34 protein-coding genes, 4 tRNA genes and 2 pseudogenes (1 of these 40 cut by a window edge) are annotated in these 44,198 nt (G+C 34.3%); 37 read left to right on the top strand and 3 right to left on the bottom strand.

Going from position 1 to position 44,198, the window contains the following annotated elements:
* From AC1Q8N_RS24730 to AC1Q8N_RS24720, 3 genes are all read left to right on the top strand, one after another.
* Positions 1-75: transfer RNA gene (locus AC1Q8N_RS24730), tRNA-Gly, on the top strand.
* Positions 76-89: 14 nt separating this feature from the next.
* A tRNA-Cys gene (locus AC1Q8N_RS24725) sits at positions 90-160 on the top strand.
* A gap of 9 nt (positions 161-169) precedes the next feature.
* Positions 170-251: transfer RNA gene (locus tag AC1Q8N_RS24720), tRNA-Leu, on the top strand.
* Positions 252-463: 212 nt separating this feature from the next.
* Here the strand turns inward: AC1Q8N_RS24720 and AC1Q8N_RS24715 are convergent.
* The gene (locus AC1Q8N_RS24715) at positions 464-751 is read right to left on the bottom strand and encodes a DUF3884 family protein (RefSeq protein WP_098847505.1); all 288 of its coding nucleotides are present in this window, start codon (positions 749-751) and stop codon (positions 464-466) included.
* A 331-nt stretch (positions 752-1,082) separates the two neighbouring features.
* On the opposite strand from AC1Q8N_RS24715, the gene AC1Q8N_RS24710 reads away from it, so the two are divergent.
* From AC1Q8N_RS24710 to AC1Q8N_RS24650, 13 genes are all read left to right on the top strand, one after another.
* Positions 1,083-1,802, top strand: a complete 720-nt coding sequence (locus tag AC1Q8N_RS24710) for a YebC/PmpR family DNA-binding transcriptional regulator (protein ID WP_048541853.1) — start codon at positions 1,083-1,085, stop codon at positions 1,800-1,802.
* A gap of 148 nt (positions 1,803-1,950) precedes the next feature.
* Positions 1,951-2,412, top strand: a complete 462-nt coding sequence (locus AC1Q8N_RS24705; protein WP_098847506.1) for an NUDIX hydrolase — start codon at positions 1,951-1,953, stop codon at positions 2,410-2,412.
* A gap of 427 nt (positions 2,413-2,839) precedes the next feature.
* Positions 2,840-3,616 (top strand): transglycosylase domain-containing protein, encoded by a 777-nt coding sequence (locus tag AC1Q8N_RS24700; protein WP_131935298.1) that lies wholly within the window; start codon positions 2,840-2,842, stop codon positions 3,614-3,616.
* Between the two features lie 188 nt (positions 3,617-3,804).
* On the top strand, positions 3,805-4,455 hold the full coding sequence (locus tag AC1Q8N_RS24695) for a DsbA family protein (RefSeq protein ID WP_064477161.1): 651 nt from the start codon (positions 3,805-3,807) through the stop codon (positions 4,453-4,455).
* A 114-nt stretch (positions 4,456-4,569) separates the two neighbouring features.
* Positions 4,570-4,643 (top strand) — tRNA-Gly (locus tag AC1Q8N_RS24690).
* Between the two features lie 199 nt (positions 4,644-4,842).
* Positions 4,843-5,985 (top strand): tRNA epoxyqueuosine(34) reductase QueG, encoded by a 1,143-nt coding sequence (queG, locus tag AC1Q8N_RS24685; RefSeq protein WP_098076978.1) that lies wholly within the window; start codon positions 4,843-4,845, stop codon positions 5,983-5,985.
* 44 nt (positions 5,986-6,029) lie between these two features.
* Positions 6,030-6,917 (top strand): amidase domain-containing protein, encoded by an 888-nt coding sequence (locus tag AC1Q8N_RS24680; RefSeq protein ID WP_098076976.1) that lies wholly within the window; start codon positions 6,030-6,032, stop codon positions 6,915-6,917.
* Positions 6,918-6,975: 58 nt separating this feature from the next.
* Positions 6,976-7,464, top strand: coding sequence for a tRNA (uridine(34)/cytosine(34)/5-carboxymethylaminomethyluridine(34)-2'-O)-methyltransferase TrmL (trmL, locus tag AC1Q8N_RS24675; RefSeq protein ID WP_000538149.1), 489 nt, complete (start codon positions 6,976-6,978; stop codon positions 7,462-7,464).
* 127 nt (positions 7,465-7,591) lie between these two features.
* A complete protein-coding gene (locus AC1Q8N_RS24670) occupies positions 7,592-9,661 on the top strand; it encodes a sensor domain-containing protein (RefSeq protein ID WP_098122581.1) in 2,070 nt (689 codons plus the stop codon).
* A gap of 392 nt (positions 9,662-10,053) precedes the next feature.
* On the top strand, positions 10,054-11,949 hold the full coding sequence (locus AC1Q8N_RS24665; protein WP_000353275.1) for a PrkA family serine protein kinase: 1,896 nt from the start codon (positions 10,054-10,056) through the stop codon (positions 11,947-11,949).
* A 446-nt stretch (positions 11,950-12,395) separates the two neighbouring features.
* Complete coding sequence (yhbH, locus tag AC1Q8N_RS24660; RefSeq protein ID WP_046957378.1) at positions 12,396-13,571, top strand: sporulation protein YhbH; 1,176 nt, start codon at positions 12,396-12,398, stop codon at positions 13,569-13,571.
* A 129-nt stretch (positions 13,572-13,700) separates the two neighbouring features.
* A complete protein-coding gene (locus AC1Q8N_RS24655; RefSeq protein WP_493521417.1) occupies positions 13,701-16,931 on the top strand; it encodes a leucine-rich repeat domain-containing protein in 3,231 nt (1,076 codons plus the stop codon).
* Between the two features lie 143 nt (positions 16,932-17,074).
* Entirely contained in the window at positions 17,075-17,941 is an 867-nt protein-coding gene (locus AC1Q8N_RS24650; protein WP_098076967.1) for a GNAT family N-acetyltransferase, read from the top strand.
* Positions 17,942-18,043: 102 nt separating this feature from the next.
* On the opposite strand, the gene opuD is transcribed toward AC1Q8N_RS24650, so the two are convergent.
* The gene (opuD, locus tag AC1Q8N_RS24645; RefSeq protein ID WP_098076964.1) at positions 18,044-19,594 is read right to left on the bottom strand and encodes a glycine betaine transporter OpuD; all 1,551 of its coding nucleotides are present in this window, start codon (positions 19,592-19,594) and stop codon (positions 18,044-18,046) included.
* A gap of 268 nt (positions 19,595-19,862) precedes the next feature.
* Between opuD and colA the strand changes: the two genes are divergently transcribed.
* From colA to AC1Q8N_RS24610, 7 genes and pseudogenes are all read left to right on the top strand, one after another.
* Positions 19,863-22,760, top strand: coding sequence for a collagenase ColA (gene colA / locus AC1Q8N_RS24640; RefSeq protein ID WP_098847509.1), 2,898 nt, complete (start codon positions 19,863-19,865; stop codon positions 22,758-22,760).
* Positions 22,761-23,005: 245 nt separating this feature from the next.
* Positions 23,006-23,554: an NfeD family protein gene (locus AC1Q8N_RS24635; RefSeq protein WP_048541589.1), complete on the top strand. Its 549-nt coding sequence runs from the start codon at positions 23,006-23,008 to the stop codon at positions 23,552-23,554.
* Between the two features lie 12 nt (positions 23,555-23,566).
* Positions 23,567-25,141 carry a flotillin lipid rafts scaffold protein FloT gene (floT, locus tag AC1Q8N_RS24630; protein ID WP_048541591.1) on the top strand — a complete coding sequence of 525 codons (1,575 nt, stop codon included), beginning with the start codon at positions 23,567-23,569 and terminating at the stop codon, positions 25,139-25,141.
* 112 nt (positions 25,142-25,253) lie between these two features.
* Positions 25,254-26,423, top strand: a pseudogene (locus AC1Q8N_RS24625) (HAMP domain-containing protein); the annotation flags it as partial.
* Positions 26,418-27,365 (top strand): methyl-accepting chemotaxis protein, encoded by a 948-nt coding sequence (locus tag AC1Q8N_RS24620; protein ID WP_493521418.1) that lies wholly within the window; start codon positions 26,418-26,420, stop codon positions 27,363-27,365. The pseudogene AC1Q8N_RS24625 and the gene AC1Q8N_RS24620, both read left to right, overlap by 6 nt.
* A gap of 182 nt (positions 27,366-27,547) precedes the next feature.
* A complete protein-coding gene (locus AC1Q8N_RS24615; protein ID WP_493521416.1) occupies positions 27,548-29,158 on the top strand; it encodes an ATP-binding protein in 1,611 nt (536 codons plus the stop codon).
* Positions 29,158-29,850, top strand: a complete 693-nt coding sequence (locus AC1Q8N_RS24610) for a response regulator (RefSeq protein ID WP_000503457.1) — start codon at positions 29,158-29,160, stop codon at positions 29,848-29,850. The genes AC1Q8N_RS24615 and AC1Q8N_RS24610 overlap by 1 nt, the downstream gene beginning before the upstream one ends.
* A 47-nt stretch (positions 29,851-29,897) precedes the next feature.
* Here the strand turns inward: AC1Q8N_RS24610 and AC1Q8N_RS24605 are convergent, their stop codons facing one another.
* Complete coding sequence (locus AC1Q8N_RS24605) at positions 29,898-31,202, bottom strand: CitMHS family transporter (RefSeq protein ID WP_000880452.1); 1,305 nt, start codon at positions 31,200-31,202, stop codon at positions 29,898-29,900.
* A gap of 254 nt (positions 31,203-31,456) precedes the next feature.
* On the opposite strand from AC1Q8N_RS24605, the gene AC1Q8N_RS24600 reads away from it, so the two are divergent.
* The 14 genes and pseudogenes from AC1Q8N_RS24600 to AC1Q8N_RS24535 form a co-directional block, all read left to right on the top strand.
* A complete protein-coding gene (locus AC1Q8N_RS24600) occupies positions 31,457-31,711 on the top strand; it encodes a hypothetical protein (protein ID WP_000857382.1) in 255 nt (84 codons plus the stop codon).
* Positions 31,712-31,842: 131 nt separating this feature from the next.
* Entirely contained in the window at positions 31,843-32,346 is a 504-nt protein-coding gene (locus AC1Q8N_RS24595) for a nitrous oxide reductase accessory protein NosL (RefSeq protein ID WP_493521415.1), read from the top strand.
* Positions 32,347-32,787: 441 nt separating this feature from the next.
* Positions 32,788-33,660, top strand: a complete 873-nt coding sequence (locus AC1Q8N_RS24590) for an ankyrin repeat domain-containing protein (protein WP_098047484.1) — start codon at positions 32,788-32,790, stop codon at positions 33,658-33,660.
* Between the two features lie 163 nt (positions 33,661-33,823).
* Positions 33,824-34,504: a GNAT family N-acetyltransferase gene (locus tag AC1Q8N_RS24585; RefSeq protein WP_098847511.1), complete on the top strand. Its 681-nt coding sequence runs from the start codon at positions 33,824-33,826 to the stop codon at positions 34,502-34,504.
* Positions 34,505-34,811: 307 nt separating this feature from the next.
* A pseudogene (locus tag AC1Q8N_RS24580) lies at positions 34,812-35,378 on the top strand (glycerol-3-phosphate responsive antiterminator).
* Positions 35,375-36,472, top strand: a complete 1,098-nt coding sequence (locus tag AC1Q8N_RS24575; protein WP_493521414.1) for an ABC transporter ATP-binding protein — start codon at positions 35,375-35,377, stop codon at positions 36,470-36,472. Before AC1Q8N_RS24580 ends, AC1Q8N_RS24575 begins: the two are co-directional and overlap by 4 nt.
* Entirely contained in the window at positions 36,472-37,404 is a 933-nt protein-coding gene (locus AC1Q8N_RS24570) for a carbohydrate ABC transporter permease (protein WP_493521413.1), read from the top strand. The genes AC1Q8N_RS24575 and AC1Q8N_RS24570 overlap by 1 nt, the downstream gene beginning before the upstream one ends.
* On the top strand, positions 37,401-38,222 hold the full coding sequence (locus AC1Q8N_RS24565; protein WP_048541609.1) for a carbohydrate ABC transporter permease: 822 nt from the start codon (positions 37,401-37,403) through the stop codon (positions 38,220-38,222). Before AC1Q8N_RS24570 ends, AC1Q8N_RS24565 begins: the two co-directional genes overlap by 4 nt.
* A gap of 21 nt (positions 38,223-38,243) precedes the next feature.
* Entirely contained in the window at positions 38,244-39,620 is a 1,377-nt protein-coding gene (locus tag AC1Q8N_RS24560; RefSeq protein WP_098721011.1) for an ABC transporter substrate-binding protein, read from the top strand.
* Between the two features lie 416 nt (positions 39,621-40,036).
* Positions 40,037-40,741, top strand: a complete 705-nt coding sequence (locus AC1Q8N_RS24555; RefSeq protein ID WP_098643044.1) for a metallophosphoesterase family protein — start codon at positions 40,037-40,039, stop codon at positions 40,739-40,741.
* Positions 40,742-40,891: 150 nt separating this feature from the next.
* On the top strand, positions 40,892-41,563 hold the full coding sequence (locus AC1Q8N_RS24550; protein WP_098643053.1) for a response regulator transcription factor: 672 nt from the start codon (positions 40,892-40,894) through the stop codon (positions 41,561-41,563).
* Entirely contained in the window at positions 41,560-42,810 is a 1,251-nt protein-coding gene (locus AC1Q8N_RS24545) for a sensor histidine kinase (protein WP_098643045.1), read from the top strand. The genes AC1Q8N_RS24550 and AC1Q8N_RS24545 overlap by 4 nt, the downstream gene beginning before the upstream one ends.
* A gap of 206 nt (positions 42,811-43,016) precedes the next feature.
* Positions 43,017-43,838, top strand: coding sequence for a transporter (locus tag AC1Q8N_RS24540; RefSeq protein ID WP_098076924.1), 822 nt, complete (start codon positions 43,017-43,019; stop codon positions 43,836-43,838).
* Between the two features lie 13 nt (positions 43,839-43,851).
* Positions 43,852-44,198: the start of a C39 family peptidase gene (locus tag AC1Q8N_RS24535; RefSeq protein ID WP_142330325.1), read on the top strand. 403 nt of this gene lie beyond the right edge of the window; the window shows 347 of its 750 coding nt (coding positions 1-347); it begins with the start codon at positions 43,852-43,854; its stop codon lies off the right edge, out of view.

Here is a 44,198-nt window from a genome sequence, read left to right as displayed (position 1 = left end):
GCGGAAGTAGTTCAGTGGTAGAATACAACCTTGCCAAGGTTGGGGTCGCGGGTTCGAATCCCGTCTTCCGCTCCAATAAAATTTAACATGGCGGCATAGCCAAGTGGTAAGGCAGAGGTCTGCAAAACCTTTACCACCGGTTCAAATCCGGTTGCCGCCTTTCTTTTGTGCCGATGTGGCGGAATTGGCAGACGCGCACGACTCAAAATCGTGTTCCTTCGGGAGTGTCGGTTCGACCCCGACCATCGGTATCATGAACGGCGTAAAAAACTCTATACAATTAGTATAGAGTTTTTTTGTATTTTCTTTTCATTACATGACAAAATAAGCACAAAAAGTGTACGGTGAGTAAACTGCGAAACATTAAAAGGATAAAAACAAACATTCATTTTTATCCTTTTAATTGTGATATTCTATAAAATTCCAGCAAAATATTGTATATACAATATTCCCTTCGAGCACTCTAGAGAGAATTTCTCCATCCCGGTGACATGAAGTTAAATCCGACAGCACCAGTAGATATTAGTACATTATCAACTGTTAACTTTGTAATTTCTAAAAACTTCTTTTCAAACTCTTCTCTGTTGTACTTGTACATAGTTGAGTGGCACGACCACATTGGCGTTGAAGTACTCAACCAGTCCCCTAATTCCTTTAATTCAGGAAACGACTCAAATTGAATTGGTTGATCTAATTTCATGAATCTCACTTGATAGATAGTTGGGTTTAACTTCTCTCCTATTCCTTTCAGACCATGTGCTTTTTTCTCGTGTTATACAACAATAGAAAGTAGTTATGGGAATATTATGGAAATATGTATCGGCGATATAAAAAGACTCTAACATTTCTGTTAGAGTCTTTTTTGTTAAATTATACTATGTGCTTCTAAAATTCGTAATAAATGTAGAAATTCATGTATAATATAACTTGTCGAAAGAACAAAATGATAGTAATTTATATTATGTCTGTAATATGAATCAAAAATGAACTTTTTATATTTCTTTTAAAAATGTGTTGAATACACATTATATTTCATATTAATATTTTTATGTAGATTTAAAACGGGAAAGAGAGTGGAAAGTATGGGTCGTAAGTGGAATAATATTAAAGAAAAAAAAGCATCAAAAGATGCAAATACAAGCCGTATATACGCGAAATTTGGACGTGAGATTTATGTGGCAGCAAAACAAGGCGAGCCAGATCCAGAATCAAACCAAGCGCTTAGAGTTGTATTAGAACGTGCGAAAACATACAACGTTCCAAGAACAATTATTGATCGTGCAGTTGAAAAGGCAAAAGGCGGCTCAGAAGAAAATTATGACGAGCTTCGTTATGAAGGATTCGGACCAAACGGATCTATGGTAATTGTAGATACACTTACAAATAACGTAAACCGTACTGCAGCAGATGTACGAGCTGCATTTAGCAAAAACAGTGGTAACATGGGTGTAAACGGTTCTGTAGCTTACATGTTTGATGCGACAGCTGTTATCGGTCTTGAAGGTAAAACATCAGATGAAGTTCTTGAAATTTTAATGGAAGCAGATGTGGATGCACGTGACATTCTAGAAGAAGAAGATTCTGTTATCGTGTATGCTGAACCAGATCAATTCCATGCAGTACAATCCGCACTTAAAGATGCTGGTGTTGAAGAATTCACAGTTGCAGAATTAACAATGCTTGCACAAAGTGATGTAGAACTTCCTGAAGATGCTCAAGTACAATTTGAAAAAATGGTTGATGCATTAGAAGATTTAGAAGATGTGCAACAAGTTTACCACAACGTAGACTTAGGAGAATAATACGATAGAAGCCCCTGTTCATTTAACGGATAGGGGCTTTTTTTCATGAAGTTAATTAAGAGGATGAATTAGTAAAGGTATTTTGTTTTAGACAGGGAATATGCTTATAGGGATATGTGAAATATTCATTATTGCTAGGAGGCTTAATATGGAACATGAAACACCAAAGCATATCGTTGCTGTAGCAGGTTATTTAACAAATGAAAAAGACGAAGTGTTATTGGCTAAAGTACATTGGCGATCGGATACGTGGGAGTTGCCAGGAGGACAGGTGGAAGAAGGAGAAGCGCTCGATCAAGCTGTTTGTAGGGAAATAAAAGAGGAAACAGGATTAACGGTGAAGCCTATCGGTATTACAGGAGTTTATTATAATGCTTCCATGCACATTCTAGCTGTTGTTTTTAAAGTGGCATACGTGAGTGGTGAAATACAAATTCAGCCTGAAGAAATACAAGAGGCTAAATTTGTTGCTTTAAATGAAGAGAATATAGATGAGTATATAACGCGTCCTCATATGAAATCCAGAACGCTTGATGCGATGAGAGCAACACATTGTATTCCGTACGAAACGTGGGAAGTGCAGCCGTATAATTTAATAGGTAGATTGTAAAGAAAAGAGTAGCCGGTTTGAGATACAATCAAATCACTACTCTTTTTTGTATACTGTTTAAGAAAAAGGTCAAAATAATAATAGTGCTAGTATTGATTTTTAGAACGTTTGTTCTGTATAATGTATGATATATTGTATACATTTAGATTACTAGATACTTACAAATATATATATTTGTAGATGATATAATGAAAATAGGGTGTTTTAATAGGGGAGTATAGGCTTAAGGTATACTCTGCTATTGGTTTAGCATAATCTATATTCAATATTTCAGATGAATAGTAGATAAAAAAAGACTGTGATACAATACTTTTTTATACCTTACAATGATGTAAGGTACGTGTAAGAGAAATCGATGGGATGTTTTTTTACAACAAGGTATTCTTAAAGTAAGAGTTATACGCTGTGTGGAAAAGAGGTGTTTAAGATGAAAGAACGAGTATTATCTAGGGTGAACTATCATCAAAAAGTTGCATTAAATCCAATGACTAAATTCTTTTATAAAGCCATTATTTTATTATTATTGTTAAGTTGTACGTTATTATTCATTGGAAATGTAATGATCGAGCAAAGTGATATTAGTAAATTACATGTACCGGCTAAGTTAGAGGTGCCAGAATCATTAACACATGCATTTATTGCGACAGAAGATAAAAGGTTTTATCATCATAACGGTTTAGATTATATAGCGATTGTCAGAGCGTCTGTTGAGAATATAAAGGCTGGTGGTGTTGTGCAAGGCGGAAGCACAATTACACAACAGTTATCCAAAAATGCTTTTTTAACGAATGAACGTACATTTTCTCGTAAGTGGAAAGAGATTTTCTATACGAAAAAAATTGAACGTACATTTACGAAGGATGAAATTTTAAAATTGTATGTAAGTAATATTTATTACGGAGAAGGAGCATGGGGAATTGAAAAAGCAGCAAACCTTTACTTCGGTAAAAAGGTGAGCCAATTAACGTTGGCTGAAAGTGCAATGATGGCTGCTGTAGTAAAGGCACCCGCTTATTACTCACCTGCACAAAATTATGATAAGGCCGTAGAGAGACGAAATGTCGTTTTGAGATTGATGGAGAAGGAAGGCTATATCAATCATGATGAGTATGTGCAAGCAGTTAGTGAGAAATTAGTAATTCGTCATGATATAAAAACAGAGCAGTCGATGTTAAATAATGCACGTGAAAAAGCAGTAAGCTAAGTGAAGTTCCTACATAGGAGCTTCTTTTTTTTGAATAAATTGTGACAAATTGTGACACAATATCGTCACAATTATTGTATTTTTGTAATTTATGTGAGCGTGTTCATTGCGTGACGTATATAAGTGTTGATATTATGTGTAGTGTGTACAATGCTGTATACAGAATATGAATTTAAAGAGGAATGTATATGAAATCAAATAAACTCATGGCTCTTGGTGTAGTTTTTTCTATCGCAGTATTGATTGTAATCGGAACAATTGCGTATAGCATCATAAATGACAAAAAAGATAAAGGGAATGAGATGTTTGCTTATTCCACACAACAATCTTTAGGGAAAGATGATGCACCAGTTAAGGTAGTTGAATTTGGAGACTTCAAATGTCCTGCGTGTCGTACTTGGGATGTAACAGTATTACCACGATTAAAAGAAGAGTATATTGATAAAGGTAAAGTGCAGTTATATTTTATTAACTTCCCGTTCATCGGAAAAGACTCTGATTTAGGCGCAGCAGCTGGTGAGGCAATTTATAAACAAGATCAAGATTCATTCTGGACTTTCTATGATGAGATTTATCAAAGTCAAAAGAAAGATACGGAAGAATGGATTACAGAAGAATTACTTCTTAACATTGTGAAAGAGAAGCTTCCGAAAGTTGATGTAGAACAATTTAAGAAAGATTTACACAGTAAAGAAATAAAAGAAAAAGTACGTAAAGATTCAGATCGTGCTCAAAAATTAAAAGTTCAAGGTGCTCCTTCAGTATACATAAACGGAAATCTTGCAAACCCTGATTTCGATAGTATGAAGAAGGCGATTGATAAAGAATTGAAAAAGTGATGAGCTACTCATCACTTTTTCGACTTTTTTCGATAAAATTCTTGCTTCCGTTTTTTTTACATGCTATACTACCTTACATAAGTTATTCTAATATCTTATATTTATTTCATATTTGCGGGTGTAGTTTAGTGGTAAAACAAGAGCCTTCCAAGCTCTGGTCGAGAGTTCGATTCTCTTCACCCGCTCCAAATTTTATTAAATGTTTTTCTATAAATTGTTATCAACGCAGTGTTTCGTTTCTAAGATAAACGAGGCATTGCGTTTTTTAATGTTTGAAAAGCATAATTGTATGCGAAAATAGAAGTAAAGAATAGTATTCCAAAAGTGAATTGCTAACCAATATAGTCGTTACATAAGAGATGGATTCATCTGAGGAGGCGATTAAGAATGGATTTTGAACAATTAAAGCAAGATGTCATTGCGTATAGTAAAACAATTGGTATAGATAAAATAGGCTTTGCTAGTGCTTCACCATTTGAGGAATTAAAGCAGAGGTTAATCCAGCAACAACAATTAAATTATCAATCGGGATTTGAAGAGTCTGATATAGAAAAAAGAACGAACCCACAGCTTCTACTACCTGGTGCAAAATCAATTATTGCGATTGCATTAGCGTATCCTTCAAAATTAAAAAATGCACCATTAAGTAGGCGTGGAGAACGCCGGGGGATTTTTTGTCGTGCCTCTTGGGGACAAGATTATCATCTTGTTTTACGAGATCGTTTGCAAAAATTAGAAGCATACTTAATCGAAAAACTTCCCGAGATAGAAGTTAAGTCAATGGTTGATACGGGTGAATTAAGTGATCGAGCTGTTTCGGAGCGTGCCGGCATTGGATGGAGCGGTAAGAATTGCGCTATTATTACACCTGAATTTGGTTCGTATGTATATTTAGGAGAAATCATTACAAACGTTCCGTTCCCACCAGACCAGCCAATAGAAGATCAATGTGGAAGTTGTACAAAATGTATTGATATTTGTCCTACAGGTGCTTTAATACAAGGAGGACAGTTAGACTCGAAGAAATGTATTGCATTTTTAACACAGACGAAAGGGTTCCTACCGGAAGAATATCGCGAAAAAATAGGTAATCGTATTTATGGATGTGATACATGTCAGACTGTTTGTCCGAAAAATAAAGGAATGGATTTTCATAACCACCCTGAGATGGAACCAGATCCTGAGTTAGTTAAGCCCTTATTAACACCACTTTTAACAATTAGTAATCGTGATTTTAAAGAGAAATATGGAATTATGTCTGGTTCATGGAGAGGTAAAAAGCCGTTGCAACGAAATGCAATTTTGGCACTTGCGCATTTTAAAGAGGCATCAGCAATTCCTGATTTAATTGGTGTTATGAAAGACGATCCAAGACCGGTACTTCGCGGAACAGCAGCATGGGCACTTGGGAAAATTGGTGGAGATGGCGTGGGCGAAGCTATTGAAAAAGCGATGCAACGTGAGAAAGATGAAGAGGTTCTTCATGAAATGAATCGCGGCCTTGAATTGTTAGCGCAGAAAAAAGAGTAGATAATATCTCCCTTTTTCATATTGTAATATGGGAGGGAGACGAAATGGTTGTAAAAATAAATATTGAAAAGCAAGTACAACAATTTTTAGCATATGTAACAGAGAAACGAACAAATGTAGATGGTATTGCTGAAGATTTATTACAAATAGCACAGAGAAAGAAACAATTGTTTCAAAAGCGTAATGCAGATATAGTGAAAGCAACTGCGGATGTTTCTTTCATGAGACAATTAAATAATAGCAATCATCAAGAAATTGATTATCAAATACATTTTAAATATTTAATTAAGCATAAAGAATTATTTTATATCGAAGAGGAACAACTAAAGCGAAGAGTTTGTTTAAATAATAGCCGGGTAATAGGTGATTATGCTATTGAAGTACCAGAAGCAGTTGGAATGAGTGAGACGTTAGAAAGAGAAGTTACAAAAGAGAAGTATGGTTCTTATCAGTATAACCGTTTAGAGGCAGTTAAATATGCAGAGCGTTGGTGGGATGATAGAAACCCTGTATATCGTAATTTCCCTGATAATTGTACGAATTTTATTTCTCAATGTCTTCATACTGGAGAAGTACCAATGAATGGATACCCTAATATTCGTAAAGGATGGTGGCAAAGGGAGAATCAGTGGAGTTGGAGCTGGGCTGTCGCACACTCTTTTTATTGGTATTTGTCAGGTGCTACAGCTGGGCTTCGAGCAGAAGCAGTAGAAAGACCAGAGGACCTTATTCTTGGTGATGTCATTGCTTATGATTTCGAGGATGATGGTAGGTGGAATCATACGACGATTGTAGTAGCCAAAGACGCAGATGGTATGCCACTTGTGAATGCACATTCAGCGAATAGCCGTCGGCGTTATTGGAACTATGAAGATTCTAGTAAATATACACCACAAATGAAATATAAATTCTTTCATATTATTAATGGGTAGAGATTTTTCGCTCAAGTGGTATAATACGTAGTAGACAAAAAACAGAGGTGAATATCGCGTGGGAGTACATGTTGTTTTATATCAACCAGAAATTCCAGCAAATACAGGGAATATTGCTCGTACTTGTGCAGCAACTGGAACAGAATTACATTTGATTAGACCGCTTGGATTTTCAACGGATGATAAAATGTTAAAGCGTGCAGGATTAGATTATTGGCAGCACGTGAAAGTTACGTATTATGATTCAATTGAAGAATTTTATGAGAAAAATAAAGACGGTGAATTCTTCTATTTAACAAAGTATGGCGAGAAAGCTCATACAGCATTTGATTATAGCAAACGTGAGAAGGATTATTATTTTGTATTTGGAAGAGAAACAAACGGCTTACCAGCTAATGTAATTGAAGAAAATTTCGATCATTGTTTACGTATTCCAATGACTGATAAAGTGCGCTCATTAAATTTATCTAATACAGCAGCTATTTTAATTTATGAAGCATTCCGTCAACAAAATTATCCGGGATTAGATTTAGAAATTGTTTATTAAAAGTCGCCATATGGCGACTTTTTTTCTAAAAATAAAAATAATATGTAATCATACATTTAAAAAAGGGTACATATTCATATAGAATGGGATATATGAATAAAAATAGATTAGACGGGTTGAGATAAATATGAAGGAACAATATAATAATCAAAATACCTTTTTAAGTATGATAGATATGGATTTAATAAGAAGAGGACTATTACATGCCATTCAAGATTTAGTATTTATTGTGAAAGTTATGGATGAGGAAACCTTTACATATATTTATGTAAATAAGATAGGTATGGATTATGCGAAGCTAGGCGCAGAATGTTATGGAAAAACGTTTGCTGAAGTATTATCAGAAGATACGGCGGAAATATTGCAAGTGCAATATGCAAAAGTAGCGAGCGAAGCGAAAGCACATACCTTTTGTGATGTAGTTAGTTTACCAAAGGGTGAGTTACATTATGAATCTTCACTTAATCCTGTATTCGACGAAGAAGGAGTATGTCAGTTTATTATTTGTATTACGAGGGATATCACAGCTCAGATTGAAGAAAAGGCAGAGATAGAGGAAAAACAAATGTTGTTTAAGTCGTTATTAGAATATAATAATGACTCCATTATATCTATGGATTCTATAGGTAGAATTACATATGCAAATCCAGCAACGTATGAAATATTTGGATATCGATATGAAGAATTACATAATAAATTTATTTTTGAATTTATTAATAAAGAATATGAAAAAGATTTTCAAATTATATTTAAAGGAGCCCTGCAAGGAAGGGCAAAACAAATTGTTTCAAAGAAATATGTTCATAAAGAAGGGTACGAGCTCTATATTTCTTTGAGAACAATTCCGATTATTGTGAACACCGAAATTGTTGGGGTATATATTGTTACGAGGGATGTTACAAGACAAGTATTGAATGAAATGCGAACAGAATATTTAGCTTATTATGACCAATTAACAGGATTAATGAATAGAATTTCATGTGCAAATAAGTTAAATGTTTTTTTAAATGATAATACAGAGTTTGCGCTTGTTTTTATAGATTTAGATGAATTTCACCTTATTAATGATACTTTTGGTCATAAAGAAGGAGATAAAGTATTACAAAAAGTTACAGAATGTTTAAGCAGTTTTCCAATAGACGGTATGCACTTATTTAGAGAACACGATGATCAATTTGTTATGTTGATAGAAAATATAACGAAAGAACGTGTAGAGATAGTTGCAAAAAGCATACTAAAAAAGATTAGTGAACATTTTGTAATCGAAGAAGAGGACGTCTATTTAAGTGCGTCAATCGGAATTGTAATGGCTCCAACAGATGGAGAGGATGAAAAAATATTATTCCAAAGAGTTGATGCTGCTTTGGAAAAAGCAAAAGAAAAAGGAAAAGGGCATTATCAGTTTTATTGCAGTGGATTAGATTGTGAGCGTGAACAAAGATTTATAATAGAAAACCAATTGCATCGTGCTATAGAAAAAAATGAATTCTGCTTGTATTATCAGCCACAAATGAATATTGAAACGAAAAAAATAGCGAGTATGGAAGCTTTAATAAGGTGGGAGAATAAAGAATTGGGATTTGTCTCTCCCAATCAATTTATTCCGCTAGCAGAAAGAACAGGATTTATTATTAAGCTTGATGAATGGGTAGTAAATGAAGTGTGTCGGCAAATACGTGAATGGTTAAATAAAGGATATGAAGTTGTCCCGATTGCAGTTAATATTTCAGCCAGGCACTTTCGCTCGATTATATTAATAGAGATGATTACACGGGCGTTACATAAGTACAATGTACCAGCTCATCTATTAGCGATAGAGGTTACAGAAGGAGCCCTTATGCATAAAGACATATCGAAAAGGGTATTGCTACAATTAAAAGAACAAAATTTAAAGATTCATTTAGATGATTTTGGGACGGGATATTCATCTTTAAGTTATTTAAAAACGTACCCAATTGATACGTTGAAAATCGATCGTTCTTTTATGGAAGGTATACATGTGGATGAACGTGATACGAATATTACAGCTGCAATTATTCATTTAGCTCATACTTTGGAATTGAATGTAATTGCAGAAGGAGTAGAAAAAGCGGAACAAATACAATTTTTGAAGGAAAAGAATGTGAAGTTTGTGCAAGGTTATTATTATAGCCGACCTTTATCAAAATATGATGTGGAAAATGTGTATTATAAATGATTGATAAAAAAAGTGATGTGCTAAGAAGCACATCACTTTTTTTGTGTACCAGGTTTATCATTGTAACCAGATGTGAAAATAGCTGTAAGAAATGTGAGTGATACACCTAAAATTAATAATAATTTCATACTAATATCCCTCCTATTTTTCAGTTTACGAATCTTAAATATGAATCAAAATGTATGTAAGGTTCTTGGAAGAAAAGAATTTATTTAAAACGAATAGAGGTGTAAAAACTTTAATACCTATATTATACAGAATTTTCTTTGAATTTTGGAGAGAATTTTATAGCACTACTGTATATTTCATTTTGATTTAAAGAATGTTTAAGGACATCCTAGCATACCTTTTATAATAATCCGATTGAACAAGGAGATGGGGGAGGAGCTATAATGGATATTCTAAAAAAGATTGAACAGCATCGAGCAGCAGAAGAACGGTTACAATGGGAAGGTACGTTTGCGGAGTATTTAGAGCTTGTGAAGGAAAGACCATGGGTGGCTCAAACAGCACACTCTCGCATTTACAATATGATAAAAGATGCTGGAATCGAAGAAGTAGATGGTAGAAGAAAGTATAACTTCTTTAGTAATCAGCTATTTGGATTAGAGGATGCTTTAGAACGTCTTGTGGAGGAATATTTTCATCCATCTGCAAAACGATTAGATGTTAGAAAACGTATTTTATTATTAATGGGTCCTGTTAGTGGAGGGAAATCAACATTAGTTACGATGTTGAAACGGGGATTAGAAACATATTCACGAACAGATCGAGGAGCAATTTTTGCAATTAAAGGCTGCCCAATGCATGAAGATCCACTTCATTTAATTCCGCATCATTTACGGGATGATTTCTTTGGTGAGTATGGAGTTAGAATTGAAGGGAATTTATCGCCACTAAACGTAATGCGTCTAGAGCAAGAATATGGTTCAAGAATTGAGGATGTAGTTGTAGAGCGTATTTTCTTCTCGGAAGATCGCCGTACAGGGATTGGTACATTTAGCCCGTCTGATCCTAAATCACAAGATATCGCCGATTTAACAGGTAGTCTGGACTTTTCAACAATCGCAGAATATGGTTCAGAATCAGATCCACGAGCGTATCGCTTCGATGGAGAATTGAATAAGGCAAACCGTGGGATGATGGAATTCCAAGAGATGCTAAAATGCGACGAGAAGTTTTTATGGCATTTATTATCGCTTACGCAAGAAGGGAATTTCAAAGCGGGAAGATTTGCGCTTATTTCAGCAGATGAATTAATTGTAGCGCATACGAATGAAACAGAGTATCGCTCATTTATAGCAAACAAGAAAAATGAAGCATTGCACTCAAGAATTATTGTAATGCCAGTTCCATACAATTTACGAGTGAGTGAAGAAGAACATATTTATGAAAAAATGATTCGTGAAAGTGATGTATCCAATGTGCATATTGCACCGCACACACTTCGCGTTGCAGCAATGTTTACGATTTTAACTCGTTTAAAAGATCCGAAGCGTCCAGATATTGATTTAATTAAAAAGATGCGTTTATATGATGGAGAAACGGTAGAAGGTTATAATGCGATTGATGTAGAGGAACTGCAACGTGAATATCAAGATGAAGGTATGAGAGGTATTGACCCTCGTTATGTTATTAACCGAATTTCCTCTACAATTATTCGAAAAGAGGTACCATCTATTAACGCATTAGATGTACTTAGATCGCTCAAAGACGGGTTGGATCAGCATCCGTCAATTAGTAATGAAGATCGAGAGCGTTATATGAATTTCATCTCATTAGCGAGAAAAGAATATGATGAAATTGCGAAGAAAGAAGTACAAAAAGCATTCGTGTATTCATATGAAGAATCAGCGAAGACACTTATGGATAATTACTTAGATAACGTTGAAGCATATTGCAATAAGTCGAAATTACGTGATCCATTAACAGGTGAAGAAATGAGTCCAGATGAAAAGCTAATGCGCTCAATTGAAGAGCAAATTGGAATTTCAGAAAATGCTAAGAAAGCATTCCGTGAAGAAATTTTAATTCGCATTTCTGCTTATGCGCGTAAAGGAAAACGCTTTGATTATAATTCACATGAGCGTCTTCGTGAAGCGATTCAGAAAAAATTATTTGCTGATTTAAAAGATATAGTGAAAATTACAACATCCACGAAAACGCCAGACGAAAATCAGCTTAAGAAAATCAATGATGTTGTTGCACGCTTAATTGATGAGCACGGCTATAATTCTTCATCTGCGAATGAATTATTACGCTATGTAGGTAGTCTGCTAAACCGATAGTTTGATAACAAAACGCTGTCTCTTGTATTTTGCGGGACAGCGTTTTATTATCCATTTATATGTGTAAAGTGTCATACCTTGTCCAAATGTAATAAATTAAGATGCAATTTCATGAATTTATTGTCAATTATTTTTACAATATGCATATGATAGAGTAACCAACCATTCATACGAAAAAAGCCAACACAATACAATATGTTGCAAAGTGTAAATGTGTGCAACTATGCATTGTGTTTCTTTCTTATCAACGGCTGAATATTTCTTTCTAGTATGTGAGTGGTAAAATTTTGTTTAGGATGCTCGGAGTATTATATGAAAAATGTTATATATGTTTATGGGATGAATTTCGATGGGCAGTTATCTTTCATTCTAGCTTGCACAGTATAAAACAAAATTTCTAGCTTACTGTTCATAGGGGAAGACAATTACAGTAAGGAGGGAAAGAAATGGGTGAAGAAAACCAACCAAATTATACGATTTCACAGGAAAACTGGTCCCTCCATCGCAAAGGATATGACGACCAACAACGCCATCAAGAAAAAGTACAAGAGGCAATTAAGAATAATTTACCCGATCTTGTAACAGAAGAAAGCATAGTTATGTCTAATGGTAAGGATGTTGTAAAAATACCGATTCGTTCTTTAGATGAATATAAGATTAGGTACAATTATGATAAAAACAAACACGTTGGGCAAGGAAATGGTGACAGCAAAGTTGGTGATGTCGTTGCGAGAGATGGATCAGGTGGTCAAAAGCAAAAAGGACCAGGAAAAGGGCAAGGAGCAGGGGACGCGGCTGGAGAAGATTATTATGAAGCTGAAGTCTCTATTTTAGAATTAGAGCAAGCATTTTTCAAAGAGTTAGAGCTGCCTAATTTAAAGAGAAAAGAAATAGATGAAAACCGGATTGAACATGTTGAATTTAATGACATTAGAAAGACTGGATTATGGGGAAATATCGATAAGAAACGAACGATGATATCCGCATATAAACGAAATGCGATGCGTGGTAAAGCCTCTTTTCATCCGATTCACCAAGAAGATTTAAAGTTCCGTACTTGGAATGAAGTATTAAAGCCAGATTCAAAAGCTGTTGTATTAGCGATGATGGATACGAGTGGATCGATGGGAATATGGGAAAAATATATGGCACGTAGCTTCTTTTTCTGGATGACGCGATTTCTACGAACGAAGTATGAAACAGTAGATATTGAGTTTATTGCCCATCATACGGAGGCAAAAGTAGTTCCAGAGGAAGAGTTTTTCTCAAAAGGAGAAAGTGGCGGAACGATATGTTCTTCTGTATATAAAAAAGCACTCGAGCTAATTGATAATAAATACTCACCAGACCGCTATAATATTTATCCATTCCATTTTTCAGACGGTGATAATTTAACATCAGATAATGCTAGATGTGTAAAGCTTGTCGAAGAGTTAATGAAGAAGTGTAATATGTTTGGATATGGGGAAGTGAACCAGTACAACCGCCATAGTACCCTCATGTCAGCCTATAAAAATATTAAGGATGAGAATTTTAGATATTATATTTTAAAGCAAAAAGCAGACGTATTCCATGCGATGAAGAGCTTTTTTAAAGAAGAAACCGGAGAAAAAATGGCATAACCCCCTTAAAAAGGGGTTATTTTTTTGTTAACTTTTTATTTTTTTAGTTGACAATGATAATGAAAATCATTATCATTTATTCGAGATATGATTACATTAAGATTTATATATTTTGGAGGAGATGTAAAGTTGAAAAAAAATAAAAGAAAACATATAAATGCGATGATTATCGCTGCGGCGTTATCACTTCCAATTGCTACGTATTCAACGCCTGCTTTAGCGGCAGTAGCAATTGAGGCTAATAAAAAGGGATATGCTTTAGAAGATGGTACATATGATGCTGTTATGAAAGCATATAAAGATAAAACGAATGAGGAGTCCATGGCAGCTGTTTATATAAAGGATCCTAAGTTAACGATTGAGAATGGAAAGAAAATTGTAACGGCAACGTTAAGTGATAGTGATTTCTTCAAATACTTGAAAACAGAAGATATTCATACTCCTGGTGTGTTTCATGATGTAACAGTAATATCAGAAGATAAAAAGAAAAATGGAACGAAAGTGATTCAGTTTGAAGTAGGAGAATTAGGAAAAAGATATAATATGCAAATGCATATTTATATTCCGACAATGGCCTATGATAATAAATATCAAGTGCAGTTTGAAGTAAATGCTTTAAATTTAGAAAATAATGTTCCAGAAAAGAAGAAGGAAAATAATGAAGAGCAAAAGGAAGATACGAAAAATATAATAGCCGATAACCAATTGAAGCAATACATTAATAAAAATATTTTAGGGCGTAAAGATATTAATGCGTCAATAACGAAAGTTGATGCACTACAAATTAAAGAACTAGCGGTATATGCTGGGAAAGGTATTAATAATTTAGCTGGTTTAGAGCATATGGTAAATTTGGAAACCTTTAGATTGCATGAATCTGAAGTGAGTGATTTATCGCCAATTGCTAATTTGAATAATTTGAAGTCTTTAGATCTTTTCTCTAATCGAATTGGAAATATTGAGCCAATTGCTGGGCTGAATAAAATTCAATCTCTTTCTTTAAGAGATAATAAAATTATTGATTTAAATCCATTAAGTAACTTGAAAAAAGTTAGAACATTAGATTTAGTCGGTAATAAGATTGAAGATATTAAACCATTATTTACAATGGGGTCTCTAGGTAAGTTGTATTTAGCTAATAATAATATTAGCGATTTAACAGGAATTGAACAGTTAAATAAAGTAAAAGAATTATGGATTGGAAATAATAACATTACTAATCTTGAATCTATTAGTAAAATGGAGAGCCTTACTCAGCTTGCAGTGAGAGATGCAGAAATTAAAGATATTACACCGCTAGCTAAAATGAAAAACTTACAATCACTTGATTTAGAAGAGAATTATATTTCTGATGTGTCACCACTTAGTGAACTAACTAATTTATATGAACTTAATTTAAGTGCAAATGAAATTTCTGATGTAAGACCTATTCAAGAGTTTGGAAAGCGTTTTGTAGTTAAAGTTCATAGACAAAAAGTATTTTTAAATGAAGGAGTAATAAATGAAAACATTAAGATTCCTGTATATGATTTAAACGGCGAACCACTCCAAAATATTAGATGGATAAGTGAGGGGGGAACACATAATAATGGTTTTGTAAAATGGGAAAATTCTGGAGAGAAAGTATACGAGTTCAATTTAGAAACAGGTTCTTCTAAGAATAAAGTACATTTTAATGGAACAGTTATTCAAAAAATAAGTGCTAAGCAAGCAGATGTAAGTGTTATTACAGATAAAAAACTAAGAGAGTATATTAATAAACATAGTTTAGGTAGAACAGACTTGAATACTCCTATCACGAAAGAAGATTTATTAAGGGTTAAAACATTAAAGATAATGGATGGACAGAACAATGGAATAAAAGATTTATCTGGATTAGAGTATATGGAAAATTTAGAAGATCTGACATTGGAAAAGTTTGAGTTGAAAAACATAGAATTTATCTCGAATTTGAAAAACTTGAAGTCAGTGGATTTATCAAATAATAAAATAGAAAATTTAGAGCCGTTAGCTAAGTTGGAAAAGCTTGTAGTATTAAATATAAGCAACAATAACAACCAAAATATAAAACCATTATTTACATTAAATTCATTGAAGAAGTTAAATGTTTCAGCCAATAAAATTAATAATGAATCTCTTCAAGGTATACAGGAATTCAAAAATTTAGGGATACTAATAATAAACAATAATGACATTAGTAGCTTGGAAGAAATTAGTGGGATAACTAAAATGGACGAATTAGAAATTAAAGGTAATAAAATAGTGGATGTAACTCCATTAACTAAAGCTAAAGAATTAAGATTTTTAGATTTGTCAGATAATAAAATTAAAGATATAACAGTTTTTAGTTCTATGTTAGATCTTTTTAAATTAAAACTGGCTGGAAATGAAATTCGTGATATAAAACCAATTATTCAATTATCTCAGTGGATTACAATTGATCTTAGAAGACAAAAAATTATGCTAGAAGATGCTCAAGTGAATCAAGAAGTGAAAATTCCTGTTTCTGATGTGGAAGATAATCCTCTTGAGGATATTACACTGAAAAGTGAAGGCGGAACATTCAATGAAGAAGAAGGGACAATTGTGTGGAGTACCCCAGGAGAGAAAAAATATGAGTTTGCTTTTGATGGAACGAGTTATTATGGGCTTGGCATATGGTTCAGCGGTGAAGTAACTCAAAATATTGTAGAAAAAATTGAGTCGCCGGAAACAGAAGTAGAAAAGCCGAAAGAAGAAACAAGTAAACCAGAAACAGAGGTAGAAAAGCCGAAAGAAGAAACAAGTAAACCAGAAACAGAAGTAGAAAAGCCAAAAGAAGAAACAAGTAAACCAGAAACAGAAGTAGAAAAGCCGAAAGAAGAAACAAGTAAGCCAGAGGCAGAAGTAGAGAAGCCGAAAGAAGAAACAAGTAAACCAGAAACAGAAGTAGAAAAGCCGAAAGAAGAAACAAGTAAACCAGAAACAGAAGTAGAAAAGCCGAAAGAAGAAACAAGTAAGCCAGAAGCGGAAGTAGAAAAGCCGAAAGAAGAAGTAAGCGAACCTATAACAGAAGGTGAAAATGTAAACGAGCCAGAAGCCAATGTTGAGAAACAAACAGAAGGCTCAAATGAACTAGAAACAGCTACTGTTCAGAAAAATAAAGCGGTACAAGAACCTGCACAAGCACAAGAAGTAGTGAATCAACTAGCGAAAGAAAATGTGTCAAATAAACAAGTTCATAGTAAAAAAGAAGAAAGTAAGAAATCTTTAGCAGCAACAGGTGGCCAAGAAAGTAATGTATCTCTATTTGGTGGCTTAGCATTAGTTTTATCTGCACTGAGTATGTTTGTGTTTAGAAAAAATATATTTAAAAAATAAATAACGTTTTATTTTATTATATGATTTTTTAGAAGGTGTTATCATAGCGATTTCATTTTGAAATGTGCTTATGATAATGCCTTTTTATGGTAGAAGGATATGAATGGAAAAAGTGTAAATATATTAGAGAAGGAGGAGAGGGTATGCATATTAGTTCTATGTTAAAAATTGAAGAGATTGCATTATTTATTGCAAGTATGAATAAGGATGCTATTCATCATGTTGGTTATTGTGGAGATGAGAAAAAGGAGGTGTTACATACGATTCTTCATGATTTTTCTGATATAGGATGGGAAAGATCTTTTGTTGTTACTTATGAGGACAATAAAATAATTGGTGTATTGGGATTTGATGTGGATGAAGTAAAGAAATGTGCAGAAATATGGGGACCGTTTATTAAAGCAGAGAATTGGGAAGAAGTTGCTTTACATATGTGGAAGGAACTTATAGAAAAGGTACCGTTTCATATTGGAAAATTTTATGGTTTTTATCACGTGGAAAATAATAATTGTACTCGTTTAATGAAGGATTTACATGCTAAAGAACAAGAGCGACATAGTATTTTTAGGCTAAGTAATAGTGGTGTGAAACAACATACTATATGTAATGTGGAAGAAGCTTTACCAAAAGTATTTGAGCAGTTTATCTCTTTACACAATCATATTTTTCCTAATACATATTATGAAGGGTATGAAATTATTGAACGTTTAAGCAATACGAATAAATTATTTGTAAGTATGAAGAATGACAGGTTAGAAGGTTATGTATATGTTGAAGTAAATCCGGAGTTTCACGAAGCGAATATTGAATTTATTGCAACCGCTGAAAATAGTAGAAGAAAAGGTGTCGGAGAGCGGTTATTACAAGGGGTAATTCAGTATATTTTCTCCTTCCAAGAGATGAAAGAGATAGAACTATGTTTGAATACGAATAATGATCGTGCGATGAAGTTGTACAAGAAAGTAGGTTTTGAGGAGAAGGCATGTTTACAACACTATATAATAGAGTAAAAAACCGATTCATATGAAAATGATATTTCATATGAATCGGTTTTATTAATCTACTTTTTCCTCATTCATCACGGATTTAGAAAAAATTTGAGGTGCTAATCGTTACATAACCTTCTTTATTTTTTGCGGAACTTCTTTTGCTTGTAAATTAACATCTTCTTTTCGAAGCTCCTTAAAGAGCGAAATGACCATAAGAACAACTACGATAGAAAATGGTAGCGCAGCAATTATAGCTGCTATTTGCAGCGCATTTAATCCTCCAGCTTGTAATAAAATAGCAGCAATTATTGCGATTGTTAATCCCCATATAAGTTTTAAACTATTTTTCGGTGATAAGCTTCCGTTACTCGTTTGCATTGAAACAACAAATGTTGCCGAGTCAGCAGAAGTAACGAAAAATGTGGCTACTAAAATTAACCCGATAATTGTTAAAAATGTAGAGAACGGTAGGTGTGAAATAACAGCAAATAATCCAATCTCTGTACCATTTTTTGCGATTTCATCAGCTATACCAAGCGATTGGAACATTTCCATATGGATAGCGGTACCGCCAAATACTGCAAACCAAAATGTACAGATAAGAGTTGGGACTAATACAACTCCAATAATAAATTCTTTTATTGTGCGCCCTTTAGAAATACGAGCGATGAATGTACCGACGAATGGAGACCAAGAGATCCACCATCCCCAATAGAAAATAGTCCAGTTTTCAATCCAAGAAGAAGATTTTTCATTAAATGCTCCTAAATTTAATCCCATACTAGGTAAAGCTCCGATATAAGAACCGAGTGTAGATGTGAAATATTTCATAATAAATACAGTTGGTCCTAAAAGTAAAAAGGAGACGAGTAATATACCTGCAAGAGAGAAATTTAAGTTACTCAAATATTTAATCCCACGATCTAAGCCTGTTTGTGCACTTGTTAAATATAAAACAGCGAAGATGGCGATAAGTACGAGTTGTGTAAGTACAGTGTTATGAATAGAAGGGAATAAATAGCTTAATCCTCCGGCGATTTGTTGAGAACCAATCCCAACAGATGGCACAATACCGAATACTGTGGCTAAAACAGCCAAAATATCGACTGTTTTTCCGATAGGAGAATTTTTCGATCGATTAAATAATGGAGTAACTGTAGCTCCAATTGTGCTACCTTTTTGTTTGCGGAATGTGAAATATGCAATTGTTAAAGCAACCATCGCGTATAGTGACCACGGAAAGAGTCCCCAGTGGAAAAATGAATATTGCATAGCGAGTTTGGCGCTTTCCTCTGTACCTGCTTTTCCTGTTAATGGATCTGTAAAATGTGAAATCGGTTCAGTGATTCCATAAAAGAGCAGTCCAATTCCCATTCCTGCTCCAAACAACATGGATAGCCAAGATGGATAACTATACTGTGGTTTTTCTCCATCTTTACCAAGACGAATAGAACCGTACTTAGAAAATGCTAAATAAGTGGCTAAAATAATCATTGCGGTCATAAGTAGAGAGTAAAACCATCCAAATTTATTGAGGATAAATGAGTTTAAGGAAGATGTAACACTTTGCAAATCATAGCCTTGTATCCAACTTGCCGGGGTAATTCCCCATATGATGAATAATGTTGTTAGCAAGATGGAGATATAAAATACACTGTTTTCTTTTTTTATCATAGAATCCCACCTTTGTTTAATAAAGTTAACAATTATATTAACTATAACAATTAAAAGATTAATTGTCAAAAAATTCGATTTTTATCTTGTGTAAAAGGACAGTTTAATCGCTATGGATTCATAATTATTGGAGGTTAGATAAAGGTAAGTCTGTTCACGATATGTACAAAATATAGGAAGAAATAATATGAAATATTGCATTTTATATTGTTGTATCTAGATTTTATGTTAAATTCTTCAAGGGAATATATAAATAGGGGGCAATGATATGAACAAGAAATCAAAGATTAATAAAGTGATGCTTAGTATTAGTACAATGGCGCTATCGTTAGGAGCAATTCAAACGAATGTATCAGCAGAAGAAAAGGTGCCATACAATGTATTGCATTCGAAACCAGTTGGGATTGAAAAACCAGTAGATGAGATTGGACATGTTTCTAAAGCAGAGGAAACATTATCGTTTCAAGAACGGTTAAAAGTAGGAGACTTTTCGCAGCGACCAGCATCTATTATGAAGAGCTCAGAAATAAAGCAAATGAAAGAAAGCTATTCAATGGCTGATTTAAACAAAATGAATAATCAAGAATTAGTTGAAACGCTAGGAAGTATTAAATGGAATCAAATTACAGACTTATTCCAGTTCAATGAAGATGCAAAGGCTTTTTATAAAGATAAAGGGAAAATGCAAGCAGTTATAGACGAATTAGCTCATCGAGGTAGTACGTTTACGAAAGATGATTCAAAAGGAATTCAAACGTTTACGGAAGTGTTACGTTCAGCTTTTTATCTTGCATTTTACAATAATGAATTAAGCGATTTAAATGAGAGAAGCTTCCAGGATAAATGTTTACCTGCTTTAAAAGCAATTGCAACCAATCCAAACTTTAAGCTTGGTACATATGAGCAAGATGCAGTCGTATCTGCATACGGTAAATTAATTAGTAATGCTTCAAGTGATGTGGAAACAGTTCAATACGCATCGAATATTTTAAAACAATACAATGATAATCTTCATACGTATGTAGACGATCGTATGAAAGGGCAAGCTGTATACGATATGATGCAAGGTATTGATTATGATATGCAATCTTATTTATTTGAAACTCGTAAAGAGGCAAAAGATACAATGTGGTACGGGAAAGTAGATGGATTTATTAATGAAATAAATCGTATCGCTCTTCTAAATGAAGTAACACCAGAAAATAAGTGGCTCGTTAATAATGGAATTTATTTTGCTAGTCGTTTAGGGAAGTTTCATAGTAATCCAAATAAAGGTTTAGAGGTTGTTACACAAGCAATGCATATGTACCCGCGTTTAAGTGAGCCGTATTTTGTTGCAGTAGAACAAATTACAACAAATTATAACGGAAAAGATTATAGCGGTAATACGGTAGATTTAGAGACGATACGTAAAGAAGGAAAAGAACAGTACTTACCAAAAACGTATACATTCGACGATGGATCTATCGTATTTAAAACAGGAGATAAAGTATCAGAAGAAAAAATTAAGAGACTATACTGGGCTGCAAAGGAAGTAAAAGCACAGTATCATCGTGTAATTGGGAATGACAAAGCATTAGAGCCAGGTAATGCAGACGACGTATTAACGATAGTAATCTATAATACTCCAGACGAATATCAGTTAAACAGACAATTGTATGGGTATGAAACAAACAACGGTGGCATTTATATAGAAGAAACAGGTACATTCTTTACATATGAGCGTACGCCAGAACAAAGTATTTATAGTTTAGAAGAGTTATTCCGTCATGAGTTTACTCATTATCTTCAAGGGAGATTTGAAGTGCCAGGTTTATTTGGAAGAGGAGATATGTATCAAAATGAGAGATTAACTTGGTTCCAAGAAGGAAATGCAGAATTTTTCGCAGGATCTACTCGTACAAATAATGTAGTGCCGAGAAAGAGCATCATTAGTGGATTATCATCTGATCCTGCAAGCCGTTATACAGCAGAGCGCACATTATTTGCTAAATATGGTTCTTGGGATTTCTATAATTACTCGTTCGCATTGCAATCTTATTTATATACACATCAATTTGAAACATTTGATAAAATTCAAGATTTAATTCGTGCAAATGACGTGAAAAATTATGATGCCTATCGTGAGAATTTAAGTAAAGATTCTAAACTAAATAAAGAGTATCAAGAGTATATGCAACAGCTAATTGATAATCAAGATAAATATAATGTACCGGAAGTAGCAGAGGATTATTTAGCTGAACATGCACCAAAATCGTTAAGAGCAGTAGAGAAAGAAATTAGTGATACGTTGCCGATGAAAGAGGCAAAAATGACAAAACATAGCTCCCAATTCTTTAATACATTTACATTAGAAGGTACATTTACAGGTAGTGTAACGAAAGGTGAGTCAGAAGACTGGAATGAAATGAGTAAACGAGTAAATGAGGCACTAGAACAACTGGCGCAAAAAGAATGGAGTGGCTACAAAACTGTTACAGCATACTTCGTCAATTATCGTGTGAATAGTTCAAATGAATTTGAATATGATGTAGTCTTCCATGGTATCGCAAAAGATGATGGAGAAAATAAAGCTCCAACGGTTAATATAAATGGACCTTATAATGGGCTTGTAAAAGAAGGAATTCAATTTAAAAGTGATGGCTCAAATGATGAAGATGGAAAAATTGTTTCTTATTTATGGGAATTTGGAGATGGTAGCACAAGTGCAGAAGTTAATCCAATACATGCATATGAAAGAGAAGGAATTTATAAAGTAGCGTTAAGAGTAAAAGATGATAAAGGCAAAGAGAGCAGAAACGAAACCACTGTTACGATTAAAGATGGAAGTTTAACAGAATTAGAACCAAATAATCGTCCAGAGGAAGCGAATCGTATTGGGCTAAACACTACTATAAAAGGTAGCCTTATCGGTGGAGATCATACCGATGTTTATACATTTAATGTAGCATCAACGAAAAATATCGATATTTCCGTTTTAAATGAGTATGGAATCGGGATGACATGGGTGCTTCACCATGAATCAGATATGCAAAATTATGCCGCTTACGGTCAAGCTAATGGAAATCATATAGAGGCAAAATTTAATGCAAAACCAGGTAAGTATTATTTGTATGTATATAAATATGATAATGGCGATGGAACGTACGAATTATCAGTAAAATAAGTGCTTTCCAATGTATGTTTAACTTTACTTTTTGTGGAAAATAGTATATTATATAGATATATAATATATCGGTTATTTACTAGGAGGAGCCTGTCACAATAGGTTTCTCCTGTTCTTTTTTATGGGCCTGTCTTACAGGCTTTTCTTTAAAGGGTAAATAACTGAAAATTAAGAACTATAATCTTTGAAAGAGGTGGGGCATACACATAACAAAAAAGGGATTGTTTAAGAGAGGGGGATAAGAAATGGCTTTGTTTGGTTATCCACTTGAAACAATTTATTTATACGGGTTTATTATTGCTACTATACTCACTGTTATTTATATCTTTTTTGGAGATATATTTGAATCCATATTTAGTTTTGGAGGCGGATCTGTATCCGTTGTTACTTTATTACTTAGTTTTTTCGCCATGTTATGTGGACTTAGTTATATAGGAGAATATTTATTTTCCTTTAATAGCATTCTTATTTTCGGGTCTGCATTTGCTATATCCTTTATTGGTGTTTTCATAATGAAAATATTAATTTTAAAGCCGATTGCAGAAGCAGAACAAAACACCGTGCAGCGCATGGATGAATTTATTGGTTGTAAGGGAGAGGTCATTACAACAATTCCTACAGAAGGATTTGGAGAAGTATTAATCTCCTCCCAATTTGGAAGTAATGCAATTCCAGCTAAAACAATTGGGAAAAAAGATATTTCACAAGGAACTGAAGTTATTATCGAGGGAGTCCAAGATGGTGTTCTGCTTGTACAGAACATCGCTTATTCTTTAAAGAAACCAAAATTATAAGGGGGAATTTACATGACGATTCCATTAATTATCGGTGGAGTATTACTCGCAATTTTAATTCTACTCATTTTAGTATTCATTACAAAGTATCGAACAGTTGGACCAGATGAAGCATTAATTGTTACTGGAAACTGGCTTGGTGGCGGGAAAAATGTAGTTACTACTGATGATGGAAAGAAGATTAAGATTATTCGTGGCGGCGGTACTTTCGTAGTTCCGATTATGCAAAGAGCAGAGCCTTTAAGTCTATTAAACTACAAATTAGAAGTGGGAACACGTGATACGTATACGAAACAAGGTGTACCGATTACAGTAAATGGTGTTTCTATTATTAAAGTAGGGTCTACCATTGAAGAAGTTTCTACAGCAGCTGAACAATATTTAGGAAAAGAAACAGAAGAGTTGAAAATAGAAGCAAAAGAAGTTTTAGAAGGGCATCTACGTGCTATTTTATCTTCTATGACAGTAGAAGATGCCTATAGTAATAGAGAGCAATTTGCTCAAAAGGTACATGAAGTAGCTTCTACAGATTTAAAGAAGATGGGACTTCGCATCGTTTCCTTTACAATTAAAGAAATCATGGATAAGAATGGTTACTTAGATGCACTTGGTCAGCCACAAATTGCGATGGTTAAGCGTGATGCAACAGTTGCAAATGCAGAGCGTGAAAAAGAGGCGCGAATTGAAAAAGCTCGTGCTGAGAAAGAAGCGAAAGAAGCTGAGTATCAACGTGATGCACAAATCGCTGAAGCTGAAAAACATAAAGAGTTAAAAGTACAATCTTATAAGAGAGACCAAGAACAAGCTCGCGCAGATGCAGATCTTTCCTATGAATTACAACAAGCAAAAGCGCAACAAGGTGTTACAGAAGAGCAAATGCGCGTTAAAATCATTGAGCGTGAAAAGCAAATTGAATTAGAAGAAAAGGAGATTGCGCGTCGTGAAAAGCAATATGATGCAGAAGTAAAGAAAAAGGCAGATGCAGATCGCTATGCTGTTGAACAATCAGCAGAAGCAGAAAAAGTAAAACAAATGAAAAAAGCAGATGCAGATCAATATAAAATTGAAGCGGAAGCAAGAGCACGTGCAGAAGAAGTTCGTGTAGAAGGTTTAGCGAAGGCGGAAATCGAAAAAGCGCAAGGTCAAGCAAAAGCAGAAGTACAAAAAGCACAAGGTACAGCGGAAGCAGATGTTATCAGATTAAAAGGTTTAGCAGAAGCGGAAGCGAAACAAAAAATTGCAGAGGCATTTGAGCTATATGGTCAAGCGGCAATTATGGATATGGTTCTTAAAATGCTTCCAAGTTATGCGAAGGAAATTGCAAGCCCGCTTAGCAACATTGATAAGATTACAGTTGTCGATACAGGCGGTGGTGGTAAAAATAGCGGCGCCGGAAAAGTTGCAGGTTATGCGACTGATTTAATGGCAACGATGCAAGAAACATTAAAAGCGTCTTCTGGCATTGATTTAAAAGAGCTATTAGAAGGATTTGCAGGAAAAGGAGCGGTACAACAATTATCAAACGATAAACCTGTTGTATCCGTAGTAGAAGACGAGAAAAAAGAAGTAGAAAAAGATAAAGAATAGTAAAGTGGAAGGAACCTCTAGTAAGTAAGATACTAGAGGTTCTTCTGTGAATTGTAATATTTCGAATAATATACATTTTTATATATTGTTTTAATTATTTAATTTATATAGAATGAAAAAGGTATGTATCAACTCTTCAATAGAGAAAGAGATAGAGAGTCACATTGATACATTTGAATCGTATGATTTATATAAAGAAATTAAATGTAAAACAATTACATTTAAAACGGTATGGAGGGGTAGAAATATGTTTCAAGGAAAATTAAGAAGTAGTAGTTTAAAAGCAAAGTTACTTGTGTCATTTGTTATCATTTTAATTCTTCCAAGTATTGTAATTGGTTGGACGTCTTATCAGCAAGCGAAGACAAACTTTAATGAGACGATTTCACAATCGGCGAAAGATAATATAAAAATTTTGGATAATGTAATTAATAAGGAATTGGATAGTAAAAAAGTAGATGCAGTTTATTTTACAAAATTATTTACACAATCAAGTTACCAAACGGATCAAATACAAAATATCCAAAATAAACTAGAAGAATATAATAAGTTACATCCAGAACTGGAAGCCATCTATACTGGATCCAGCAATGGGCAATTTATTCAATCACCGTCTATTCAAATGCCAGAAGGATATAATCCTACAGAAAGAGATTGGTATAAAGAGGCAGTGAAAAAAAGTGGAGAAGTAATTATTACAGCTCCATATAAATCAAAAACGACAGGAAATATTGTTATTACAATAGCAAAACAAAATGAGGATAAGAGCGGTGTTCTCGGTATTGATTTAATTATTAATGATATCGTAAATACTTCAAAGATGGTTAATATCGGTAAAAAGGGATATGTAGCAATTTTTGATCAAGATAAAAATGTGGTAGCGCATCCAACGATGAAGCCAGGGGATAAGGTAGAAGAGAAGCTCGAAAAAGAGTTGTACAAACAAGAAACAGGTGATTTTAATTTCACATTAGATGGTGAAGATCGTCATATCACTTTTAAAACAAATAAGATAACTGGATGGAAAATAGCAGGAATTATGCCTTCAAACGAAATTATTGAAGCAGCTGAACCTATTTTCTATAAAACGATAACTGTTATTGGTATTTCATTAATAATTGGCGGAATTTTAATTTACTTCATAATTGCTTCTATTATTAAACCGTTAAAACAACTTGTTATATCATCGAAAAAGATTAGTGAAGGCGATTTAACAGAATCAATTACAGTTCATTCTAAAGATGAAATTGGACAGCTAGGAGAAAGCTTTAACGAGATGGCAGCATCATTACAGAATGTCATTTCCAATATAAATACTTCAGCAGGTCATGTAGCGGCATCTTCAGAAGAATTAACAGCTAGTATGAAGCAGACGAGTGAAGCAACGGAACAAATTACACAAGCGATAGAGCAAGTGTCGAGTGGAGCGGAAATACAAACGAAAGAAGTCGAAGAAGGCGCAACATTATTAGAAGAAGTTACAGAAGGAATTCAACGTGTGGCAGACAGTTCTTCATTAGTATCCACAGCATCTATGTATACGAAGAAAAAGGCTGAAGATGGTGGGAAGTTAGTTGAACAAACGGTGAATCAAATGCAATTAATCCATGAGTCTGTTTCAAAATCAGATAAAGTGATTGTGTTGTTAGATGATAAATCGAAACAAATTGGAGCAATCCTTGAGGTAATTCAACATATTGCAGAGCAGACAAATTTATTAGCATTAAATGCTGCAATTGAGGCTGCGAGAGCTGGAGAACAAGGAAGAGGATTTGCAATTGTAGCAGATGAAGTACGAAAATTAGCTGAGCAATCAGGACAGTCTTCTACGGAAATTGGAAAACTAGTGAAAGAGATCCAATTTGATATAAAGGAAACGGTAAGTTCTATGAAGCGAGTTGGGACAGAAGTACAATCAGGGCTTGTAGTTGCAAATGAAACGAAGCAAAGCTTTGCTGAAATATTGAAGTCTACAGATGATACAGTTGTACAAATTGATAGTATGGTAGAAGTAGCAAAGCAAATGACAGTAGATGCAAAACAAGTTAGTGCATCTATTAATGAAATTGCAGCTACAATTGAAGAAAATGCAGCAAGCGTTCAAAATATTGCTGGTTCTTCAGAAGAACAATTAGCTTCAGTAGATGAAATCAATGCAGCAGCAGTTCATTTATCGCAAATGGCAGAAGAATTACAAGAGATGATTGGGAAATTTAAAGTATAATAAAAAAGAAACGAGGTAGTAATTGTACCTCGTTTCTTTTTTTATCCCACTATTTGTGGGTTGATTAAAGTTTCAGTTTATGAAGATAAAAATAAAGAAATATAGAGTAACCGTGTTATGATTAGGTAAAATTATAAAAGACTGTATTTTCGTTAAATTCTATCTTTAATTATGTTAGGGGAATGGTTTTGAGGCTTAAAAAATTAAAACTACAACCAAGAATTACATTAACAATTAGTACACTTATTCTAGTTGTACTTCTGTTAACGAGTTATTTATTTTATTATATATTGTCTGAAACGGTAGAAGAGCAAATTGGGAAACGGGCTTTGCATGTTGCAAAAACAGTTGCTGCTATACCTGAAATAACGGAAGCTTTTCAAAAAGAAAATCCAGCTTCTATTATTCAGCCAATTGCAGAAAAAATTCGAATTGATACAGATGCTGATTTTATTGTAGTTGGAAACAAAGAGGGGATTCGATATGCACATCCTAAGCGAGATAAAATAGGAGAAGCAATGGTTGGTGGAGATAATAAAGGAGTTCTATTAGAAGGAAAATCTTATATTTCGAAAGCAACTGGATCATTAGGTCCTTCATTACGCGGCAAAGTTCCAATCCGTAATCAGGAAAATGAAATTATAGGCGTGGTGTCTGTTGGATTCTCAATGAATGATATTCATGGAGCGGTAGAAGTATATGGAAAGCGTGTATTTTGGATTACAGTAATAGGTCTTTTAATCGGGATAATTGGTTCTATATATTTAGCCGGAAGTATAAAAAGAATGATGTTTGGGATGGAGCCAGAAGAAATTTCATCTTTATATGAAGAGCATAGTACAGTGATTCAATCTGTACGTGAAGGGATTATTGTCATTGATCACAATGGCATGATTAGTTTAGTCAATCAAGCGGCTTATGATATTCTTTCGTTAGATGAACAGCGTAATATTATTGGAGAATTTATTTTAAATGTAATTCCTAATTCAACGATACTAGATGTACTTCAAACTGGTGAAGAACAGTTTGATCGTCAATTAAATATAAAAGGGCAGGCTGTTATTGCGAACCGTCTACCTATTAAAGTGAAAAATAAAGTAACTGGCGTTGTATCGAGCTTACGTTTGAAATCTGAAATGGATCAGTTAACAGCAGAGTTATCTCAGACGAAGCAATATACAGAGGCATTACGAGCGCAAACGCATGAATATAACAATTTGTTGTATACGCTTTCAGGTCTTATCCAGTTAGAATCATATGAAGATGCTTTAGAGCTTATTCATAAGGAAACAGCGGTATATCAAGATTTTGTTCAATTTATTATGAAGCGAATTCAAAATCCATGGTTAGGTGGAATTTTAATTGGATTCTATAATAGAGCGCGAGAGTTAAAGATTGATTTTATGCTAGATCGAGAAAGTAGCTTAGATAAATTAAGCCCGCATATTGAGAGTAATTACGTCGTTTCTATTTTAGGAAATTTAATTACGAATGCATTTGAAGCAATTGAAAGAAATGAAGAGAATGATAAGAAGGTAAGGATGTTTGTAACTGATATTGGAGCAGAAATAGTAATTGAAGTGGAAGATTCAGGACAAGGGATTCATGATGAAGTCATTACTAGCATATTTTATAAAGGCTTCTCTACGAAAGAAGGCGGGAAACGAGGATATGGATTAGCAAAAGTGAAAGAGTTAGTAGAAGATTTAAATGGAAGTATTGCAATCGAAAAAGGGGATTTAGGTGGTGCATTATTTATTATTGCATTACCAAAAGAGAGAGGCGAATTGTAATGGGTGAGGAGATTGAAGTATTGATTGTAGAAGATGATATTCGAATTGCGGACATTCATCGTCGTTTTACTGAAAAGATTGAGGGATTTAAAGTAATTGGAACAGCAACGACTGGAGAACAAGCGAAAGAATGGCTAGAGTTTGTGAAGCCACAACTCGTTTTATTAGACGTGTACTTACCTGATATGCAAGGAACGGAACTTGTCACATATATTAGGCATAATTTGCATGATACAGATATTATTATGATTACAGCTGCATCGGAAACAGATGTGGTGAGGCACGCTCTACGAGGCGGAGTAACAGATTATATCGTAAAGCCACTTATGTTTGATCGATTTAGGGCGAGTTTGGAAAGTTACCAAAAAAAGATTGTGCAGTTAAAGAAAACTAATCAATTATCTATAGAGCAAATTGAACATTTATGGTCTCAAAGAGGCGTAAAGGGAAATGAAATAGAATATGCCCCGAAAGGGATCGATCCTTTAACTTTAGCAAAAATAAAAAAGCATATGTTAACAGTTGATGAAGAAGGTATTACGGCAGAAGTGTTAAGCTCAATGGTTGGGGTAAGCCGATCAACAGCGAGGCGCTATTTAGAGTATTTAATATCTGGAAAGAAAGTTCATGCGGAGCTTATATATGGGAGTGTAGGGAGACCAGAAAGAAGGTATTTTCTTGTTTCTTCATAACAAAAAAAACAGTAGAGAATTACATTTCTTCTACTGTTTTTTACGTCTTATATTGGAATAATTCCGATTACAATTCCCGTAATTAACATCACCATTGTCGTTCCAACAGCCCAAAGTAACGTAAAGCGTTGATGTTCACCAAAATCAACTTTGGCCATTCCGACTAATAAATAAGTGGAAGCGACGAGAGGACTTAATAAGTGAACAGGTTGCCCGAGTAATGAAGCGCGTCCCATTTCAGCTGCACTAATTCCGTAAGCAGCCGCAGCTTTCGTTAAAATAGGTAGTACCCCGAAGTAAAATGCATCATTGGACATGAAAAATGTGAACGGCATACTAAGAAGAGCTGTAATAATCGGTAGTTGTGGCCCAAGAGCGTCAGGTATAAGAGTAACTACACTTTGAGCCATTGCATCTACCATTTTTGTTCCTGATAAAATACCAGTGAAAATTCCAGCGGCAAATACGAGAGAAACAACCGCTAATACGTTTCCTGCGTGAGAAGCAATACGTTCTTTCTGTTGTTCTAAGTTCGGATAGTTAAGCATAACAGCAATAGCGAAAGCGATTGTAAATAAAACAGGTAACGGCATAACTTCTAGTATGAGACAAACAAGTAAGGTAACAGTTAATAAAAAGTTAATCCATAGAAGTTTAGGGCGTTTATGAACGGCAGCTTCTACTGTTGCAGCTTGCTCATCCATCGTTTGCATTTGTTTTAAATATTGTACATCCATAATTCCTAATCGTTTTCTTTCCTTTTTTCCAAGATAGTAAGCAACGAAAACGACCCAAATTGCACCAGCAATCATTCCTGGTATAAGTGGTGTAAAGAGCTCTGATGCGTCTAGTCCAAGAGCACTCATAACCCGAGCTGTCGGTCCGCCCCATGGTGTAAGATTTGTCACTCCTGCTCCTAACATAACAACCCCAGCTAATATAAGTGGATTCATTCCAAGGCGTTTATATAATGGGTACATTGCGGAAACCGTAATCATATACGTTGTTGTTCCATCCCCATCTAATGAAACGATAATAGTAAGAATCGCTGTACCAACAACAATTTTTAAAGGATCTCCTTTTACAAATTTTAAAATCCTACTAATGACAGGATCGAATAAACCGCTATCAATCATAATTCCAAAATACAAAATAGCAAACATAAGCATAATACCAGTAGGTGCTAGTTTTTGAATTCCTTCTAACATCATAGGTCCCATATTTGCATAAAAACCACCAATTAATGCGAAAGTAATTGGAATTAATATTAATGCTACTAGTGCCGACATACGTTTCGTCATAATTAAAAACATAAAGACAAATACCATCGCAAATCCAAGTAGTGCTAACATGTAATCTCCCCCTCAAAAATGATTGCGCTTTCAAAATGTAATGAAAATTCAGAAAAAAGTGTTTTTTATTTATCATAAAAGCATTCATTCAAATGGTAAATAATTTGAAAAATAACATCATTAGAAGCATAATTTTTATTTTGGTCATTTTGTTCACGGTAGTTAATTTGAATTTTTAAAAAGTAAGCTGCTCTCCGTAAGAATGGTAGAATAAGATGAAAATATTGAAGTGTGAAATAGGGAGTAGATTTTATATGAAAACGAGAATTGAAGAGATTTATAGTTCTTATGAAGGAAAAGTAGAAGAGATTTTTGTTAATGAATCTTCTTACGTATATGAGTGGGAAAATTTAATGATGATCCGAAAAAATAACGGTGAGCTTGAAAAAGTTGCGGTCGGTATTAGTGGAAATATAAGATTAGTAAATGTAGTTGTTGGGCAACAAATTAATACAGATATATTATTAGTTAAGTTAGAAGATGATTTATTAATTACAGGTTGTGAATGATGAGAGATGTGTAGAAATGACTGCACATCTTTTTTGTTCCATATATTACAAAAAGTACATTGTTTTTTCACAAATCTCACACAAGTTTTTGATATTCTCTTTGTGGAAGATGCGGTTAGGGAGGAAATAAAATGAGAACAAAGTATGTGATGTTTGCTATATGCTTATTCTTTGTCTTTACAATAGTAGGATGTGGTAAGAAACAAGCAGAGGCTGTAGCAATTGATGAGAAACATGATAAGTGTGATATTTGCCAAATTGGGGTAATGGATAATCAATTTGCAACAGAAGTCATTTTAGAAAATGGAAAAGCGTTAAAGTTTGATGATATCGGTTGTATGTATAAATGGATGGAGATTAATCCAGGTGAAAAGACGAAAGAAAAATTTGTTCGAGATTATGATTCGAAAGAGTGGATTTCATTAGAAGATGCGACTTACGTATATGATAAAACAATAACGACACCGATGGCTTATAATGTTATTTCATTTGAAAATAAAAAGGATGCAGAAAACTTTGTGTCTAACTATAAAGGGAAAGTTCTTTCATATAAAGAGCTAGCAGAGCATAAATGGGAAATGAATAAAGAGATGATGGGGAACCCGAAAAAGGGAAATCACGGTGGTCATCATTAATACTAAAAAAGACAACTACATAAGTTGTCTTTTTTAGTATTACCCAGGTGCAAATATAGAAAAGGTGTAAAAATTTTAGAAGAACGGTTACAATGGAATATAGTAACCTAAAGCAATCATTTATCACGCATTAACGGGCAGTAAGACCCCCGTCTCAAAATTCAGTGAAAGCAAAGAAGTTAGGTGGGGATCAACTGCTCGTAAAAGCCCGATTGGTTCAACTAATAATTAGTGGTGGATGAACAACCCCCCCCACTAATTAAAGTTTCACTTTATGTACTTTTTAGAAATGTATACAAATGCGGTAAAATCGTGCTAAACTAATTGCTTCATAATGTTAATGATGAGGCCATCAGGCACATCATTCCAATAGGTTGAGAAACATAGTATAGGTTTTAAGATAATCCGATTAAAGAAGGAATATAAAGGGCTTATGGATAAATGTACTCAAGAAGAGTTATTGTATGTGATGGAGGAATGGTTAAGAAAACATTATCTTTCATAGGAGCTGTAGTTGTGAGAAAACAAAAAATTTTATTATGTATGTTATTAGGACTTTTAATGACGGTAGTGGCTTGCGATAAGCAAGAGGAGCCAGAATCGAAACCGGTTCATGTGAAAAACGAAAAGAAAAAAGAAAAGCATAAAGAACAGGAAGAACCTAAAGAAGAAAAAAGTATAAATTTAATGGACAAACAATTGCTACTTTCTGCGACTCTTGGAGACACGGAAACAGCTATGAAGCTGATTCAAGATGGAGCCAATATAAACGTAGAAGGTGACAACGGAGAAACTCCTATCCTTGCAGCAACGTATCAAAATCATGTAGAGACAGTTAAAGCGTTAATTGATGCAGGTGCTAATATTGAAAGGAAAGATGAGAAACAAAGTAATCCATTTCTTTATGCAAGTAGAGAAGGATATACAGACATTGTAAAGCTACTAATTAATGCAGGGGTTAATACGAAAGAAACTACTAAATCAGGTGGAACAGCACTCATTTCTGCATCTGAACGTGGCCATGTAGAGGTCGTAAAAGAGTTATTAGAGCATACAGATATTGATGTGAACTATAGAAATGATCGTGGTGGAACAGCTGTAGTAGAAGCAATCGTATTAGGAAATGGTAGTGAAAATCATAAGAAAGTAATTCAAATGCTTATTGACCACGGGGCAGATGTAAATATGGCCAATAAGGAAAATATTACGCCACTGCAATATGCTGAAAAAAGAGGTTTTAAAGATATTGCAAATATGTTGAGGCTAGCTGGAGCGAATGAAGTCGTACAGCCACAACCACAACCGGTGGAATAACAAGATAAAGAAATAAAAAGTACGAAATAATCTCATTTAGATAGACAGAATGAAGAAGTCATTTAGTATGATGGATTCAGTAATGTGTATTTGAATGGGATTTTTGTTTTGTGTATGAAAAATAGATTATGAATGGTATATGGAGTAACTAAGGAGGATATAAATGAGGCTCTCAGAACTTGATTTAATAGCAATTCAGGTAGAGGTTTTATTTGTTCATAATCAAGTAGGGAAAATGAAATATGTAAATGAACAAGGAAATCCGAAAGCACCCCGCTTTTTTCTTGGCAGCACTCGTGAAGGGAGTATAACGAGATATCATTATGATCTGGATGATGAAAAGGTAGGTAAGATTGAGAAATTAATTCGAGAACCTTCAAATCATATAGAGATAGCAAAGATCATTGATGTATTAAATGAAGAAAAAACAGTGAAAAATATTTGGATGGGCCCTGCTTTCATGTTCTTTAATAATTTACATAAGCCAACTAGAACAATACAGATAACAGAGAAGAATAAAGAGCTTTTGCGAGAAAATTTTCCTAATTTAATAGAACAGATGGAATGGAGGCAACCTTACTTTGCAATTGTAAAAAATGAAAAGGTAGTTTCTATATGTTGCAGTGCTAGGAGTACGCCTGTAGCTGCTGAGGCGAGTGTGGAAACTTTAGCGGAGTTTCAAGGGAATGGATATGGTACTGATGTTGTTACAGCCTGGGCGATATCAATACAAGAAGAAAAACGCATTCCACTTTATAGTACTTCTTGGGATAATTATGCTTCACAAGCAGTTGCGAGAAAACTAAAACTGATTAACTATGGAATGAATTTACATATCACTTAAATTTTAAAAATAGTTGTTTGCTGTTGGGGTTCATTCGTATATTTAGATTATTGTTAAAAAAATATGGTGAATATTAACATTCGATTAACATCTAATTAACAATCTATCAAAACTGACTTAATAAATGCGTAATATAGTAAAGGTAATAGAATAACTAGGGTAGAGAACATTTGAGAACACCCGCTTACATATAACGTGCCACTTTCTTAGGTGTGCTCTATTTCCTAGAGTTCAAATAAGGAGAAAGGTGTTCTATGTAAGTAGGTGTTTTTAGTTTGGATAAAAATAGAAAAGCTAGGTGGAATAAATGTTTAAAGAACCTTATATTGCGATGATAAAAGATTGGAAAGGGTACAAAACATACAAAAAATTACCGAAAACAGTTTTTCTTATGACTGGTTCAATGCTGGATTTACCAGAGCGTGTATATGAATGACAGAAGCATGGACATGATGTATTTCTTCATTGTGATTTTATACAAGGTTTAAATACAAATACAGAGGAAGCTCTTTTGTATATTCAAGATGTTATCGGGGCGCAGGGTATTATTTCAACAAAAGGTTCGACAATTCGAAATGCTAATAAAATTGGATTAAAAACGATTCAACGCATTTTTATTGTTGATACTTTATCTCTTACAAAATCAATTGAGAATTGTAAAACGACTAAACCGAATGCGGTAGAGATTATGCCTGGTATTATGCCTTCCATTATTAAGCAGTTAGCAGAGGAAATAGAATTTCCTATTATTGCAGGCGGACTGATTCAAACACGAGAAGATGCGGAAATTGCTATTCGTGCAGGAGCAAGTGCAATTTCAACGAGTCATTATGAAGTATGGATACAAGAAGAAAAAAGGAGTGCAATCTTGTGATTGAATTGAAAAATGTTTCAAAGGTGTATAAAAATGCGGAAGAGACAGCGGTTAAAGGTGTATCGGTTCACATTAAAAAGGGCGAGTTTTTTGTTTTAGTTGGACCTTCAGGATGTGGGAAAAGTACACTATTACGAATGATTGCTGGCTTAGAAGAGATTTCTTCGGGGGATTTAATTATTAATGAACATGTTGCAAATGATTTAGAGCCGAAAGACCGTAATCTATCAATGGTATTTCAAAATTATGCATTATATCCACACTTATCTGTAGAAGAAAACATTTTATTTGGGCTTAAGGTAAGAAAAGTACAAAAAGAAGAGCGACAAAAGCGATTAATGGAAGCTATTGAAATGGTAGGACTGAAAGAGTATGTGAAAATGAAGCCAGGTCAATTATCAGGCGGACAAAGGCAACGTGTTGCGCTTGCCAGGGCGATCGTAAGTCAAGCGCCGATCTGTTTAATGGATGAACCACTTTCAAATTTAGATGCGAAATTACGTGCGCAAATGAGGATTGAAATTAGAGAAATTCAGCAACGTCTAGGAATTACAATGATTTATGTTACTCACGATCAAATAGAAGCGATGACTATGGGAGATCGTATCATGGTCTTAAATAAAGGAAGCATACAGCAAGTTGGAACACCGCTTGATATATATAATGAACCAGCGAATGAATTTGTTGCAAGCTTTATAGGGTCTCCTTCGATGAATATAAATGATGGAGAAGTGGACAAAGAAAAAGGCGTAGTACATATAGGGCAATTGCAAATTCCGTTATCTATTGGACTGTTAAAGCAATTACCAGAAGGAACAATTCGAATAGGCATGCGTCCTGAACATATTGAACTGTCTGAGGAAGGGCAAGAAGTCACGTTACAATCTGTAGAAGTATTAGGGAACGAATCTATATTAAATTTCGAGGTAAATGGAATAACTTGGAGTGCAAAAGTCATTGGACAGCTACTCCTGAACAAAGGTGACAAAGTAAAATTATTATTCTCGCAAGATAAGTTATGCTTCTTTCATCAAAATACGAATGAACGATTAAAAGTGGTAGCTGAAGAAGAGTTGAAAGTGGTGGCAAAATAATGATTGAGGTAGGCAAGTTACCAGCACAAGCAAAAGTGTCAAAAAAGAAGAGTTTATGGAGTAAAACGAAAGATTTAAGAATAGGATTATCATTTTTGGCGCCATCTATTTTACTATTTTCGATTTTTCTTTTTTATCCATTATTTAGGACGATTTACTATAGCTTTTATTTAACAGATATACATGGAGAAGCTAATCTTTTTGTTGGCTTAGAAAATTATCAATACTTATTTTCTGATCCTGCTTTCTACAAAAGCATAAAGTCAACTTTATTATTTGTTGTATATACAGTGCCTACGAGTATTATATTCGCTTTATTTCTTGCATTGATTGCAAATGGAAAAGTAAGAGGTATTGGGTTATTCCGTGTGTTATTTTCTTCCACTATGGGAATATCAGTAGCTGCTAGTGCGGTGATTTGGCTATTTTTATTTCATCCAAGTGTCGGGCTATTTAATAATATATTAGCCTCTATGAATCTACCTGCAATCGCATGGTTAACGAGTCCAGATTGGGCATTGTTCTCTGTATCGGTTACAACAGTTTGGGTGAATACAGGATTTGCATTTTTAGTTATATTAGGTGGTTTACAAAATATTGATACGTCTTTATATGAGAGTGCATCTATAGATGGTGCTAGCTATTTATATAAGCTTCGCCGTGTTACATTACCGATGCTATCACCAACTTTATTTTTTATCGTGACAGTAACGTTAATTAGTGCGTTCCAAAGCTTTGGACAAATTGATATTTTAACGCACGGTGGACCAAATGATGCAACGAATTTAATTGTGTACTCGATTTATAAAGAGGCGTTTGTGAATCATCAATTTGGAACAGCAAGTGCACAAGCGATGATATTATTCGTTTTCATTTTTATTGCTACATTGATTCAATTCAAGTTTGCTGAGAGAAAGGTGCATTATAAATGATCGTTAAACAGTGGAAACAAAATTTCCTATTATACATGCTGCTCATTATTAGTGCAGTAATGGTGTTTTTTCCTGTACTGTATGCATTTTTAATAAGCTTTATGACACCAGATGATATTCAAATGAGAAGGCTATTTCCGACCCAATTTACTTTCGATAATTTTATTAATATTTTTCAAAAAGTACCGCTTTTTACATACTTGTACAACAGTTTAATTGTATCGACGATTGTTATGATTGGACAACTTATCGTATCCAGTTTAGCAGCTTATGCTTTTGTTTTTCTTCAGTTTAAAGGGAGAAACGTAATTTTCTTCCTGTTTATTTCAACGATGCTTATTCCGTGGGAAGCAACGATGGTACCGAACTTTTTAACGATTCAAAACTTCGGTTGGATCAATAGCTTTGCTGGGATGACAGTGCCGTTTTTTGCAACAGCTTTCGGTATTTTCTTACTACGTCAACATTTTATGACACTTCCGAATGAACTGAAGGAAGCAGCTTTTATTGAAGGGATTGGAAATGTAAGGTTTTTATTCAGCGTTGTAATTCCATATTGTAAAACGAGTTTTATTACGCTTGGAGTATATAGTTTTTTAACAACATGGAATATGTACTTATGGCCACTCTTAGTGACCACTGATGAAAAAGTAAGAACAGTTCAAATTGGTGTAAAGCAGCTTCAGTCTCAAGAAGTTGCAACTGATTGGGGAAGCGTAATGGCCGGTGTTACGGTTATTGTCATTCCAACACTGATTTTACTATTTGTAGGGCAAAAGCAATTACAACAAGGATTAACAAAAGGTGCAATTAAATAACTAAGAGAAGGTGAGATTAAAATGAGTTTAGTAAAAAAAGGTGCTGCTCTATTAATGGCAGCAACAATGGCATTATCTAGTGCCGCTTGTTCAAGTAGTAAAACGGAGGGGAAATCTGAAGCGCAGGCAAAAGTAGCACCAGTTGAAAAAAATGGTGATAAGACTGTAATTCATTTTTGGCATGCGATGGGTGGAAAAACACAAGGCGTACTAGATGGGCTTGTTGCAGACTATAATAAATCACAGAATAAATACGAGATAAAGGCAGAGTTCCAAGGGACATATGAAGAGTCTTTAACGAAATTTAGAACGATGTCTGCTACGAAAGAAGCGCCAGCTCTTGTTCAGTCGAGTGAAATTACAACAAAATATATGATTGATAGCAAAAAGATTACACCAATTGATAGTTGGATAAAAAAAGATAAGTATGATACTTCAAAGCTGGAAAAAGCAATTACAAATTATTATTCAGTTGATGGAAAAATGTATTCTATGCCATTTAATTCATCTACACCAGTATTAATTTATAATAAAGATGCTTTTGCAAAGGCGGGATTAGATCCAGAGAAAGCCCCACAAACATATGCGGAATTACAAGAAGCAGCGAAAAAGTTAACGATTAAAGAAGGCGGAAATGTAAAACAGTATGGATTCTCCATGCTGAATTATGGTTGGTTCTTTGAAGAATTGTTAGCGACACAAGGTGCTTTATATGTCGATAGCGAAAACGGCCGCAAAGATGCTGCAAAGAAGGCGGTATTTAACGGTAAAGAAGGACAGAAAGTATTTGGAATGTTAGATGATTTAAATAAAGCTGGCGCACTTGGAAAGTATGGAGCAAGTTGGGATGATATTCGTGCCGCGTTCCAATCTGGACAAGTTGCTATGTATTTAGATTCTTCAGCTGGTGTTCGCGACTTAATTGATGCATCTAAGTTTAATGTAGGGGTGTCATACATTCCATATCCAGAGGATTCGAAACAAAATGGTGTTGTTATTGGCGGAGCATCATTATGGATGACGAATATGGTTTCAGAAGAAACGCAACAAGGTGCTTGGGACTTTATGAAATATTTAACGAAGCCAGACGTACAAGCAAAATGGCATACTGCAACAGGTTATTTCTCTATTAATCCAGATGCATACAATGAACCATTGGTAAAAGAGCAATATGAAAAATATCCACAGCTAAAAGTAACAGTGGAACAATTACAAGCGACGAAGCAATCTCCAGCAACTCAAGGGGCTTTAATTAGTGTATTCCCAGAATCACGAGATGCAGTTGTAAAAGCATTAGAAGCAATGTATGACGGGAAGAATAGTAAAGAAGCGTTAGATGAAGCTGCCAAAGCAACTGATAGAGCAATTAGTATTTCAGCTCGTACGAGTCAAAAATAAGAAAAAGCCGTATCCGAAAAAGGATACGGCTTTTTCAAGGAGATAAGGGATCAAAAAAATGAAGAAGTCTTATCTCTTTTATATGAGTAAAGGGTCTAGAATGAATCTTGTCCTTTTCATTATTTGTTTAACTCCATTGAAACTTGTTTGCCATTTACGAAAACCTCTGCCACCGCTACTACAACTTCCATCACTTTTTTCATGTCTCATCTCTCCTTGTTTTTTGTTTCATTTCTTACTTTTAGTATAAGGAAATATAGCACTTGCAACTATCGAATTGGATGACAAGAGACTTACATTGTTGTAAGGACAATCGTTTTATTTGTAATAAATGTGATTTTGAATATGGATTCAGAAATTTCTGTTGTTTTGAACTATAATTAGAAAGAGAGTGGTTTAGAAAGAAGGGGGATAATATGAAAAGAATTCTTGTTATTAGTGATATTCATGGAGAAATAGAAAAGTTCGAACAGTTATTAGAAGAAGCTCAATATGATGCAAGACAGGATCAATTGATTTTATTAGGGGATTATGTAGATCGTGGTCCCAATGCGCGTGCTGTAATTGAAAAGGTAAAAGCGTTAAAAGAAGAGGGAGCCCTCGTTCTAAAGGGTAATCATGAAGATATGATGATTAAAGCGTTAACGACTGATGAAGAACGTTCATGGAACCATTGGGTAAAAAGGAATGGTGGAGATAAGACTTTATACAGCTATGGCTTTGTAGATGAAGATATTGTAGTTAATGAAGAAGCCTTCCAAAAACCAATTTTACAATCGCATGTTTTAGAGGAACATGTAAAATTTATTCAAGAATTAGATCATTACATTGAAACAGAAGAGTATATATTTGTACATGCCGGTGTTGAGCCATTGAAGCGAGTTTCGGAATGTGAACCATATACGTTAATGTGGATACGTAATGAGTTTCATAGTGGGTATAGTGGTGAAAAGGTTGTTGTATTTGGTCATACGGAAACAAGAACGTTTCATGGTAGTGAGAATTGTGGCGTGTATTTTGGGAGTAATCGTATTATAGGGATTGATGGCGGTGCTGTATATGGTGGCCAGTTAAATTGTTTAGAATTGCCGAGTAAAAAGGTGTACGTAGTAAAAAGTTGAAAGAGATAAGGGGAATCTTATTTCTTTCAATTTTTTATTAAGAAAAATTTAAGGAAGAATTTTTATAATAAATCTTTCAAATTTTATATTGAGAAAAACGTTAAAATATAATTATAAATAGGATTGAACGATATGGTGGAAGGTGAGAATATGCGCTTACTCGTAGTAGAAGATAATGCTTCTTTATTAGAGTCTATTGTCCAAATATTACGCGATGAATTTGAAGTAGATACAGCATTGAATGGAGAAGATGGATTATTTCTAGCATTACAAAATATATATGACGCCATTTTGCTTGATGTGATGATGCCAGAAATGGACGGTTTTGAAGTAATTCAAAAAATACGTGATGAAAAGATTGAAACACCAGTCCTATTTTTGACAGCGAGAGATTCTTTAGAAGATCGCGTGAAAGGCTTGGACTTTGGTGGGGATGACTATATCGTTAAGCCATTTCAGGCTCCAGAGTTAAAAGCGAGAATTCGTGCTTTATTACGACGAAGCGGTAGTTTAACCACAAAGCAGACTATTCGTTATAAAGGGATTGAACTGTTAGGAAAAGATAAAGACGTTCAAGTAGATGGACAAAGCATGAAGTTAACATTAAAACAATATGAGCTTCTAGAGTACCTTGTTCAAAATAGCGGAAAGATTTTAATGCGTGAACAAATTTTTGATCGTGTTTGGGGATTTGATTCAGATACGACAGTAGCAATTGTAGAAGTGTATGTACATCATTTACGTAAAAAATTAGAGCCATTCGGTTATCAGAAAGATATTCAAACTGTTCGAGGTATTGGATATATATTAAAAGAACAATGAAAAAGGGAAGCATGTTTCAGAAAACACGCATTCGATTGACTATATTGAATTCATTAGTATTTATTATCTTGATAGGTGTATTAGGCAGTATCATTTATTCATACACATATAATCGTATTTATAATGAAGTGGATCAATCTATAAAAATGAAGGCTCAGTTTGGAAAAAAATTTGATGCTAAAATATTACCAAGAAAACGTATGGAGAACATTAAAATTGGAGATCCCCGGATAACTAAAATAACTTGGAATGGGAAAGTAGTAGAGATAGAGGGAGATAACCATAAATTTCGTTCTAGCTTTGAAGGGAATTTGGATCAGTTTTTCCCAAAGAAGTTAGGGGATTTGCAAGATATTGAAGTGCAAGGACGATATTTTAGAACCTTTGCGTTTAAAGAAGATGGGAAAATAGTTCAAATTGTACGCGATACAACAGCTGAAGAAGAGATGCTAAATACTTTATTTTTAATTCTTGTTATAGGTTGTAGCGTAGGAAGTTTATGTGCAATAGGAATTGGCTTTTTCTTAGCTGGCAGGGCACTCATACCCATTCAAAATTCATGGGAAAAACAGCAGCAATTCGTTTCGGATGCATCACATGAATTAAGGACACCACTTGCAGTTATTCAATCAAAAACGGATGTGTTATTTCAGTCACCATCTGCGACAATAGAAGAAAAAGCGATGGATATTTCTACGATTTCAAAGGAGTGTAGACGGTTATCTAAGCTTGTAACTAATTTATTATTGTTAGCACGTTCGGATTCTAATCAAATTGAGATGGATAAGAAAACATTTGAAATGGATAAATTGTTAGAAGAAATAGTAGATCCATATAAGGAAATTGCTTCATATCAAGAAAAAGAGATGATATTGAAAGTAGAACATGACATATCATTTATGGGTGATAGAGAGAGAATTCATCAAATGATGGTCATATTGTTAGATAATGCGATGAAGTATACAAATGGGGGCGGGCATATTCAAATCGATTGTACGCAAACGAGCAGCTCAATTCGTATACGGGTGAAAGATGACGGGATAGGGGTTAAAGATGAGGACATCCCAAAATTATTTGATCGTTTTTATCAAGGTGATAAAGCGAGAAGTGCGTCAGAAGGAGCGGGATTAGGCCTTTCAATCGCAAATTGGATTGTAGAAAAGCATTATGGGAAAATATTAGTAGATAGCAAATGGGGAGAGGGTACTTGTTTTGAAGTGAATTTCCCTAAAAACCAAAGAATATAAGTGAGAAGACGATCTTGTTTTTACAAGGTCGTCTTTTTTTAAGGGAAAGTTAAGAAACTATTTATAACATGTATGATATACACAAAGTTCGCCCTATGAAGAAGCGATTATAAAAAGGTATTTGAGCAGATTATATCGATCATAATGTTATTTCGATTATGTATAGGGAATGATGGAAAAGAAAGTGTAAGAGGGAGGAATTAATTTTGAAAAAGAAAATGATGACGGTATTCACTATTGGAGTAATGAGCTTAAGCATATTAGGGGGTGCCTCTCCTTCTGAAATATCACAAGGAAAGACAAATTACACGCAGCGCAGTAAAGAACAATTAAATAATGGGAAGATACATGCGGTGCATACAGAAGAAAAGGCGGAGAATCTAGGTATTGAAACGGAAGGGAAAGAACAAATTACGCTAGAAAAAGAAATTCATGAGACGGAAGTAGGAAGAGAAGCTGAACAGTTAGGAATTTCGATTGAAAGAAAAGACGTTGGAACTCTTTCAGAAGAAATCTATGAAACAAAAGTGAAGCAAGAAGCGTTAAAGCTAGGCATATCTATAGAGAATACAACGATTGTAAATTTAATTACTCAAATTAATACGATTAAAATTAGCGATGAAGCGGATAAATTAGGCATTTCGACAAATGGAAAAGAAATAGAGGACATTGCGGAAGAAATCTATGGAACGAAAGTAAGAGAGGAAGCAGGGAAGTTAGGTATTTCACAAAAAGGAAAAGAGATAGAAGCGTTAGCGCAAGAAGTGTACGAACAAAAAGTGCAGGAAGAAGCAAGAAAATATCATATTGATTTGTATGGTAAAGATATATATCAAGTATTAAGCGAAATTAATGAACAAAAAGTGTTACAAATGGCAGATGAGCTTAATATGGATAAAACGAATATGAACGTTCAAGAATTAGCAGAAAAAATTAAAAAAGATCAGCCTGAAAAAGGAAAAGAGCTAAATTTTGTACCGGTGATTCGCACGGATGCTGACGCGTTTTATTCTTATTTAACGAACTAAAAAGGGCGTGAGAGTGATACGGAGATGGAAGTGGTATATATGTATGGCTTTACTAGCTATAGCAGTATGGAATGTATATACAAATGGCATTACAAAGTATGTGGAGAAGTTAACATTCTTCAATATACAAAGCGGAAAAGAAGCAGATTTTAGTAATAATGATGAAAAGGTCATCTTATCGAATGTACCTTTAATTCAGCAATTACCAGAGCTAGATAGAGGCTGTGAAGTGACTAGCTTAGCGATGATGTTACAATATGCAGGCATTACAGTGGATAAGATGAAATTAGCAAATGAAATAAAGAAAGTTGATTTTATGAACGATGGTGTACGTGGGAATCCGAATGAAGGATTTGTAGG

It is taken from the genome of Bacillus sp. GW823-FHT06B01 (assembly GCF_058952315.1).
This window is presented reverse-complemented; position numbering and strand designations above follow the sequence as displayed.

Coding starts and splice junctions, on each gene's coding strand:
- AC1Q8N_RS24710 (WP_048541853.1), top strand. CDS start 1,083: ATGGGTCGTAAGTGGAATAATATTAAAGAAAAAAAAGCATCAAAAGAT.
- AC1Q8N_RS24705 (WP_098847506.1), top strand. CDS start 1,951: ATGGAACATGAAACACCAAAGCATATCGTTGCTGTAGCAGGTTATTTA.
- AC1Q8N_RS24700 (WP_131935298.1), top strand. CDS start 2,840: ATGAAAGAACGAGTATTATCTAGGGTGAACTATCATCAAAAAGTTGCA.
- AC1Q8N_RS24695 (WP_064477161.1), top strand. CDS start 3,805: ATGAAATCAAATAAACTCATGGCTCTTGGTGTAGTTTTTTCTATCGCA.
- queG (WP_098076978.1), top strand. CDS start 4,843: ATGGATTTTGAACAATTAAAGCAAGATGTCATTGCGTATAGTAAAACA.
- AC1Q8N_RS24680 (WP_098076976.1), top strand. CDS start 6,030: ATGGTTGTAAAAATAAATATTGAAAAGCAAGTACAACAATTTTTAGCA.
- AC1Q8N_RS24670 (WP_098122581.1), top strand. CDS start 7,592: ATGAAGGAACAATATAATAATCAAAATACCTTTTTAAGTATGATAGAT.
- AC1Q8N_RS24665 (WP_000353275.1), top strand. CDS start 10,054: ATGGATATTCTAAAAAAGATTGAACAGCATCGAGCAGCAGAAGAACGG.
- yhbH (WP_046957378.1), top strand. CDS start 12,396: ATGGGTGAAGAAAACCAACCAAATTATACGATTTCACAGGAAAACTGG.
- AC1Q8N_RS24650 (WP_098076967.1), top strand. CDS start 17,075: ATGCATATTAGTTCTATGTTAAAAATTGAAGAGATTGCATTATTTATT.
- opuD (WP_098076964.1), bottom strand. CDS start 19,594: ATGATAAAAAAAGAAAACAGTGTATTTTATATCTCCATCTTGCTAACA.
- colA (WP_098847509.1), top strand. CDS start 19,863: ATGAACAAGAAATCAAAGATTAATAAAGTGATGCTTAGTATTAGTACA.
- AC1Q8N_RS24635 (WP_048541589.1), top strand. CDS start 23,006: ATGGCTTTGTTTGGTTATCCACTTGAAACAATTTATTTATACGGGTTT.
- floT (WP_048541591.1), top strand. CDS start 23,567: ATGACGATTCCATTAATTATCGGTGGAGTATTACTCGCAATTTTAATT.
- AC1Q8N_RS24620 (WP_493521418.1), top strand. CDS start 26,418: ATGGCAGCATCATTACAGAATGTCATTTCCAATATAAATACTTCAGCA.
- AC1Q8N_RS24615 (WP_493521416.1), top strand. CDS start 27,548: ATGGTTTTGAGGCTTAAAAAATTAAAACTACAACCAAGAATTACATTA.
- AC1Q8N_RS24610 (WP_000503457.1), top strand. CDS start 29,158: ATGGGTGAGGAGATTGAAGTATTGATTGTAGAAGATGATATTCGAATT.
- AC1Q8N_RS24605 (WP_000880452.1), bottom strand. CDS start 31,202: ATGTTAGCACTACTTGGATTTGCGATGGTATTTGTCTTTATGTTTTTA.
- AC1Q8N_RS24600 (WP_000857382.1), top strand. CDS start 31,457: ATGAAAACGAGAATTGAAGAGATTTATAGTTCTTATGAAGGAAAAGTA.
- AC1Q8N_RS24595 (WP_493521415.1), top strand. CDS start 31,843: ATGAGAACAAAGTATGTGATGTTTGCTATATGCTTATTCTTTGTCTTT.
- AC1Q8N_RS24590 (WP_098047484.1), top strand. CDS start 32,788: ATGTACTCAAGAAGAGTTATTGTATGTGATGGAGGAATGGTTAAGAAA.
- AC1Q8N_RS24585 (WP_098847511.1), top strand. CDS start 33,824: ATGAGGCTCTCAGAACTTGATTTAATAGCAATTCAGGTAGAGGTTTTA.
- AC1Q8N_RS24570 (WP_493521413.1), top strand. CDS start 36,472: ATGATTGAGGTAGGCAAGTTACCAGCACAAGCAAAAGTGTCAAAAAAG.
- AC1Q8N_RS24565 (WP_048541609.1), top strand. CDS start 37,401: ATGATCGTTAAACAGTGGAAACAAAATTTCCTATTATACATGCTGCTC.
- AC1Q8N_RS24560 (WP_098721011.1), top strand. CDS start 38,244: ATGAGTTTAGTAAAAAAAGGTGCTGCTCTATTAATGGCAGCAACAATG.
- AC1Q8N_RS24555 (WP_098643044.1), top strand. CDS start 40,037: ATGAAAAGAATTCTTGTTATTAGTGATATTCATGGAGAAATAGAAAAG.
- AC1Q8N_RS24550 (WP_098643053.1), top strand. CDS start 40,892: ATGCGCTTACTCGTAGTAGAAGATAATGCTTCTTTATTAGAGTCTATT.
- AC1Q8N_RS24545 (WP_098643045.1), top strand. CDS start 41,560: ATGAAAAAGGGAAGCATGTTTCAGAAAACACGCATTCGATTGACTATA.